At 51.6% G+C, this 56,079-nt stretch carries 59 protein-coding genes and 1 riboswitch (1 of these 60 only partly in view); of the genes, 34 read left to right on the top strand and 25 right to left on the bottom strand.

The features are described 5' to 3' along the window. The 3 genes in view from cbiQ to K0T92_RS21460 are tightly spaced (each overlapping or abutting the next) and all read right to left on the bottom strand, a layout consistent with a single transcriptional unit that may run on beyond the window. Positions 1–264 carry the beginning of a cobalt ECF transporter T component CbiQ gene (gene cbiQ, locus K0T92_RS21470; RefSeq protein WP_219874543.1) on the bottom strand. Its footprint begins 480 nt before the window's first position, so only the first 264 of its 744 coding nucleotides appear in the window; its start codon is at positions 262–264; the stop codon falls past the left edge of the window. Next, the gene (locus tag K0T92_RS21465; protein ID WP_219874542.1) at positions 261–548 is read right to left on the bottom strand and encodes an energy-coupling factor ABC transporter substrate-binding protein; all 288 of its coding nucleotides are present in this window, start codon (positions 546–548) and stop codon (positions 261–263) included. Before K0T92_RS21465 ends, cbiQ begins: the two co-directional genes overlap by 4 nt. Next, positions 545–1,312 (bottom strand): energy-coupling factor ABC transporter permease, encoded by a 768-nt coding sequence (locus K0T92_RS21460; protein WP_219874541.1) that lies wholly within the window; start codon positions 1,310–1,312, stop codon positions 545–547. The genes K0T92_RS21465 and K0T92_RS21460 overlap by 4 nt, the downstream gene beginning before the upstream one ends. 150 nt (positions 1,313–1,462) lie before the next feature. Further along, positions 1,463–1,653: riboswitch (cobalamin riboswitch) on the bottom strand. 262 nt (positions 1,654–1,915) lie between these two features. Here K0T92_RS21460 and K0T92_RS21455 point away from each other — a divergent pair. Beyond that, positions 1,916–2,710: a lipase family protein gene (locus tag K0T92_RS21455; protein WP_219874540.1), complete on the top strand. Its 795-nt coding sequence runs from the start codon at positions 1,916–1,918 to the stop codon at positions 2,708–2,710. Between the two features lie 352 nt (positions 2,711–3,062). Here K0T92_RS21455 and K0T92_RS21450 read toward each other — a convergent pair whose 3' ends face one another. After that, a complete protein-coding gene (locus K0T92_RS21450) occupies positions 3,063–4,652 on the bottom strand; it encodes a catalase (RefSeq protein WP_219874539.1) in 1,590 nt (529 codons plus the stop codon). Between the two features lie 268 nt (positions 4,653–4,920). On the opposite strand from K0T92_RS21450, the gene K0T92_RS21445 reads away from it, so the two are divergent. From K0T92_RS21445 to K0T92_RS21435, 3 genes are read left to right on the top strand one after another with little or no spacing between them, the layout of a single operon-like run. Continuing rightward, positions 4,921–5,547, top strand: coding sequence for a nitroreductase family protein (locus K0T92_RS21445; RefSeq protein ID WP_219874538.1), 627 nt, complete (start codon positions 4,921–4,923; stop codon positions 5,545–5,547). Positions 5,548–5,593: 46 nt separating this feature from the next. Continuing rightward, a complete protein-coding gene (locus K0T92_RS21440) occupies positions 5,594–6,544 on the top strand; it encodes a ring-cleaving dioxygenase (protein ID WP_219874537.1) in 951 nt (316 codons plus the stop codon). Then, the gene (locus tag K0T92_RS21435; protein WP_219874536.1) at positions 6,541–7,176 is read left to right on the top strand and encodes an alpha/beta hydrolase; all 636 of its coding nucleotides are present in this window, start codon (positions 6,541–6,543) and stop codon (positions 7,174–7,176) included. Before K0T92_RS21440 ends, K0T92_RS21435 begins: the two co-directional genes overlap by 4 nt. A 745-nt stretch (positions 7,177–7,921) precedes the next feature. On the opposite strand, the gene chrA is transcribed toward K0T92_RS21435, so the two are convergent. From chrA to chrS, 3 genes are read right to left on the bottom strand one after another with little or no spacing between them, the layout of a single operon-like run. Next, complete coding sequence (gene chrA, locus K0T92_RS21430; protein ID WP_219874535.1) at positions 7,922–8,464, bottom strand: chromate efflux transporter ChrA; 543 nt, start codon at positions 8,462–8,464, stop codon at positions 7,922–7,924. A 30-nt stretch (positions 8,465–8,494) separates the two neighbouring features. After that, a complete protein-coding gene (gene chrB, locus K0T92_RS21425; protein WP_219874534.1) occupies positions 8,495–9,082 on the bottom strand; it encodes a chromate efflux transporter ChrB in 588 nt (195 codons plus the stop codon). A 5-nt stretch (positions 9,083–9,087) separates the two neighbouring features. Continuing rightward, positions 9,088–9,561, bottom strand: a complete 474-nt coding sequence (gene chrS / locus K0T92_RS21420) for a chromate efflux transcriptional regulator ChrS (RefSeq protein ID WP_219874533.1) — start codon at positions 9,559–9,561, stop codon at positions 9,088–9,090. A 221-nt stretch (positions 9,562–9,782) separates the two neighbouring features. Here chrS and ggt point away from each other — a divergent pair, with 221 nt between their 5' ends. The 9 genes from ggt to K0T92_RS21375 all read left to right on the top strand — a co-directional run bounded on the left by ggt (position 9,783) and on the right by K0T92_RS21375 (position 18,698). Beyond that, positions 9,783–11,363, top strand: coding sequence for a gamma-glutamyltransferase (gene ggt, locus K0T92_RS21415; protein WP_219874532.1), 1,581 nt, complete (start codon positions 9,783–9,785; stop codon positions 11,361–11,363). A gap of 237 nt (positions 11,364–11,600) precedes the next feature. Then, positions 11,601–12,431, top strand: a complete 831-nt coding sequence (locus tag K0T92_RS21410; RefSeq protein ID WP_219874531.1) for an ABC transporter ATP-binding protein — start codon at positions 11,601–11,603, stop codon at positions 12,429–12,431. Between the two features lie 9 nt (positions 12,432–12,440). Continuing rightward, the gene (locus tag K0T92_RS21405) at positions 12,441–13,304 is read left to right on the top strand and encodes an ABC transporter permease (protein WP_219874530.1); all 864 of its coding nucleotides are present in this window, start codon (positions 12,441–12,443) and stop codon (positions 13,302–13,304) included. 92 nt (positions 13,305–13,396) lie between these two features. Beyond that, positions 13,397–14,449: an ABC transporter substrate-binding protein gene (locus K0T92_RS21400; protein WP_219874529.1), complete on the top strand. Its 1,053-nt coding sequence runs from the start codon at positions 13,397–13,399 to the stop codon at positions 14,447–14,449. 16 nt (positions 14,450–14,465) lie between these two features. Continuing rightward, positions 14,466–15,227: a cysteine hydrolase family protein gene (locus K0T92_RS21395; RefSeq protein WP_219874528.1), complete on the top strand. Its 762-nt coding sequence runs from the start codon at positions 14,466–14,468 to the stop codon at positions 15,225–15,227. Between the two features lie 29 nt (positions 15,228–15,256). Next, positions 15,257–15,682 (top strand): cupin domain-containing protein, encoded by a 426-nt coding sequence (locus K0T92_RS21390; protein WP_219874527.1) that lies wholly within the window; start codon positions 15,257–15,259, stop codon positions 15,680–15,682. Between the two features lie 4 nt (positions 15,683–15,686). After that, positions 15,687–16,868, top strand: coding sequence for an amidase (locus tag K0T92_RS21385; RefSeq protein ID WP_219874526.1), 1,182 nt, complete (start codon positions 15,687–15,689; stop codon positions 16,866–16,868). Positions 16,869–16,997: 129 nt separating this feature from the next. Next, positions 16,998–17,813, top strand: coding sequence for a creatininase family protein (locus tag K0T92_RS21380; RefSeq protein ID WP_343223767.1), 816 nt, complete (start codon positions 16,998–17,000; stop codon positions 17,811–17,813). A gap of 21 nt (positions 17,814–17,834) precedes the next feature. Further along, complete coding sequence (locus K0T92_RS21375) at positions 17,835–18,698, top strand: fumarylacetoacetate hydrolase family protein (protein WP_219874525.1); 864 nt, start codon at positions 17,835–17,837, stop codon at positions 18,696–18,698. Between the two features lie 244 nt (positions 18,699–18,942). Here the strand turns inward: K0T92_RS21375 and K0T92_RS21370 are convergent, their stop codons facing one another. Next, positions 18,943–20,190: a purple acid phosphatase family protein gene (locus K0T92_RS21370; protein ID WP_219874524.1), complete on the bottom strand. Its 1,248-nt coding sequence runs from the start codon at positions 20,188–20,190 to the stop codon at positions 18,943–18,945. Between the two features lie 208 nt (positions 20,191–20,398). On the opposite strand from K0T92_RS21370, the gene K0T92_RS21365 reads away from it, so the two are divergent. From K0T92_RS21365 to K0T92_RS25375, 3 genes are read left to right on the top strand one after another with little or no spacing between them, the layout of a single operon-like run. Next, positions 20,399–21,112 carry a polyphosphate polymerase domain-containing protein gene (locus K0T92_RS21365; RefSeq protein WP_219874523.1) on the top strand — a complete coding sequence of 238 codons (714 nt, stop codon included), beginning with the start codon at positions 20,399–20,401 and terminating at the stop codon, positions 21,110–21,112. A 3-nt stretch (positions 21,113–21,115) separates the two neighbouring features. Then, positions 21,116–21,814, top strand: a complete 699-nt coding sequence (locus K0T92_RS21360; RefSeq protein ID WP_219874522.1) for a DUF4956 domain-containing protein — start codon at positions 21,116–21,118, stop codon at positions 21,812–21,814. A 9-nt stretch (positions 21,815–21,823) separates the two neighbouring features. Further along, entirely contained in the window at positions 21,824–23,707 is a 1,884-nt protein-coding gene (locus K0T92_RS25375; RefSeq protein ID WP_219874521.1) for a CotH kinase family protein, read from the top strand. Between the two features lie 387 nt (positions 23,708–24,094). Here K0T92_RS25375 and K0T92_RS21350 read toward each other — a convergent pair whose 3' ends face one another. From K0T92_RS21350 to K0T92_RS21330, 5 genes are all read right to left on the bottom strand, one after another. Next, positions 24,095–24,769, bottom strand: coding sequence for a bifunctional 2-keto-4-hydroxyglutarate aldolase/2-keto-3-deoxy-6-phosphogluconate aldolase (locus K0T92_RS21350; protein WP_219874520.1), 675 nt, complete (start codon positions 24,767–24,769; stop codon positions 24,095–24,097). Between the two features lie 256 nt (positions 24,770–25,025). After that, entirely contained in the window at positions 25,026–25,967 is a 942-nt protein-coding gene (locus K0T92_RS21345; RefSeq protein WP_219874519.1) for a sugar kinase, read from the bottom strand. 1 nt (position 25,968) lies between these two features. Next, positions 25,969–26,982, bottom strand: a complete 1,014-nt coding sequence (locus tag K0T92_RS21340; protein ID WP_219874518.1) for a zinc-binding alcohol dehydrogenase family protein — start codon at positions 26,980–26,982, stop codon at positions 25,969–25,971. Between the two features lie 30 nt (positions 26,983–27,012). Then, positions 27,013–28,527 carry a UxaA family hydrolase gene (locus K0T92_RS21335; protein WP_219874517.1) on the bottom strand — a complete coding sequence of 505 codons (1,515 nt, stop codon included), beginning with the start codon at positions 28,525–28,527 and terminating at the stop codon, positions 27,013–27,015. A gap of 6 nt (positions 28,528–28,533) precedes the next feature. Next, positions 28,534–30,051 carry a tagaturonate reductase gene (locus K0T92_RS21330; RefSeq protein WP_219874516.1) on the bottom strand — a complete coding sequence of 506 codons (1,518 nt, stop codon included), beginning with the start codon at positions 30,049–30,051 and terminating at the stop codon, positions 28,534–28,536. 137 nt (positions 30,052–30,188) lie between these two features. Here K0T92_RS21330 and K0T92_RS21325 point away from each other — a divergent pair, with 137 nt between their 5' ends. The 4 genes from K0T92_RS21325 to K0T92_RS21310 all read left to right on the top strand — a co-directional run bounded on the left by K0T92_RS21325 (position 30,189) and on the right by K0T92_RS21310 (position 33,913). Then, a complete protein-coding gene (locus K0T92_RS21325; protein WP_219874515.1) occupies positions 30,189–31,076 on the top strand; it encodes an AraC family transcriptional regulator in 888 nt (295 codons plus the stop codon). Positions 31,077–31,321: 245 nt separating this feature from the next. Further along, on the top strand, positions 31,322–32,311 hold the full coding sequence (locus K0T92_RS21320) for an ABC transporter ATP-binding protein (protein WP_219874514.1): 990 nt from the start codon (positions 31,322–31,324) through the stop codon (positions 32,309–32,311). 5 nt (positions 32,312–32,316) lie between these two features. Beyond that, entirely contained in the window at positions 32,317–33,105 is a 789-nt protein-coding gene (locus tag K0T92_RS21315; RefSeq protein ID WP_219874513.1) for an ABC transporter permease, read from the top strand. Positions 33,106–33,121: 16 nt separating this feature from the next. Next, positions 33,122–33,913 carry an ABC transporter permease gene (locus K0T92_RS21310; protein ID WP_219874512.1) on the top strand — a complete coding sequence of 264 codons (792 nt, stop codon included), beginning with the start codon at positions 33,122–33,124 and terminating at the stop codon, positions 33,911–33,913. Between the two features lie 643 nt (positions 33,914–34,556). Here K0T92_RS21310 and pepT read toward each other — a convergent pair. From pepT to K0T92_RS21295, 3 genes are read right to left on the bottom strand one after another with little or no spacing between them, the layout of a single operon-like run. Further along, positions 34,557–35,798 (bottom strand): peptidase T, encoded by a 1,242-nt coding sequence (gene pepT, locus K0T92_RS21305; protein WP_219874511.1) that lies wholly within the window; start codon positions 35,796–35,798, stop codon positions 34,557–34,559. 19 nt (positions 35,799–35,817) lie between these two features. Continuing rightward, complete coding sequence (locus K0T92_RS21300) at positions 35,818–36,228, bottom strand: ImmA/IrrE family metallo-endopeptidase (RefSeq protein ID WP_219874510.1); 411 nt, start codon at positions 36,226–36,228, stop codon at positions 35,818–35,820. A 9-nt stretch (positions 36,229–36,237) separates the two neighbouring features. After that, positions 36,238–36,657 (bottom strand): helix-turn-helix domain-containing protein, encoded by a 420-nt coding sequence (locus tag K0T92_RS21295; RefSeq protein ID WP_343223765.1) that lies wholly within the window; start codon positions 36,655–36,657, stop codon positions 36,238–36,240. 211 nt (positions 36,658–36,868) lie between these two features. On the opposite strand from K0T92_RS21295, the gene K0T92_RS21290 reads away from it, so the two are divergent. Continuing rightward, on the top strand, positions 36,869–37,033 hold the full coding sequence (locus K0T92_RS21290) for a hypothetical protein (RefSeq protein ID WP_219874509.1): 165 nt from the start codon (positions 36,869–36,871) through the stop codon (positions 37,031–37,033). Next, on the top strand, positions 37,033–37,506 hold the full coding sequence (locus K0T92_RS21285; protein ID WP_219874508.1) for a sigma-70 family RNA polymerase sigma factor: 474 nt from the start codon (positions 37,033–37,035) through the stop codon (positions 37,504–37,506). The genes K0T92_RS21290 and K0T92_RS21285 overlap by 1 nt, the downstream gene beginning before the upstream one ends. A gap of 93 nt (positions 37,507–37,599) precedes the next feature. Here the strand turns inward: K0T92_RS21285 and K0T92_RS21280 are convergent, their stop codons facing one another. Together K0T92_RS21280 and K0T92_RS21275 are read right to left on the bottom strand one after the other, a co-directional pair. Then, positions 37,600–38,424: a hypothetical protein gene (locus tag K0T92_RS21280; protein ID WP_219874507.1), complete on the bottom strand. Its 825-nt coding sequence runs from the start codon at positions 38,422–38,424 to the stop codon at positions 37,600–37,602. Positions 38,425–38,486: 62 nt separating this feature from the next. After that, positions 38,487–39,344: an ATP-binding cassette domain-containing protein gene (locus tag K0T92_RS21275; RefSeq protein WP_219874506.1), complete on the bottom strand. Its 858-nt coding sequence runs from the start codon at positions 39,342–39,344 to the stop codon at positions 38,487–38,489. Positions 39,345–39,735: 391 nt separating this feature from the next. Here K0T92_RS21275 and K0T92_RS21270 point away from each other — a divergent pair, with 391 nt between their 5' ends. Both K0T92_RS21270 and K0T92_RS21265 read left to right on the top strand, forming a co-directional pair. Next, positions 39,736–40,317 carry an RNA polymerase sigma factor gene (locus tag K0T92_RS21270; RefSeq protein WP_219874505.1) on the top strand — a complete coding sequence of 194 codons (582 nt, stop codon included), beginning with the start codon at positions 39,736–39,738 and terminating at the stop codon, positions 40,315–40,317. After that, complete coding sequence (locus K0T92_RS21265; RefSeq protein WP_219874504.1) at positions 40,307–41,077, top strand: DUF4367 domain-containing protein; 771 nt, start codon at positions 40,307–40,309, stop codon at positions 41,075–41,077. The genes K0T92_RS21270 and K0T92_RS21265 overlap by 11 nt, the downstream gene beginning before the upstream one ends. Before the next feature lie 47 nt (positions 41,078–41,124). On the opposite strand, the gene K0T92_RS21260 is transcribed toward K0T92_RS21265, so the two are convergent. Continuing rightward, positions 41,125–41,625 carry a hypothetical protein gene (locus K0T92_RS21260; RefSeq protein ID WP_219874503.1) on the bottom strand — a complete coding sequence of 167 codons (501 nt, stop codon included), beginning with the start codon at positions 41,623–41,625 and terminating at the stop codon, positions 41,125–41,127. A gap of 253 nt (positions 41,626–41,878) precedes the next feature. Here K0T92_RS21260 and K0T92_RS21255 point away from each other — a divergent pair, with 253 nt between their 5' ends. After that, entirely contained in the window at positions 41,879–42,274 is a 396-nt protein-coding gene (locus tag K0T92_RS21255) for a phage tail terminator family protein (RefSeq protein WP_219874502.1), read from the top strand. A 62-nt stretch (positions 42,275–42,336) separates the two neighbouring features. Here K0T92_RS21255 and phnE (K0T92_RS21250) read toward each other — a convergent pair whose 3' ends face one another. The 4 genes from phnE (K0T92_RS21250) to K0T92_RS21235 form a co-directional block, all read right to left on the bottom strand. Beyond that, positions 42,337–43,146 (bottom strand): phosphonate ABC transporter, permease protein PhnE, encoded by an 810-nt coding sequence (gene phnE, locus K0T92_RS21250; protein WP_219874564.1) that lies wholly within the window; start codon positions 43,144–43,146, stop codon positions 42,337–42,339. Then, the gene (gene phnE, locus K0T92_RS21245) at positions 43,146–43,943 is read right to left on the bottom strand and encodes a phosphonate ABC transporter, permease protein PhnE (RefSeq protein ID WP_219874501.1); all 798 of its coding nucleotides are present in this window, start codon (positions 43,941–43,943) and stop codon (positions 43,146–43,148) included. The genes phnE (K0T92_RS21250) and phnE (K0T92_RS21245) overlap by 1 nt, the downstream gene beginning before the upstream one ends. Next, positions 43,940–44,713, bottom strand: a complete 774-nt coding sequence (phnC, locus tag K0T92_RS21240) for a phosphonate ABC transporter ATP-binding protein (RefSeq protein WP_219874500.1) — start codon at positions 44,711–44,713, stop codon at positions 43,940–43,942. Before phnC ends, phnE (K0T92_RS21245) begins: the two co-directional genes overlap by 4 nt. Positions 44,714–44,844: 131 nt before the next feature. Then, a complete protein-coding gene (locus K0T92_RS21235) occupies positions 44,845–45,843 on the bottom strand; it encodes a phosphate/phosphite/phosphonate ABC transporter substrate-binding protein (RefSeq protein ID WP_425517675.1) in 999 nt (332 codons plus the stop codon). Between the two features lie 174 nt (positions 45,844–46,017). Here K0T92_RS21235 and K0T92_RS21230 point away from each other — a divergent pair, with 174 nt between their 5' ends. The 6 genes from K0T92_RS21230 (at position 46,018) to K0T92_RS21205 (ending at position 52,392) form a co-directional block, all read left to right on the top strand. Continuing rightward, positions 46,018–47,622: a bifunctional metallophosphatase/5'-nucleotidase gene (locus K0T92_RS21230; RefSeq protein WP_219874498.1), complete on the top strand. Its 1,605-nt coding sequence runs from the start codon at positions 46,018–46,020 to the stop codon at positions 47,620–47,622. 236 nt (positions 47,623–47,858) lie between these two features. Then, the gene (locus K0T92_RS21225; protein WP_219874497.1) at positions 47,859–48,569 is read left to right on the top strand and encodes an HAD family hydrolase; all 711 of its coding nucleotides are present in this window, start codon (positions 47,859–47,861) and stop codon (positions 48,567–48,569) included. Positions 48,570–49,420: 851 nt separating this feature from the next. Next, positions 49,421–49,777, top strand: a complete 357-nt coding sequence (locus tag K0T92_RS21220; RefSeq protein ID WP_219874496.1) for a hypothetical protein — start codon at positions 49,421–49,423, stop codon at positions 49,775–49,777. Positions 49,778–50,085: 308 nt separating this feature from the next. Continuing rightward, positions 50,086–50,580: a cation:proton antiporter regulatory subunit gene (locus K0T92_RS21215; protein ID WP_219874495.1), complete on the top strand. Its 495-nt coding sequence runs from the start codon at positions 50,086–50,088 to the stop codon at positions 50,578–50,580. A gap of 4 nt (positions 50,581–50,584) precedes the next feature. Beyond that, positions 50,585–51,799: a cation:proton antiporter gene (locus tag K0T92_RS21210; RefSeq protein ID WP_219874494.1), complete on the top strand. Its 1,215-nt coding sequence runs from the start codon at positions 50,585–50,587 to the stop codon at positions 51,797–51,799. Between the two features lie 65 nt (positions 51,800–51,864). After that, positions 51,865–52,392, top strand: coding sequence for a hypothetical protein (locus K0T92_RS21205; RefSeq protein WP_219874493.1), 528 nt, complete (start codon positions 51,865–51,867; stop codon positions 52,390–52,392). Positions 52,393–52,436: 44 nt separating this feature from the next. Here K0T92_RS21205 and K0T92_RS21200 read toward each other — a convergent pair whose 3' ends face one another. Then, positions 52,437–52,802, bottom strand: coding sequence for a winged helix-turn-helix transcriptional regulator (locus K0T92_RS21200; protein ID WP_219874492.1), 366 nt, complete (start codon positions 52,800–52,802; stop codon positions 52,437–52,439). Between the two features lie 144 nt (positions 52,803–52,946). On the opposite strand from K0T92_RS21200, the gene K0T92_RS21195 reads away from it, so the two are divergent. Then, positions 52,947–53,546 carry a nitroreductase family protein gene (locus K0T92_RS21195; RefSeq protein WP_219874491.1) on the top strand — a complete coding sequence of 200 codons (600 nt, stop codon included), beginning with the start codon at positions 52,947–52,949 and terminating at the stop codon, positions 53,544–53,546. 66 nt (positions 53,547–53,612) lie between these two features. On the opposite strand, the gene K0T92_RS21190 is transcribed toward K0T92_RS21195, so the two are convergent. Further along, complete coding sequence (locus K0T92_RS21190) at positions 53,613–53,858, bottom strand: helix-turn-helix domain-containing protein (RefSeq protein WP_219874490.1); 246 nt, start codon at positions 53,856–53,858, stop codon at positions 53,613–53,615. Between the two features lie 199 nt (positions 53,859–54,057). Between K0T92_RS21190 and K0T92_RS21185 the strand changes: the two genes are divergently transcribed. Both K0T92_RS21185 and K0T92_RS21180 read left to right on the top strand, forming a co-directional pair. Further along, positions 54,058–54,984, top strand: a complete 927-nt coding sequence (locus K0T92_RS21185; protein ID WP_219874489.1) for a DUF2167 domain-containing protein — start codon at positions 54,058–54,060, stop codon at positions 54,982–54,984. Positions 54,985–55,184: 200 nt separating this feature from the next. Next, positions 55,185–55,814 carry a TVP38/TMEM64 family protein gene (locus K0T92_RS21180; RefSeq protein WP_219874488.1) on the top strand — a complete coding sequence of 210 codons (630 nt, stop codon included), beginning with the start codon at positions 55,185–55,187 and terminating at the stop codon, positions 55,812–55,814. Positions 55,815–56,079 lie beyond the last annotated feature (265 nt).

Below are 56,079 nucleotides of genomic sequence, written 5' to 3'. Positions count from 1 at the left end.
CCATGCCTTGAATTCTACGATTAGTGCAGGCAAGCTGGCGAGGTAGAACAAGCAGGAGCTCCCCAGCAGCAGCAAGCAGTACTTGGCGGGAATTCCCGCATAACCGATTATCCATATTAGCATCCACAGCAGAATGCACAGCTGAATCTGTGGATGGGTCACATAGGATAATAGAAGCAGTGCCGCTGCGAATCCGCATTTCCATAGAGGAGATACAGGTCGCAGCGCATTGCTGTAAGAAAGCGTATCGATCAGCTTGATCATTTTGCTTTTGTTTTGGTAACGGATTTGCCTTTGAAGTAACCGATAGCGTAACAGATTATACCTGCTCCGATAGCGGCCTGAAGGGCGAACAGCATGCTCTCTGTCTCCGACGGCAGCTCGAAGAAGGAAGAGAACCATGGCTCATAGGAGGGATGGATCTCTTGAATCAATGCTTCGGCTGCATCGTCCGCGCCGCCGAACTCGCCATTAACCAGCAGCAGAGGGAGAACTGCGAGCAGAATGACAGCGGTTAGAAGCAGAATGTTCCGGGTTGCTAATCTCATGCTTGGTGGGCTCCTTTCATTCTGCGTTCAAGAATCGATAATTCTTCAGAGCTGTTGGATTTCAGCCAATTCCAGATCAGGACGGTCAGCAGGCCCTCGCTGACGGCTAGCGGAATTTGCGTTGTGGCGAAGATGCCGCCGAACTTCACGAAGGAAGCCAGAATGCCGCCGCTCTCTGCGGGAAAAGCAAGGGAAAGCTGCAGCGATGTAACAACATAAGTCGTCAGGTCGGCGAGCGCTGCTGCGAAGAAGATCGCCATCAGTTGCTTGCCGGTCGATTTCATCAGCCATTTGTATACCGCATAGCCGACGATCGGGCCGCAGACCGCCATGGAGAACGCATTGGCGCCCAGTGTCGTAATGCCGCCATGTGCAAGCAGCACGGCCTGGAATAACAGGACGATAGAGCCAAGCACGCTCATGGGAAGGGGGCCGAACATAACCGTGCCGAGTCCGGTTCCGGTAGGATGGGAGCTGCTCCCTGTGACGGATGGAATTTTGAGCGCGGACAGCACAAAGGTGAATGCTCCGGCTAAACCAAGCATAAGCTTGAGCTCAGGGGTCTCTCGTGTAATACGGGCGATGGCCCGCAGCCCCAGGACGAAGAATGGAATGAACAGAGCCCACCAGAACAGGGCCCAGCCAACGGGAAGGAACCCTTCCATAATGTGCATGGCATACGCTGACTGGGGCTCATTCACAAGCAGAAATGCGGTGAATCCCATAACCAGAAGCAGCAGGCTGACAGACTTTCTTGCTTTCATACGTTAATTCCTCCTCAATAATAGTCAGCACAACAACACAAAAAGACCAATCCGTAAAGGATCGGTCCCGGAGTACGTAACAATAGACAACGGGAGCGATCCCATTGCCAATCCAGCTCTACGCACACCTCTCCTCTCCGCGAAGGAAACTTGGTGTAATCGTCTGAGGTAGGTCTCCTGGCTCTCGGATCTGCACGGCTTCCGCCTTCCCCGGCCCAAAGGCCGAGTGACATCTTGGAAGCAGCTCCCCGATTACAGTGGCGGGACCGCTCGGGATTTGCACCCGATTCCCTGTTACCCCTTGCTTGCGTTGCAAGGGCACCTCATCGATAACGATTTTTGTTTGCTATCTAACATTCTAGCAGACAACCTGTAATCTTGGTATGACTAAATTTATTTATGAACGGCAAGCAGGAGCGGCATCAGCAATTATGACCGAAGCTTGCCAGAAAGGCATGCAGTGAATATCGCCTCGTATGAAAAGATTAAGTTATAAAAATTAACATAGAAATTAAAGGGATATTACCATTTATTATAGAATGAAATGAAGGGTGCAATAAAAATAATGATTTTAAAGTATAACTATATGGGAGGAATAGTGTAATGAACAATGGAACGAACGGAACATTCATTTTTTGGGGGGAGTTCGTAGAGATTGCTTACGACATGTATAACAGCAATGCGAGGCAGCCAGTCTCGCCAGCTAATTTCCCGGCAGGATGGCAGCGGATTGCCAATATAACGATGGATCCAGGCATTCTGGGAATGAAGGATTTGGAATTCGCTGGTTTTATTGCGGAGTCGATTGACAATCCGCTTCAACAAGCAGTCGTCTTCCGTGGAACGGAGAGTGTGCTTGATTGGTTGTCGGACTTCGAGTTTATTATGGAGACGTTCAAGGAGGTTCCGAATGCCGGGGAGACGGAACAGGGATTCACGAATCTGTACCGGTCTATGAAGGTGCAAGATGTCGATGCGAGCAAGCCGGAGGTGTCGCTGATCAATTACCTGGACGGACTCCCTGCCGGAAAACAGCTTACGGTGACGGGCCACAGCTTGGGCAGCGCTTTTGCTACCCTGCATGCCTTTGTCGCTAGCACGAAAGGGTTTGCGGTTGATCTGATTACTTTTGCTTCGCCAAGAGTGGGGGATCGTAAATTTGTCGAGGCCTTCCAGAAAACGACGATCCGGAATACACGGATTTATAATAAGCCGGATATCGTGCCTAAGGTTCCGGTCGAGCTTGCCGGCTACCATCATGTCGAGCCAAGCATGGAGATCGACTCCACACAGTTCCCGATCAAGCATTCCATTTCCTGCTATCATGCTTTGACCACGTATTTGTATGTTCTCGGCGATACCGGAGCAGACATTTCGGATTGTATGGCAAGCAAGTAATAAAAGGTTCTGCATAGGCATTAACCGTTCCTTGGGGGTTCCCCAGCGTAGCCTTTCGCCTTCTCTAAGTGTGGTTGAAGGCAAAGTGACGGAGTAAGAAGCCTGCGAATGTGCAGTAATTTCGGTTTCAAGACGCTTTAATGGTTTAATTCCTGCGACCATGCAGGAATTTTAGGAGAAATCGGCCGATAAGGGGAAATGAAGGTGAAATACCTGCACGCTGGCAGGCATTTCACCTTCATGGGGCCAGAAACGTGAAAAAAACTGCCGCTTCGCATGTTTTGCCTAAGTGGGAGCTGAAATTTCCATCAAGTCGGACAGCCCCCCTCTAATGCATTCACGGAGGCGCGGCCTAGTACGGGTCTGCTCCATGCCCCAATTGCTCCGCTTTCTTAACGGCAGGGTGTCGGTCTGCGCCATCCGCTTGCAGCTTGCTTGCCGCGGCGGCGATTCCTTCTGATACGCGCTTCCCGTATTCAGAATCGGCCTCTGTGAGATAGCCGATCAATCTGCTCCGGATGCCAGACGTGCAGGTTGCTAGCGCATTCGACAGATTAGCCACGAGCTCATCGCGTTCCCATTCCTCGAAAGCACGGTAGGTGTCGCCCGCTTGCTTGAAGTCGTTGGGTCTGTCCAGCTTCTCCCTGACGAGCCTGGCGTCATAACGCGGTTCATGCTCCTTCCCGCATCTAGGCGCTTCTTGCAATCCGCCGAGGGAGGAGGGCTCGTAATTGATATGCGGATTCTGGCCCGGCGCACGATCCACACGGTACTGCATCTGCCCGCCGCTCTGGTTCGTCGCTACCCGGCTCTTCGGCGCATTGATGGGCAGCTGCAAATAATTCGCCCCCACGCGATGCCGCTGTGTATCGGAATAGGAGAAGGTTCTGCCCTGCAGCAGCTTGTCATCGGAGAAGTCCAGCCCATCGACAAGTACGCCTGTACCGAAGGATGCCTGCTCGACCTCAGCGAAATAATCCTCAGGATTGCGGTTCAGCGTCATTTTGCCTACAGGGAGAAAAGGAAACTGGTCCGCCGGCCACAGCTTGGTAGGATCCAGAGGGTCAAAATCAAGCTCGGGATGCTCCCCGTCGCTCATGATCTGGACGCACAGCTCCCACTCCGGATAGTCGCCCCGCTCAATAGCCAGGTACAAATCCAATGTCGCATGGTTGAAGGCGGTTGATTGGATCTCGTTCGCATCCCGCTGCAGCAGATTTTTGATCCCTTGCTTGAGGGGCTCCCAGTGGTATTTGACCAGCACGCCCTCGCCATCCTTATTGACCCACTTGTACGTGTTGACACCCGAGCCTTGCATCTGACGGTAATTAGCCGGAATGCCCCAGGGCGAGAACAGGAAGGTAATCATATGCGTCGCTTCCGGGCTCATCGAGATGAAGTCGAAGAAGCGCTCCATGCTCTGGGCATTGGTGATGGGATCAGGCTTGAAGGCATGCACCATATCCGGGAATTTCAGCGGATCGCGAATGAAGAAGATCTTCAGATTGTTGCCCACCAGATCCCAGTTGCCGTCCTCGGTATAGAATTTGACGGCGAAGCCGCGGGGGTCGCGCAGCGTCTCAGGCGAATGCCCGCCGTGAATAACGGTAGAGAAACGGACGAAGACAGGGGTTTGCTTGCCCTTCTCCTGGAACAGCTTGGCTCGTGTATAAGCGGAGGGCGGCTGATCCCCGACTGTACCGTAGGCTTCGAAGACGCCATGTGCTCCCGCTCCGCGCGCATGGACGACCCGCTCCGGAATGCGCTCCCGGTCGAAGTGGGTGATTTTCTCAATAAAATGATAGTTCTCCAGCGTCGTTGGTCCCCGGCTGCCCACAGTGCGGACATTCTGATTATCCGATATGGGATGCCCCTGACGATCTGTCAGAATGCTGTCCGCTGTTTCATTCGTATGTGCGGAAGGGATGGCTTCTTCGTTCATAGCAGAACCGCCTTTCGATAGGTATGTCAGTTAGCATGTCCGAAATTTTCCATTCCAACTCTGGATCAATCATTTTGTTGATCTCAAGGGGTTGACAATATTCTTTAAATAAAGTATCTTAAATTTAAGATAAATAAAGAAATGGTATTTATACACCAGCAGAGATGCTGGCGGCGGCAAGAGAAGAAGAGGGATAGATCACTTATTGTCATATATCTTAATTTAAAGATAATCAATTTTTAATCATTTAATTCGGGAGGCGTTTGAGATGAGCGATTTTACTTCATTAGTGAAGGCACGCAGATCAGCCAACAAATTTATACCTGGGGTAGAGATTACAGAGAGGGAGCTGGATGAAATATTCAATCTGGTGAAGTTCGCGCCATCCGCCTTTAATTTGCAGCATGCGCATTACATCGTTGTTCAAGATCCGGGAATCAAGGAGCGGGTATATGAGGCGGCCAGCAAGCAGTACAAGGTACAGACGGCATCGGCTGTTATTATCGTTCTTGGCAATAAGGAAGCGCACAAGGATGCGGGCAAAATCAATGAAGGCCTGCTGCATCTGGGCGTTATGAATCAGCAGGAATACGATGGCACCGTGAGCTATGTGAACAGCTTCTATGAAGAACGGGGCGACACCTTCAAGACCGAGGATGCTATCCGCAATGCGAGCCTGTCGGCCATGCAGTTCATGCTGATCGCCAAGGATAAGGGCTGGGACACTTGTCCCATGATCGGCTTCGATCCGGACGCGGTGCGGAAGCTGCTGAACATTCCAGATACGCATGTCCCTGCCATGATGATTACGATCGGCAAGGAAGATACATCGAGCCTGCGAAAGCGCGGGTACCGCAAGCCGGTGGGCGAATTTGTCAGCTACAACGCATTTTGAGGGCATACTGGCTGTAACGAAATTTAACTTTGAGGAGAGAATAATTATGCGACAACCAACCGCAGGAATTCATCATATTACAGCTTTTGTAGGCAATGCACAGGACACTGTTGATTTCTATGCAGGGGTGCTTGGGCTCAGACTGGTTAAGAAAACGATTAATTTTGACGCTCCAGAGGTATATCATTTGTACTTCGGCAATGAGATCGGCGGTCCCGGCACCATTATTACATTCTTCCCATGGGCGGGCTCGCGCAAAGGCCGTATCGGAGGGGGCCAGGTCGGAATTACGAGCTATGTTGTCCCGGCGGGTGCGCTGTCCTTCTGGGAGGAGCGTCTGGAGCGGTTCGGCATTCCGGTAACGAAAGTGGAGCGGTTCTCGGAATCGTATCTGCAATTCAGTGATGCTGCCGGACTGCAGCTTGAAATTGTAGCGCGGGAGGAAGGTCCCCGGAGCGGCTGGTCATTCGGCGGAGTTCCCGTGGATAAAGCGATCAAAGGGTTCGGAGGAGCTGTTCTCTACAGCGGCGCTCCACGCAAGACGGCAGAGCTGCTCGTGAATGTGATGGGCCTGGAGAAAGTCGGTGAAGAGGGCGCGTTCGCCCGCTACAGAGCAACAGGAGAGCTGGGCAACATTATCGATCTCAATGCAGAGCCAGTAGAGATGGGAGTTGGCGGATCCGGGACGGTGCATCATATTGCATGGCGCGCCAAAGACGACGAGGAGCATGCCCAGTGGAGAAGCCATGTTGAGAGCAAAGGGCTCCGGCCTACGCCGATTGTGGACCGCCAATATTTCAATGCGATCTACTTCCGCGAGAGCGGCGGCATATTATTCGAGATCGCAACAGATCCGCCGGGCTTTGCACGTGATGAGGAGCCTGCCGAATTGGGCGGAAAGCTGATGCTGCCGGCATGGTTTGAGCCAGCCCGTTCAGAGATAGAGGCCAACTTGCCGCCTATCGAGGTAAGGGAATTGGAGGTGAAGGAGCAATGAAGCATATTTTCCAACAAGGGAATAACCCGGATGCGCCGGTATTGCTGCTGCTCCATGGCACGGGCGGTACGGAGCGCGACCTTCTGCCGCTCGCGAAGCGGGTCGCGCCGGACTCCTCGTTGCTGAGTGTCAGAGGCAATGTGCTGGAGAACGGGATGCCCCGGTATTTCCGCCGCTTGGCCGAAGGGGTGTTCGACGAAGAGGATCTGATCTTCCGGACCGCGGAGCTGAACGATTATCTTCAGGAGGCTGCGGCTGAATATGGATTCGACCGCAGCAATCTTGTCGCCATCGGCTACTCCAACGGCGCCAATATCGCCGGAAGTCTGTTGTTTCATTATCAGAATGCGCTGAGAGGCGCGATTCTGCATCATCCTATGGTGCCAATTAGGGGCGTCGTTCTTCCGGATCTGTCGGATACGCCAATATTTATTGGAGCGGGCAATAATGATCCGATCTGCTCGCCGCATGAGACGATCGAGCTGGAATCGACCTTGCGCAGCGCAGGGGCGGAGGTGTCCGTTCATTGGGAGAGTGCAGGCCATCAGCTTACCCGCTCAGAGGTAGAGGCGGCAGCCGAATGGTATGACAGGCATATAGCAGGGTCTGTAGAAAACTCCGCGAAAAGCTGAAATGGCAGCGTGGAGAAAAGATCTTTTGTGTATTTTAATGGGTTGGACTCACTCGTGTTACTCCTCGCCAGAGGACGATCCGTCATTGGAACGCCGAGACATGCGAGACGTGCGAGAGATGCGAGAGATGCGAGACATGCGAGACGTGAGATGCGAGCCGCGAGCTGCGGGAAGCGAGCTAGGCGAAACATGCGAAACGGCATTAATTTGCTCGTTTCTGGCCCCATGAAGGTGAAATGCCTGCCAGAGTGCAGGCATTTCACCTTCATTTTCCTTTATCGGCCGATTTTTCCTCAAATTCATGCGTGATCGCAGGAATTTAACTATTATGGCGTCTTCCAGCCGAAATTCATGCACATTCGCAGGCTTCTTGGGGCTTCTTGCTCCTTCACTTTATCTTCAAACCACACTTGGAGAAGGAGAAGGAGAAGGAGAAGGAGAAGGAGAAGGGCAACGCTGGGGAACCTTCCGGGAACGGTTATTGCCGAAGCAGTTATGGCGCCGAAGAGAATGGCTGCGATCTGGGAGAGGAGCAGATCCACTGTTGCTCAAGGCGACTGTATGAAGGTACAGGGAGATTCGGATGAGCCGGGCCTGCCTTCGTCAACGGTCTTGGAGGAGGGGCGAAGGAGTTGACCTCCGCCTTTAAACATCGTGTTCTCCCCTAGTGGGGTGCCAATTCACAAGAACACGATGTTTAACAGCGGCCGCAGCCTATCCCCATTCCGTTATCAGCGACCGTCCCTTAGACGCTGAATTGCGACAAAATCAGGCCGCCATAAGCGAATGCGCAGACGATGACGATTGCGGGGTGGATCTTCTTGATCGCCATCGCCCAGAATGCGACGGCGGCAATGCCTAGCGATTGCCAGATGCCTATCGACTCATAGGAGGCGACGCCCATCGTCCAGGTGAGCAGCAGCATCATGATGGCGATTACGGGCTGGACGAGCAGCGTCATGCCTTTGACCACCGGAGATTGGCGGTGCCGCTGCATAATTCGAAGCAGTATGATGAGTGCGGCTGCAGAGGGTACGATCGTGGCGGCAAGCGCGGCAACAGCACCTGCGACGCCGGCTACATCATAGCCGACATAGGCGGCGATCTTCGTTGCGATAGGCCCCGGCAAGGCGTTGCCCAGCGCCAGAATGTTAGAGAAATCATGATCGCTTGTCCATCTGTGATGAACGACGATCTCTTGATACATAAGCGGAATGGAGGAGGGGCCTCCGCCATACCCAAGCACATTGGCAATGAAAAAACCGATAATCAGCTCTAACCAGTCCATGCTGCATCTTCCTTCTCTTGTTGTATCCCTTTATTTGAACCAGGCTGAGTTCTTAAATCGTGTCATGGCCTTCATATGAATGGCGCCATACGCCAGGAAAATAACGACGACAATCGCCGGATGCACTTGGAAGGTCTGCAGGAGCAGGAAGGAGACGGCGAAGAATACAATACCAAGCGCTTTGCCAAGTCCTTTCACAGCGCGCTCGCCAAATTCATAGGCCATCATGCCGAGCATGACAGCGACAACAGGGACAACAGCCGCGATCATTCCTTGCATGACACTGGAGCTGCTTAATAGAGTCACAACAGATAACAGGCTGATCATAGCAATTGCCGAAGGCAGTATATGAGCCAATACAGCTGCACATGCGCCTGCGACTCCCTTCTGTCTATATCCCAGGTAAGCGGCGATCTTCGTTGCGATAGGCCCTGGCAGCGCGTTGGCGATGGCGAGCGTCTCGCCGAACTCCTCATCTCCCAGCCAGCGATAGCGGGTAACGGCCTCATAGCGGATGAGCGGAATGACAGATGGCCCGCCGCCATACCCAAGAATTCCTGTTTTGGCCATAGCCCACACGATTTGTCCATAGGAGCCTTGCTCATTAGAGTCTGCCATCGCGTCTACAACCTCATTCCCATACGGCTTTTATACCTCGTAATCAATACTTGGCAGTCCACGCTCATTATTCCCGGAAGCGGGTACAATTTCTCCTTCATAAAGTTTTCCATCTCCTGATTATTCATAAACAATCCGTGCATATGAAGCTTGCTCGGGCCTGTCATATGATAGAGGCTTGTTACTACTGGCTCCTCAGACAATCGGTCTGCCACTGCCTGAAGGCATTTGGGCTCCACCTCTACATTGAAAAAAGCAGACACATGAATGCCGATTTTCTCCGGATTAATGACGGCTGTGAATCGTTCAATGACCCCTGTCTCCATCAGTGCATTGATGCGTGCTTGTACGGCTACACGGGATAGCCCGATCTCTTTGGCAAGGTCAGTGTAAGATATTCTTCCATTTTTATTGAGCGCGGCTATAATTTTGCGGTCAACTTCATCGATTAGTACAGGCGGGATGTCATTTATAGGCATATGAATCAGCTCCTAGGGATAGTGTGGCATTCTCGAATGTAACGAGATAGGTTAGTTTTACTTACTCTTTGATCTAATATATATCGAAAAACATACGATTTCAATGAAAAATTACGCATTCAATTGCGAAAAATCAATTTATAGTTGCATCGACAACGAAAATCATGGTATTTTTGTGTTCATTAAATGTCATCTAATCTATCATAAGGCGAGGGGATGGGATGGGGAAGCCGGTTATGGGTACGCGAACAATGGTTGTAAGTCCGCATTATCTCGCTTCAGCGGCGGGAGCGCGCATGCTGGAGAGGGGCGGCAACGCTTATGATGCGGCGATTGCTGTCAGCGCTTGTCTCGCGGTTGTTTATCCGCATATGACGGGACTAGGCGGCGATTCCTTCTGGTTGTCCTGCCATAGTGGCGAGGGCAAGGTAAGAGCCTATAACGGAAGTGGGCGTTCTGGCTACAGGGCGAATATCGATGCCTTTGAAGGCGAAGCCGCTATTCCGGTGCGCGGGGCGAGAAGCGCGATTACAGTTCCGGGCATGGTAGATGCCTGGGAGGCTGTTCATAGAGAATATGGGAGATTGAGCTTCGCGGATGTGCTTCAGCCTGCGATCCAATATGCAGCAGAAGGATTCCCGATGTCCAAGGATCAATATGAGAACACGGTGCTGAATGAGGCAGTGCTTTCGCAAAGCGTTCCGGCGAGCGGCATTTACCTGCCGGGCGGAGGGATAAAGGCGGTTGGTCAGCGGTTCATCCAGGCAGGCCTGGCGGAATCGCTCAAGGGGGTCGCTGCAGGAGGCAGGGATGCTTTCTATAAAGGGCCTATTGCAGAAGAAATAGTGCGATTCCTTGGCGCGGAGGGCGGTCTGCTGACAAGGGATGACTTTGCCGATCATGCGGGGAATTGGGTGGAGCCCATTGTCGGCTCGTATCGCGGACATTCTGTCTATCAACTGCCTCCGAATTCACAGGGCTTCGTGGGCATTATGGCGCTGCAGATTCTGGAGCATTTTGATTTCCAAAGTGTCGAGCACGGCTCCTATGACTATTATCATCTCCTCATTGAGGCGTTGAAGCTGAGCTTCCGCGACCGCAACAAGTATTTGACTGACCCCGAGTTCTCGGCGGTTCCGCTCGAAAGATTGCTCAGTAATTCTTATGCGGCGGAGCTTGCGCGAAGCATTCATATGGACAAGGCATGCGAGATCCAGACGGAACCGGTCGGCAGTGACACGGCTTATGCGGCAGTTGTTGACGGTGAGGGGAACGCGGTTTCTTTTATCCAGAGCTTATATTTTGAATTTGGTTCAGGCGTTGTGGCGGGGGAGACGGGCATTCTGCTGCAGAATCGCGGCTCCTTCTTCTCGCTCGATCCTGCCCATGTCAACTGCTTGCAGCCGCATAAGCGCACCTTCCATACTTTGATGCCTGCCATGGCTTGCCTCAATGGAAAACCGCGCTATCTGTACGGCACACAGGGCGGGGAGGGCCAGCCTCAGACGCAGACCGCTCTGTTAACCCGCATGATTGATTACGGGATGAATCCTCAGCAAGCGATTGATGAGCCGCGATGGGTGTGGGGGAGGACATGGGGCAAGCCTACACAGGAATTGAAGCTGGAGGGGCGGATTGACCGTCAGATAGCTGCAGGGCTGTCCCGTTCAGGGCATAGTGTCCGTGTTATGGGGGATTTCGATGGGATTATGGGGCATGCGCATGCCATATCGGTTGATACGGACGGCTTCTTGACTGGAGGAACAGATCCGCGCTGTGATGGTGCGGCGATAGGCTGGTAGTTGTCTAAGTCTGTGTTCTATGTTAGATAATATAACTTAAAAGATGGATGATACCATGACAAGATGTGATTTTCGTTGTTTTCGACGATAAAATAAACTTAATTAAACCATAAATGGTATTTTATAGGTATTCAAAGGAGTTATTTATGTTAGTTAATCTAACATAAAAGGTTGACGTTGTGAAAACACATCGTTATAATAAAGAAAAAAAGCTGACGTTTCGAACGAGGTGATGTGATGATACAGTCAAAAAGTAAAGAAACGGAAGATCATGCTTACAAAGAGAAAGTTTTGGAAGGTAATGTTACACAATCCTCTGTCAGGAGTATCGTAAAGCTGAAGGGAATTCGCAAGCAGTATAATACCGGCGTATTGGCTATCGATCATGTCTCACTCGATATACAGGAAGGCGAATTTGTATCCATCGTTGGCCCATCCGGCTGCGGTAAATCCACCTTGCTGCGAATTATAGCGGGCTTGGGCGATTATTCGGCGGGCAGCGTAGAGATCGCAAGCGGTGATGCGAAGAGCAAGGGCAGCAGGGACAGCGGGTTGTCCTACGTGTTCCAGGACGCAACGTTAATGCCGTGGCGAACCGTGCTGGACAATGTGACTTTGCCGCTGGCACTGAGGAAGGTTCCCAAGGCGGAACGCGAGGCGGCCGCGCTGGAGAAGCTCAAGATGGTCGGTCTGGAGAAATATGCGGACGCTTATCCGCGCCAGCTGTCCGGCGGGATGAAGATGCGAGTATCCATCGCCAGGGCGCTGGCGTCAGGGCCCAAGCTATTGCTGATGGACGAGCCCTTTGGCGCATTGGACGAAATGACGCGCTACCGCTTGAACAGCGAGCTGCTCCACATCTGGAAGGACACGGGGATTACCGTTGTTTTCGTTACCCATAATGTGCAGGAAGCGGTCTTTCTATCAACCAAGGTGGTCGCAATGCGGGCGCACCCGGGCAGAATCAGGGAGATTGTCGCTATTGACCATCCTTATCCTAGAGGGGATGAATTCCGCTCCTCTATCGCATTCACTGAGTTGTCTGCATCGATTTCAAGTCTACTGTGAGGTGCTTCTATGATTACAGCTGTGGAAGAAAGACAAGCCGGAACGGAAGCTTACGCGCCTGCTGTGAGGATAGCGAATAAGGGAAAGAGGCTGAAGAAGCTGAAGGGCTATGCGCCGCCGGTGCTGCTGTTTCTCTTCATTCTTGCTCTATGGCAAAGCAGCAACAAGTTGTTCGGCATCGAGCCGTATTTGCTGCCTGTCCCCACGCGGATCGCCCAAGCGATGGTTGATAATTTCTCAAGCCTGATGCAGGCAAGCTACATGACCTTCATCGCATCGATGGGCGGCTTCGCGCTCAGTATCGTCGTTGGCGTGCTGGTTGCCATATTGATGGCGCAGTCGAAGGTTGTAGAGAGAAGCATCTATCCTTACGCGGTCGTGCTGCAAACCGTGCCTGTCGTATCCATTGCTCCAATTATCATCGTGTGGATGGGGCCTGGACTTAATTCTATTCTGCTTATCTCATTCATCGTATCCGTATTCCCGATCATTACGAATACATTAACCGGCTTATTGTCAACAGAGCATAATCTGGTTAATCTGATGACGCTCTATCGCGCCTCCTGGTGGCAGAAGCTGTGGAGGCTGCGCATTCCGTTCGCCACTCCGTATATTCTTACGGGGATGAAAATATCAAGCGGTGCAGCCGTCATCGGCACAATCGTCGGCGAATATCAGGCAGGGATCGGAGGGAGTGACGGCGGACTGGGCTATGTCATTACGGTTGCGGCTACACAGCTCAGAATGGATTATCTGTTCGCGGCTGCAATAGTATCATGTGTCATGGGATTCATCGTGTTTATTCTCGTCAATATGATCTCAAGCTTAATTCTCCGCAACTGGCATGAATCAAGCGTTGAGATGGAGAACTAGCGATTAGCGGTCAGGAAGCGGCAATTAGCGAGCGATCAAGAATCGGCAGCAGGAGCAGGGAAACCAACTATATGGCAGAGGGGTTATACATCATGAGAAAATCAAAATCAACGCTTGGACTCGTCTTAAGTTTGCTGATGGTTACGGTGCTTGTCTTGTCTGCATGCGGCAACACGGAGAATAACAAAGGAAACGGCACAGAAAACGGCGGAGCGCCGTCGGGAGCGGAGAATACAGGATCGGCAGACAAGCCCAAGGAGCTGACAGAGGTCAAGCAAGTGCTGCAATGGTATGCAGGGCCGGAGTTCGGCGGCCAGTATGAAGCCGATATTAAAGGCTATTATGAAGAGGCAGGCTTGAAGGTTGAGACACAGCAAGGCGGGGCAAGCGTATCGTATATTCAGCTGGTTGCCTCCGGCAAAGCGGAATTCGGCATTGCACAGGGCTACGAAATATTGCAGGCGCGCGAGAATGGCATTCCGCTCGTAGGCGTGGCCGCTATTTTCCAAAAAAGTCCGCAATCGCTGCTGTTCCACTCGGATATGGAATTCAACGATTACTCGGATCTGAATGGCAAGACCGTTATTATTCAGCCCGGTGTCGCTTATTGGGAATATATTAAGAAGAAATACAATGTGCAGGCGAAGGAAGTCGCTTATAACGGCACATTGAATGCGTTCCTTGCCGATAAGAACGCCGTTCAACAGGGCTATGCGACGAATGAGCCGTTCTATGCGAAGAAGGAAGGCTTCGACGTCAGCTACAAGCTGAACTCGGATTCCGGCTTCAATCCGTATCCTGATGTTATTTTTACAACGGAGAAGTATATCAAAGAGAATCCTGACATCGTCAAAGCGTTCGTGCAGGCGTCGATCAAGGGCTGGGAGAGCTACAATGCGGACCCTGCGGCGGCTCATGACAGGATGAAGGAGGAGAACCGCGATCTGGATATGGACGGCGCGAAGTATGGCTGGGAAATTCAAACGCCGTTAACGACAGATGGCGACGCTGCTAAGGGCGGTATTGGCTTCATGACGGAAGCGCGCTGGGCGGAGCTGTACGATGCGATGAAATTCGTTGATCTGCTGAAGAAGGATCAGGATGTGACCCAGGCGTTCACAACTGAATTCCTTCCGGCCCAATAAGGGATGGGGTGAAGGCATGAACAAGCTCGGAACGGGCAGGAGACATTGGATGGTGAATGAGCGCCTGGCGGACCTTACAAGTCCTGCTCTCCCTGTCCGTCCCGTTACCTTCGCCGCGGAGCCGCAGGAGGTAACGGTAGATCTCAACAAGTCGGCTATTATCGTCATTGATATGCAGAATGATTTCTGTACAGAGGGTGGCTGGCTGCATCATATCGGCGTTGATATTGCTCCGGCGGTTCGTCCCGTAGAGCGGCTCAATCGGCTGCTGCCTGTGCTGCGTCGCGAGAACGTCCCCGTGCTGTGGGTCAATTGGGGCAACCGCGCGGATCATCTGAACATCAGCCCATCCCTGCAGCATGTGTACAAATCATCCGGTGTTGGGCACGGTCTTGGCGATCCCCTTCCGGGCAATGGCTCGCCTGTCCTCCAGAAGGACGGCTGGGGAGCGGCTCTTGTGGATGTGCTCCATGCCGAGCCAACCGATATTCGGGTGGACAAGTACCGGATGAGCGGATTCTGGGATACGCCGCTGGATTCTATTCTGCGCAACCTGGGCATTCAGACATTATTCTTCACGGGTGTCAATATCGATCAATGTGTAATGGCAACGCTGGAGGATGCGGTCTGTCTCGGCTATGACGCCATATTGCTGGAGGATTGCGCGGCAACGACCTCCCCGGCGTTCTGTCTGGAGGCCACCTTGTACAACACGAAGCAATGCTATGGATTCGTCGCAACGTCAACCTCTGTCATGCAGGGCATGGACAGGAGCTAATAATATTACACCGAGAGGGAGCTGCTTCTATGGATATCTACCAACCCTATGCTGCTATGCTGAAGGATTGTCCCGTACACAAAATATCGGAAAAGGATACGAACAAGTTCGTTATTCTCAGCAACGGGGAGTTCTATCCCTTCATGAATTGCATCGAAATCTTCGATGTGAATGGCAAAACGCCGCCCAACACGCATCTGGAAGCGTTCGAGCATTTCTATGTCATTGCGGGAAGCGGGATTGCAACGGTAGGCGACCAGGTCATCCCGATCGAAACGGGCGCGCATCTGGTAGTACCGCCGAACCATTCGCATAAGATCGAGAACACTGGCGCAGGACGCTTATATGTTTTCACAACGATGATCCCGGATGAGAAGTTCTCTAAGCTGATTCTGTCCGGGCCGCTAACGAGTCTGGATGAAGAGGACTTGAAGGTTCTCTTGCATAAGGGGTGAGGGGATGGAGGACTGTTACCGCGCTTTCATCGATCAATCGTTGACTAGAGAGCCGCTGGGGAGCGGTCCTCTGAACGGTCTTGTGTTTGCCGTCAAGGATGTATTCGCTGTGAAGGGCCATCGCAATGCCGCGGGCAATCCGGACTGGCTGCGAACTCATGAGGCTGCCGCTGTTACAGCGAGTGCTGTGGAGAAGCTTCTGCGGGGAGGAGCAAGACTGCGAGGGGCCGCGCATACCGACGAGCTGATGTACAGCTTGAACGGGGAGAATTTTCATTATGGCACACCTGTCAATCCCAATGCTGCGGGCCGCATTCCAGGGGGATCGTCGAGCGGCTCTGCTGTTGCGGTGGCAGCAGGTGAAGCGGATTTCGCCATTGGTACGGATACAGGGGGTTCTGTTCGTATTCCGTCCTCCTATTGCGGCATTTACGGCTTCCGTCCCTCGCATGGCGCAGTTGCTGCGGATGGACTGATCCCGCTGGCGCCCAGCTTTGACACAGTGGGCTGGATGGCAAGGGATGCGGAGGAGCTGCTGGCCGTTGGCAAGGTGCTGACCGGCGGCGGTGATTCCGCTGTACGGCGCTTTAACCGGGTTTTGGTGGCGGAGGATATATGGAGCTTGGCCGAGGATGCCTGCAGGGCTGAGCTGGAAGGCAAAGTCGCGGATATTGCCCGTTATGTCGGCCCTGCCCGGAGGTTCATCCTTCACGAGGGCGGGTATTCCGAATGGATGAACACGTTCCGCATTCTGCAAGGGTTGGAGATTTGGCGCTCGCATGGGGCGTGGATTGAAGCTCATCATCCTGTGTTTGGTCCTGGCATTGCAGAGCGCTTCGCATGGACGGAGAGCTTGGCGGCCAGCTGGCATGAGGATATGTTCACAGCGCGTGAGCTTATACGTGAAACGATGGATGAACTGCTGAGGGACGGAGCGATCCTGGTGATGCCGACCGCCCCGGGCCCCGCTCCTCTGCTGAATATGCCGGCTGAGCAGTTGGAGACGACCAGAGTGCGGACGCTGCAAATATGCTGCATTGCCGGACTGGCTGGTTTGCCCCAAGTGACGCTGCCAGTCGGCCGAGTGGACGGACTGCCGGTTGGTTTGTCGATTGTAGCAGGACGAGGCTGCGATCTAGCGCTGCTGGAGCTGGTGTTCGAGCTGTCGGAGAGAGGCGCGCTATAGGAACTTGTTAGGCTGGAGTGCGGAATTCGCCGGACTGGATTGCCATCTTGTTTAAGCGGCTCGCTACACTGTCACACCGCAGTGAGACGGGAGCGGCGCAAGTCTCGAATAGGGAAAGGAGGGTGCTTAATGCTTATGTTTAGCAGATATGAAGGAAAGGCGTGGGAGGATAAATTTTTGCCGCGGCTGACGAGCAAGGGGATCGCCGAGCTGCCTAAGGAGAATGCGCTGTGCATCCTGTCGCTGGGCGCTGTGGAGCAGCATGGCTATCATTTGCCCGTTATGACCGATGCGCTTATCGGGGAGGCGACGTTAACACAGACGTTCGACAAGATCGATCCGGACGAGCAGATTTGGAATCTGCCTCCCCTCGCCTACGGCAAGAGCAACGAGCATCTCGGCTTCGCCGGTACCATCGCATTATCAGCCGCAACGCTGCAAAGCATTGTCACGGATATTGCTCACAGCCTGCAGAGAAGCGGCTTCCGAAGGCTGCTGCTGTTCAATACGCATGGAGGCAATATGGACATGCTTAATGTCATTGCACGCGAGGTGCGAATTGCCACAGGACTAATGGTATTCTATCTGGCGCCGCATAGTCTGGATGCGGCCAATGATCTCATGACGCCGGAGGAGCTCGAATATGGCATCCACGGCGGTGATTATGAGACATCCATCGTGAAGGCGATTAAGCCGAATTGGGTGCATGATGAGCTTGCCGTAGCCGAAATGGTGGATCTCTCGCAATATGAACAGCTCACATTGGAAGGAAGAGTGCGGTTCGCTTGGATCATGAGCGATATCTCGGAAAGCGGAGTAGCTGGAGACGCAACGCGGGCAACCGCTGACAAAGGAGTCATTATCCAGGGGAGAATTACAGACTTTCTGGCCAAAGCCTTCGTCGAGCTGAGCAGATTTGAAATCTCGGATTTGAGACAACGGTAGTCCGTAAGGAGCGCAACTATTATGAAGCTGGCAACATTAAGGCTGGGCGGCGCCGAGCTGGCGGCGGTTATCGAGCCTTCCTTCTGTGTTCTGATCGATACGATCAATGCGGCGGAGCGCAAGCAGTGGAGCGGCAGTGTCTTTGATCTTATCTCGCTAGGGCAGCTGGATGAGATCAAGGAATGGTATGGCGGCGGCGGGCGGGAGCGGCTGGCTGCTATGGCGTCCATTCCGCTGGCGGATGCGCACTATGCCCCGCTGTACCGTCACCCCCGCAAAATATGGGGAATCGGCATGAATTATGTGAAGAACGCCTCGGATCTGGCTTTCGTGCCGGCGGATGCTGAGCCTGTGAGCTTCATGAAGCCGGACACGACCATCATCGGGAACGGCGAAGCCATCCGGCTTCCCGTGCAGTCGGAAGAGCCGACTGCGGAGGCGGAGCTGGCCATCATTATTGGCCGGGAATGCAAGTGTATATCTGAGGCGCAAGCGCGTGAGGTCGTTGCAGGGTTCACAACATCACTGGATATGACCGCTGCGGATATCCATGCGAAGAATCAGCGGTTCCTGACAAGGGCGAAGAGCTTCGACACGTTCTTCAGCTTCGGTCCGCAGCTTATTACGGCAGATGAGATCGAGGATGTGCTGGCTCTAACTGTAGAGACAGTGCTCAACGGCGATGTCAGCCACCGCAATGTGCTGGCTAATATGCGTTACCAGCCGTGGTATATCGTCGCTTTTCACTCGCAGGTCATGACCCTGCTTCCCGGAGATGTCATTCTGACAGGCACTCCGGGCGCTGTCGTCATTCGGGACGGGGATGTTGTGGAATGCCGAATTAGCGGGGGCTTTGAGCCGCTCGTGAATCCGGTGGCGGGATGATACTTTTGTCATCGTATATGGATAGTAATTGTCATGCCTAACAATTCGGAATATGGGAGCTCCGCCTCGTTTCGTCTCAGTGAAGAAACGGGGCGGGCTTTTAAGGCGGATGAATACGGATGAAGGCGGATGTAGCCCCGAAGGAGGACGAAACCCGCTTACAGCACGACCCACCGGATGAAAGAGGTGTATGTGGTCGTAGCTGCGGGAAGAGAGCTCTTCGCAAGAATTATAGTCATTCACGCTAATGCTTGAGCTCGAACTTGTCCAGCAGCTCCCCGTCCACATTATAGGCTTTATATGACAGGGTATCCCCATCGATTGTAATCCCCGCGAACATCTGCTGGCTATTCTGGAAATGCACCTTATGGTAGAACTTATCGCCCTTCTTCTCATTGAACTTGGGCCCTGACGTATTGGCTACGACATATACGGTCCCTTGCTTGCCTGTCACAGCACTCTCCCCGTCACCAACGACCTCGCCGCCTCGCAGCGGATAGGATCGCGAATATTCGTGGTTATGACCTTGCAGCACCAAATCCACCTTGAACTCGTCGAACACTTCGACCCACTTCTTCACTTTCTTGTAGGAGCTGCCGCCGTAAGCGCCGCGATGCATCGCGGCGATGATCCATGGCTTGTCCGTGCGGGCCAGATCCTCCCTGAGCCACTCTGTCTGACCCTCAATATTGGATTCCGTATTCAAGACGACGAAATGCGCATTGCCGTAATCGAACGAATATGTCGTACCGGGAATGGAGCCGTCCGCCCCATTATCAGGCACTCGAAAATGCGATACGAACCGCTCCGCATCGTTATCGATTTCCTCATGGTTGCCTGTGACCGGCATAAGCGGAATACGGGTCAGCCATTGCTCTCCTTTTTCGAAGAAGTGATCCCATCCCGATTCAATCCCTGGAAACTCCGTCAAATCCCCGTTATGCACAATGAATCTGGCATCCGGCAGCAGTTGAAAAGCCTGGTCCAATGTGTGGCCCCACAGCTTGAAATCCGCTTCCGTAATGCCTTGTGAGTCCGTCACATTAAGAAATGTGAACGCCTCGGCAGCCTCCGGCTCTGTAACGAATTGCGCAGGCTCGCTCCACCCGTGCCCGTCACCGCTGCCCACCCGATAGGAGTAGGCGGTTCCCGCCTTCAGCCCCGTAACGTCAACTTTATGGACACCTTGCTGCACATTCTTCTCGGTGGTGATAGTGGTTGTATTGCCCTTCACAGTGAGAATATGGTTCTCGTCGAGATCTTTCTTCCACGCGCCTTCTACAACTTGGATAACGGCATCTGCCGCAGCAGGCTCCGTATGCCAGGTGAATGAGCGGCTGGTGCGCGCATCGCCGGATATTGTAGTCACGATTGATTTGGCACTTGAATGGACACCCGTATCCAAAGCTTCGCTGCAGCCAGTCATCACAGTTATGCCCATCATAATAATGGCTGTCAATTTCAGTGCTTTTCTGTAGATACTCGTTCTCATTATATGGTTCCTCCTTACAGCCTCATACTGTGAAGCTGCGCTTGACCCGTTCACTTCTATTGTACCGTCAATGATATCTCTAATGTTAAGGAATTGTAAAACATTCAGCGGTCATTCAGTTACGTCTCAGGATGGACTCAGTTAGGCCTTCTACAATAGTAGTGGAAAAGAGGGGTGCACGTACAGTCTGACTAGAGAGAGGTGTGACATGAACAACAATCTGAAGTACCGTCATGAATTGAAATTTATGATCAACTATCATCAATTCTATCTGATCAGCAGCAGGCTGCGGAACCTGATGAGCCGGGACAAGCACGCGGGGCCGACAGGGGAGTATCACATTCGGAGCTTATACTTTGATGATATGAACAACAAGGCGCTTCACGAGAAATTGGGCGGCATCCGGGACCGGGTGAAGTATCGGATACGCATCTACAATGTGCAGGATCATATCATTCATTTTGAGAAAAAGATCAAGCGTGACGATTACATCGCCAAGGTGAAGGAATCGCTGACAAGGGACATGTACGAGGCCATCATTGCAGGAGATTATGAGGTGCTTCATCAGCCTGACAAGCCCTTTATGATGGAGCTGTACAACGAGATGAACCATAATCTGCTGCGGCCGAAGGTTATCGTCGATTATGTCCGCGAGCCCTATGTATGCCATAACGGCAATGTGCGGATTACGTTCGACAAGGAGCTGCGGACGGGGCTGAACTCGACGGATATTTTCAACAAGGATTTGAGCTCGGTGCGGGCGCTTGACGACAATCTGATTATTCTTGAGGTGAAGTACGACGAGTATATTCCGGGCTATATCCAGACTGCGCTGCAGCTGCAAGGATTGACGAGGCAGTCGGCGTCCAAATATGTGATATGCCGCAAATTTCTGAAAACGAATACATGGGAGGATTATTAATCAATGGAAACAACGACAACAGAGACGACGAATTTCGCCGATATATTGAAGAAATCGGTGCTTAACAATTTTGTATCCGACATCGATTTGACCAAAATGCTGCTGACGCTGGGAGTCGCTTTTCTGATCGGCTATTTCATCTATCTGCTCTACAAAAGGGTGTTCAGCGGTGTGCTGTATTCCCGGAGCTTCAATATTTCGCTGATCGGGATGACGATGGTTACGGCGATGGTCATTATTGCGGTCAATTCCAATCTGGTGCTGTCGCTCGGTATGGTCGGCGCGCTCTCTATCGTCCGGTTCAGAACGCCGATCAAAGATCCGACGGACCTGATCTTCCTGTTCTGGGCAGCTGCGGCAGGCATCGTCGCAGGGGCGGGCTTCTACACGCTTGCGATGGTCGGTTCCGTTGTGATCGGCCTGATCATGTTCTTTTTTATTAAACGGTCGACCTTCGAGACGCCCTATCTCCTTGTTATTAATTGTGACAGTGATAAGAGCGAGCAGGCAGTGCATGGGCATGTAGGTAAGATGGTGAAGCGCTACAATGTGAAGCAGAAGACTGTAACGCAGGGCAATATCGAGACGACACTGGAGATCCGGCTGCGTGACAGCGAAGGCCAATTCGTGAATGGGATCTCGGAGCTGGAAGGTGTTCGGAATGCTGTGCTGATCAGCTACAGCGGAAATTATGTATCCTGATGATGGAGGGTGTTGGAGATAAGAGCGAGAGCGATACTTCTTCTATGCATCTGTCTGATCATAGGGTTGTCAGGCTGCAGTACGCTGGCAGAGAAGCAGACGGACGAGGCTGGATCTGGCAAGGCGGCTACGGAGAGTGAACAGCGCATAGACGAGATGGTATTCCCCAAGGATAGAGTTGTGGATGTGAGAATTAAGCTTGATCCGGCAGATTATCAGGACATGCTGGACAATGCTGGCAATGAAGAGTACAAGACCGCTTCGGTCAATTACAACGGGCAGCAGATCGATAATATTGCAGTCAGGACGAAGGGCAATCTTAGTCTGCGGAGTGTAATTAATTCAGATTCGGACCGGTACAGCTTCAAGCTGTCTTTCGATGAATATATAGCGGGACAGAGCTTGAACGGTGTGACCAAGATCAATCTGAATAATAATTTCAGCGATGCTTCTTATATGCGGGAATTTCTGGCGTATGAGCTGGCGGAGGCAATGGGCTTGCCGACGCCTAAGTATTCTTTTGTCAACGTGTATGTAAATGATGAGCTTCGCGGATTTTATCTGGCTGTCGAGCAGGTGGGCGAGTCGTATCTGAAGCGGAATTTCGGCAATTCCGCCGGGGCGCTGTACAAAGCCAATGGGGGCAGCGGCAGCGAGCTTACTTGGCTGGAGAAGATGTCCGCTTACACGGGGCTTGATCTGAAATCGGCATCCTCCAATGATGATATTATTCTGGACATGCTGGATGAACTGAACAACGGTACGGGGTATGAGAAGGTTCTGGATGTGGAGGAAGCGTTGAAATTCATCGCGCTCAATACACTATCCGCCAATATGGACAGTTATCACGGCATGAACAAGCATAATTATTATTTGTACGAGGATGATGGTCTATTCTCGATTCTGCCATGGGATTATAATATGGCGTTCGGCGGATTTGGCGGAACGGGCATCCTGATCGACGAGCCGACACAAGGCGCATTGGCGGAACGCCCGCTGATCGCGAAGCTGCTCGGAGTGGCGGCGTATAAGGAGAAGTACCATCAGTATTTGTCAGAGATGCTGAAGGGGTATCTCTCGGACGAGGCGTTCAGCGCGCGTGTAAAAGAGGTGGCGGATCTGATCTCGTCCCATGTCGAGAAGGATCCGACGGCATTTTATACCTATGAGCAGTATGAGCAGGGCGTATCTGCTCTGGTCTCGTTCGTAGCCCAGCAGACCGCGCTGTTCACGAAGCAGCTGGACGGCACGTCCCCATCGTCAGGGGACGGGTCCGGCAGCGGCGGAGGCATGGGCGGCGTCGGCGGCGTGCGAGAAGGCATACAAGGCGGCGTGCGAGAAGGCATACAAGGCGGCATGCGAGAAGGCATGCAAGGCGGCGTGCGAGAAGGCATGCAAGGCGTAAGGCCGGGCAATGCCGCAGGCGCCGGGCCAGCTCAAGGCGCAGCCGCAGCGGGAGCGCAGGCTGGCCAAGGTGGCCAGCCTGGCCAGTGGCAACAAGGCGGCCAGGGCCAACCGGGCCAAGCCGAGCCGCTCCAGGCCGAGCCGGGCCAGGGCCAGGCAGGTCAGGGCCAGCCGGGCCAGGCCCAGCAGGGCCAACCACAGGCCGAGCCGGGCCAGGGCCAGCAAGGCCAGTGGCAGCAGCAAATGCCGCCTGATGGTCAAGCGGGCCAGCCGGGTTTTCCCGGTGAGATGGGCGGCGGCTTCGGCGGTATGCGAGGTGGTCCCGGAGGTATGGGTGGAGGGCCCGGCGGGTTTGGCTTCGGTCCTGGCGGACAAGCTGCACAACAGCCGGAAGGCAGCGCAAGCGATGCAGTTCAAGCGGGAATCGCTGCCGTGCTGCTTCTGATCTCTTGTCTCATCGTCGTTTTCTATAAACGCAAAAGATTATAATCGGCACATAAAAGCATCGCAGCGACCCATTGTTAGAGCTGACGATGCTTTTCGTCGTACTATGCCAAAGAGATGTCTGGTTGGTGTTTATTGTCCCGGAGAATAAACCGATAGCTCTCCACCACACCAGCCAATTGACTCATAAACCTGCGAAAGCGCAGGAAATTCCGCCAAAAACCGATATTTAGAAGAAAAGCCTGCGCCACCGCAGGCTTTTTCGTTGATTTGGTCCAATATATGAGGTGAGAACGATAAAAGGATGCACATTCGCAGGAATAGACTAACTTCGGTTAAGCGAGTGGGTTAAAGGATGCGTATTTGCAGGAATGTTGGTCACACGAAGCGCTAATCAGCGAACAAATTTCGATTCTTGCTACTCATTCTCAACTAAAGATCACGTTTCGCTATAGCTCTATGATAAGCGTCCATATATTGCTGCGCCTTCTCCGCAACAAGGCCATAGTTCCTAGTCTTGGCAGCTTCTGCGGTTAGATCAGATCCGATTCCTACCGCAACAGCGCCTGCAGTAATCCAATCCTCCAGATTATTTAGCGAGACACCGCCCGTAGGCATGATATTCAGCTGTGGCAGCGGCCCCTTCAGCGAGTTGATAATAGAGGGGGAGTACAAATTGCCGGGAAACAGCTTCACGATATCGACACCCAGCTCCAGTGCCTCCTGCGCTTCCTTAACTGTCATAATCCCCGGCATAACCGGTATCCGGTATCGATTGCAAAGGGTTGCCGTTGCTGGATTAAGACAAGGGCCGACTACGAACTCAGCTCCGCTTAGTATGGCTGCGCGTGCCGTCTCGGGATCCAGGACGGTTCCCGCTCCGATCACGGCGAATTTGTCTGCTTCAGCGGTGGTACTGCTGTATTTTTTGGCTAGCTGCTCTATCGCTTGAAGTGCATAGGGTACGGTCATCGTCAGTTCAATGATTTTGATCCCGCCTGCAATGGCTTGTTCAGCGGCCTCTACAGCTTCTTCCACAGTATTGCCGCGCAATACAGCTACTACACCGTACTTATGGATTTGGCGAATGACCTCGATTTTCTTCATAAATGCCACCTCTTTGTTGTCAATGTAAAATGTGATGGGTGCATACCAGTCAGTTCGCCGGTTGTAAGACCGGAGGCGATGGGGGTGGAGGCTGCTGTCTGCTGCCGGCCATCAACCGTACGCTGCTAGGGATGGGGGTGGAGGCTACCGCCAACAGCTGGCCATCAGCCATACTCTAGAGAGTCTCTCCTCCAGCCGCCAGCCATCAGCCGAACGCCAGAGGGCTACCGCCAGCCGCCAGCGACCTATGGAGAGGCTACCGCTCAATATGCGAGGTTCCCTGCAGGACCGCGTCCACCTCAGCGCGGGTGGGAATGCTCTCCCAATCGCCTTCGGCTTGAACGACCAGGCTGCCCACAAGATTGCCGAGAGCGACAGCATCTGAGCTGTCCAGCTCCTGAAGCAATCCGGACAGAAATCCAGCGCAGAACCCATCGCCAGCACCTACCGTATCGACGACCGAGGCGGCTTTGAAGAATGGAATCTCGCGTACAGTCCCGTTCTCGATCAGATAGGTGACACCCTCTCCCCCTTTGACCACAGACAGGGCAGACAGCTTGTTCAGTTCACTGACGATTGTATCGAAGTCATCTGTACGATAGAGCAGCTTCAATTCATCCAATCCCGGGAGAAAATAATCCGCTTCCTCTGCAAGAGACAGCAGCACGTCTGCGGCTTGTTCGATGCTCCACAGCTTTAGCCGAAGGTTGGGATCGAAGCAGATCTTCACGCCGCTCCGTTTCGCTGCCCGGATGGCTTCTATCACCGTCTCGCGGCAGCTGTCACTCAGAGCCGGCGTGATTCCGGTAAGATGAAGGATGCGGGCGCCAGCGATATATTCCGGGTCCAAATTGACGGGAGCCATCCGGCTCATGGCGGAATATTGACGGTAGTAATAGAGGGAGGTCTTGCCCCTCACGGTCTCTCTCACCATCAGTCCTGTTGGTCCATCGTCGGATAGAACGGCACGGGAAACATCCACACCTTCGCCCCGGATTGATTTCAGGATGGAGCGCCCAAGCGGATCATTGCCAAGCCGTCCGAACCAGCCCGCCCGATGCCCCAATCTGGACACGCCGATCGCAACATTGCTCTCCGCTCCCCCGAAAGAAATATCCATCCGGGCAGCGTATTCGATTCCATTGGCGGAATCTCCCTTGAGGAGTGCCATTGATTCACCGAATGTTACGACGTCCATACTACACCTCCACCATTGCTTTGATCACTCCGGCAGCGGGATTCATCCAGCGCTCGAATTCATCGATCATCCCGTTGAAGGAGACGCGATGCGTGATATAGTCATCAAGAGGTACAAGCTTTTTCCTTACCACATCGAGCACGGCGTGGAAATCTTCCTTAGTCGCATTGCGGCTGCCCATTAAAGTAAGCTCCTTCTTATGGAAGTCCGGATCGTTGAACGTGATGTCGGATTTCACCAAGCCTACATAGATCAGCTTGCCCCCATGGGCGACATAGTCGAAAGCCCCTGTCATCGACTTCACATTGCCGGTCGCATCGAAGACGACAGTGGGGAGATCGCCGCCTGTCAATTCCCGCAGCCTGTCCACAGGTGATTGCAGAGCATTGACCGTGTCATGAATGCCTGCCCATTCCCTGCAGAATTGGAGGCGCTCCTCGCTGACATCCATCACGATTACCCTTGCGCCGCTGTTCTTGGCAAGCGCCATGACGCCGAGCCCGATTGGGCCCGCTCCAATGACAAGAACCGTCTCGCCTTGGCTGAGACCAGCACGCCTCACTGCATGGGCGCCAATGCTCAGCGGCTCAATAACTGCAGCATGATCCAGCGAGATATCGTTGACCTTCACCAAATGGTCGGTCGGCACCGTTATATATTCTCTCATCCCGCCGTCCGTATGAACCCCGAGCACCCTCATATCCGTGCAGCAATTGCTTTTGCCCCGGCGGCAGGCTACACAGATTCCGCATTCCAGATAGGGAATGATGGCGACTTGATCTCCAACTGCCAAGCCAAGGCGGTCACCGTTGATCTGCTCCACGATTCCGCTCAGCTCATGGCCTAACACACGGGGATAGGTAAAATAGGGCTGATTTCCTTTGAAAGCATGCAAATCGGTCCCGCAAATGCCGATCCTCTTAATCCGGACCAGCGCTTCACCCGTCTGAGGAACAGGCCGTTCTGTCTCGATCATTTCGAATTCGTCTATTTGGCGGCACAGAATCGTTCTCATGGTATTGTCCCCTTCCTTCACATAAGTTTTCTAGAGGATGACGCCGTCCTTGAAGATGGCGATCTCGCGAAAGCCGTTCTCCTCATTGCGGGTTTGCGCCTCTCCCGAGGCGATGGAAATGATCAAGGCCAGCAGCTCATCACGCATACTGTCCATAGAATGTCCCTCAATCAATTGCCCGGCGTTATAATCGATCCAATTCCGCTTGCGCTCGGCAAGCACAGAATTCGTCGCGATCTTCAAGGTCGGAACAGGGCCGCCGAACGGTGTCCCTCTGCCCGTCGTGAACAGGACGATGTGGGCGCCGGCAGCGGATAGCGCTGTCACAGACACAAGGTCATTGCCTGGCGCCTGAACCAGATTCAGGCCGGGCTTCTGCGATCTCTCCGCATAGCGCAGCACATCCGTTACGACAGCATGTCCGCCCTTCTGTGTACAACCGAGCGACTTCTCTTCCAGTGTGGAGATGCCGCCGTCTTTATTGCCAGGTGAAGGATTCTCGTAAATTTCCTGACCATGCCTGATAAAATAATCCTTGAAGCCGTTAATTAGCGTTACGATGCTTGTGAATACGTTCTCGTCCTTGGCCCGCTCCATTAGAATGGTCTCGGCCCCGAACATCTCCGGCACCTCGCTAAGCAGCGCGGTGCCGCCCTCTGCTGTCACCGCATCGGCGATTGTCCCGACCAGCGGATTGGCGGTAATGCCCGAGAATCCGTCAGACCCGCCGCATTTCAAGCCAATCTTAAGCTTGGACAGTGGAACGGCTGTCCGGGTGAAGGTCTCGGCATAATCGACCAATTGATCGATCAATGCCATCCCCGTTTCAAGCTCATCCTCGACCTCCTGGGATTTCATAAACTTTATTCTGCCCTCCGGGATATCGCCTAAGAGCGCTTTGAAGGAGTCGATTGTATTATTCTCACAGCCCAGCCCGACCACAAGCACGGCCGCCGCGTTGGGATGACAGGCCAGTGCGGCAAGAAGCTTTTGCGTAGCGAGCAAGTCATCGCCCAGCTGCGAGCATCCGAAAGGATGAGCGAAATGCAGGATGCCGTCAATTGCCCGATCCCCATATTTCTTCGTTGCCATTGATGCTAGCCGCTCGCATGTTTTGTTGATGCAGCCAACTGTATTAATAATCCATATCTCGTTACGGATGCCGACCTCGCCGTTCGCGCGGATGTAGCCCTGGAAAGTCGCCTGCGCCTGCTGGCTCTGGTTGTGCTCCTCTCGTTCCGGGGCTGCCGGTGTGTAAGTATAATCCAGCAGTTTTCCAAGTCCAGTACGCAGATTATGCGTATGAACCCAGCTTCCTGGGACGATATCCTCCTTGGCAATGCCAATGGAATAGCCGAACTTATGAATGTGGCTGCCCTCTGGCAGAGGGCGGAGACTTATTTTATGACCTCTGGGCACATCGTTAATGACCGCAACCGTTTCTGTCCTGCCGTGAACGTCATAGCGGAGCATCTCTCCCGCAGAGAATGCGCGAAGGGCAATGGCTACATCATCACTCGGGTGGATGACTAAGGTATCGTTCATCTTCTGTTATCTCCTCTCCATCGTTAGCAGATGTGCCATAATGGCATCGCCAAGGCCGTCCATTTCGTTCAAATCACTGTCCCACAGCTCCCGATCCCCCAGAACCTGATCGACCAGCTCCGACAGCTTCCGTTCTCCTTGCTCTACCTGTTCCCAGAGCTGCTGCAAACGCCGCAGATGCGCAGCATCATCTCTCACCACAAGATCCATGCCGTCCAAACGGCGGCCAATGTAACGCCCATCTTCCTCATGGACGTTGTAAAGTCTGATCAGAGAGGCCAGCGCCTCGGTAAGAATTGGCGGCAGGACGCCGAATCGTTCCCTGTAGCTAATAAGCGTAGGGATGAGCCTGACTTTGAATTTGGACAAGCTATTCATTGCAATATCCGTTAGCTGGTGCTGGATGAACGGATTAAGGAACCGTTCGATTACCTCTTCCGCATAGCGCTTCAATTCGTCAGTATCCAGAGGCAGAACCGGAACGATCTCCTCCATCACGGCTTGTCTCACCCTTGCGCCAAGCTCGGCATGCTGGACAACCTCGCGAACCTCGCGAAAGCCATGCAGCAGTCCAATAGCTGCCAGCAGCGTATGGGCGCCGTTCAGAATACGCACCTTGCGCAATTGGAATGGACGCAGATCCGCCACCCAGTGGACGTTCAGTCCTGCTTGCTTCAACGGCAGGCGCCCATCCAGGGCAGGGTCTCCTTCAATCGCCCACAAATAATAGGGTTCAGCAGCAGTCAGAAGCTTATCCTGAACGCCCAGCTGCTTATTCAGCGACTCTGCCTCAGCTTGGGGGAATCCGGTTACGATGCGGTCTACGAGCGAATTCAGGAACAGATTATGCTCCATTACCCAGCGCTTGAATGGCTCCGGCAGATTCCAGTCCTCCGCATGCTGCAGGACGATCTCTTGCAGACGGTCGCCGTTTCGCTCCACCAGCTCGCAGGGCATAATCATGAGTCCGCTGTCCGGGTGAGCAGAGAATGCGACGTAGCGGTGATATAGGAACAGTGTCAGCTTGCCGGGATACGAGCGGATCGGCTTGTCCGGATTCCAACTGCTGAATTGATACGCAAGACCGGCTTCTGTCGTATTCGATACGATGATGTCCAGTTCCGGACTGGCCGATAAACCGAGGAAGGTATCCCATTCCTGGTAAGGATCGATGAACATCGAGAATCCGGCGATTAATTCGGCTTCTTCTATTCTTTCTCCCTGCTGGATGCCCCGAATAATGGCATGATAGAGACCGTCCTGGCGCTGCAGCTCCTGAAGCTTCGCCGCTCCTGTAGGTCTCGGCTGTGTAACCGCGATACTGCCTTCATACAAGCCGCGCATATGCAGCTGTCCCATCATCCAGTCGAAGAATCCCCGCAGAAAATTGCCTTCGCCGATCTGCAGCACTTTGACGGGATATTCGGTCATTCGCACATACTGTGATAAATGGTTCGCCTTTAAGCTATTTTTATTCAAGAGGGGATACTGCAAAGGCTCCTGGTCTGAAGTTATCGTCAACATGCTGGTTCACCCACGCTCCCCGTCATTCATAATCGTGTTATACCTTCATTATAGAGATCTCTATCCATTATTTAATTCCGGATTTTGATGCGAATATAACCGATATTGATGTAAAATAAATGGGGAGGGATGATGCGATGAAAGCGATGCGGAAGCATTTTATGGAGAATGATGAATTTCCCCTGCAGTTCGTCTACCGGGATACGAAGAGTCCGCAGAGCGAGCTGCCGGAGCATGTGCATGACTGGAATGAAATTGTATATGTTTACAGCGGGAGGGGAACCTTCTTCATAGACAGCCTTTTCTTCGAGATGCGAGCGGGCGATATCTTTCTTCTGCCTGGTGACACCATTCATCATGCTGTTCCTGACAAGAGCAACCCTGTCACTTCTTCTGTCGTGTATTTCGGCCGCAAGCTAATTCCTGAGCTCTCGCTTGGCGAATCCTTTTCTCTGCCTGCCTTGTTCGATAACATCAGGCAGAGCGGACAATATAGAGTAACCTTGAATGAGGCGGACAGAGCCTCCTTTATGAACGGGATTGAGCGCATTCATGAGGAGGTGCAATCCCGCCAGCAGGGAAACCATTTCGCGATCAGGCTTATTCTCCATCAGCTGCTGCTGGAGCTGTCGCGATCTCAGCAGCTGGACTTCGAAGAGATGAGGAGCCCTGCGCAGGGCTCGCCCTATCCATGGCTGCAGGAAACGCTTCTCTATATCGATACGAACCCGGAGCTTCCCCTTACCTTGTCGCTATTGGCGAAGAGGGCGCTTGTCAGCCGTGAGCATCTGAGCCGGGTATTCAAGGACATGACCGGGATGAAGCTGACGGATTACATCCATGCCAAGAAGATTCTTCATGCCAAGCAGCTGTTGATCCACACGACAGCCAGCATCGAAGAGATCGCAGAGCGATGCGGGTTCGAGACATTGACACACTTTCACCGCGTCTTCAAGAAACGGATGGAGATGACGCCAGCCGTCTTCCGCAAGCAGTCCTCTACAGCTCAAGCCGCCATCGAATAAAGGTTTAGGAGCTGCTGTTATTTCCAAATGACAGCCCAAAGGCAGCGTGAATGACTCCTGTAAAATAGGCACAGAACCTTTCCAGCTACTCACAGAGTAGAGGAGAGGTTCTTTTTTATGGAGAATATTGCGGGCAGGCAGTCTGTCGGATACTGTAAAAAAATTTGTTGAAAAATATCAGTTATAGGTACATAATGGTTAATTATTATCCAGAAAATAGAGAATATTTTGAGATGGGGTGCAGCATGATCGAAGTGCGCGGACTAACCAAGGAGTACACGATTGTGAAGAAAAGTCCCGGTTTGAGAGGGGCGGTCAAAGGGCTTTTTGTAAGGGATTACACGGTCAAGCGTGCGGTTGATAATATCAACTTCTCTATCAACCAGGGCGAGCTGGTAGGCTACATAGGCGCTAATGGTGCTGGCAAATCGACCACGATCAAGATGCTCTCGGGAATTCTGACACCAAGCTCAGGCGAGGTGAAGGTTAATGGCATTATTCCCTATCAAGAGAGGAAGAAGAATGCACAGACCATCGGCGCTGTATTCGGACAACGAACACAGCTGTTCTGGGATATTGCTGTCCGGGAATCCTATCATCTGCTGAAGCATATCTACCAGATTCCAGACAAGCAGCATAAGGAAACACTGGAGATGTTCATAGAAGTCTTGAATCTCGGGCCTCTGCTGGCAACGCCGGTGAGACAGCTGTCCCTGGGACAGAAGATGCGCTGCGAGCTTGCGGCGGCTTTCTTGCATAACCCGTCTATCGTCTATCTGGATGAGCCGACGATTGGTCTGGATGTCGCAGTGAAGACGAGAATCCGCGCGTTTATTCGGGAGATGAACAAGCTGCACAACACGACTGTGCTGCTGACGACACATGATATGCAGGATATTGAGGAGATCTGCAACCGTATTATTATCATCGATGAGGGCAAGGTGCTCTATGATGGCAGTCTCGCCTCTATTAAAGAGCGATTCGGCCAGAAGCGGGTCATTCACTTCGAGCTGGACCTTGAAGGGGAGTTCACACTTCCGGCTGCCTTGGAGGGTAAAGCCAATGTAATACCGGGTGAGGAGGAGGGCAAGATCAGCTTATCCTTCTCTAGCAAGGAAATGAATGCGGCAGACGTCATTTCGGCGGTTCTTGGCGAATACCGCGCACGGGATTTGACGATTGCCGATCCGAAAATCGAAACAATCGTTCATGAGATCTATGAACGTGGGGTGTAGCGCCGATGAGAAAATATTGGGAGTTAATGAAGTCGCAAATTAAGCTCGATTCCGCCTATACCATATGGTACTGGTCGGGAACGGCCTCAACGATTCTAAGAGTATTCGTAATTTATGCCTTCTGGAGCGCGGTCTACGATAATCGGGTGGAGATTACCGGCATTCCGCTCAGTACGATGCTGACCTATGTGGTACTTGCTACACTGCTCAGCAACTATTCTGCGGGAGTAGGCTATGAGCTTGCGAACCGTGTCCGGAACGGGGAAGTCGCCATTGAGCTCATGCGCCCGTATGATCTTATGCATAAGCTTGTAGCGCTGGATTTGGGGACGAAGATCACAAGCTCTGTTCGCAATACGCTGCCGATCATCATTCTGTCGTTCATCTTTATCGGCATTAATTTGCCGCATACATGGTTTGCGGGGCCGCTCAGCATACTGAGCGCGATCATCGGGGTGTTCATTGGTGCCCAACTGGATATGATCATCGGTATTCTGGCTTTCTGGGTGTTCTATATTTGGGGGCTGCGTATATTGCGCAATGCGATTCTGCTGTTCTTCTCCGGCGCGCTGCTGCCAATCAGCTTGTTCCCGGATTGGCTGCAGACCGTCAGTACATTCCTGCCGTTCCAGTCCATTGTCTATGTTCCTGTGGCAATCTACACGGGTCAGATTACAGGGAGTGATATCTATTTTTCGATCCTGATGCAGCTGGTGTGGCTCGTCGTGATCTTCGGAATAATACGTTTATTGTGGTCGTTCGCCTTAAGAAGAGTGACCATCTTCGGAGGGTAAAGGGGGTTGCAGGGCAATGGTTCGTTATGCCAGATTATATTGGGAATTTTTCAAAATGCATATTAAGGTCATGATGGAGTACCGTATCGATTTTCTGATCGGCATTCTATCCGTATTTCTTATTCAAGGGACATCGATCTTTTTTGTAGCGATTGTATTTGACCATATTGAAGCACTTCATGGGTGGACATTCTATCAGATTCTGTTCATCTACGGAATTGCCCAGACGGGAAGAGCGCTGGAATTTATATTCTTCGATAATCTATGGGTGCTGGGCCAGAATTATATTCGGCCGGGGCAATTCGACCGGATACTCATCCGTCCTGTTAATCCATTATTCCATGTGCTTGCAGACCGCGTTCAGGCTGATGGGGTGGGGCAGGTGCTGATGGGCTTGATCGTCCTTATAACTGCGATGGTCAATCTGCCGATTGAATGGGGAATAAGCGAGCTGCTTCTCCTGGTCTTGATGATCGTATCCAGCGGGGCGATCTTCATGGCGGTTAATTTGTTCTTCGCAAGCCTTTCCTTCTGGATTGTAGACAGCATTCCGATTATGGGTGCGGTTTTCACGCTAAGCGATTTCACCCGTTACCCGATGTCGATCTACAACAGAAGCGTCAAATTTGTACTCACCTGGCTGATTCCTTACGGGTTCACAGCCTTCTACCCGGCTACCTTGTTCATCGAGAATTCAGAGTACACGATGATCGGGCTGCTGTCGCCGGTGGTCGCGATCATTTCGGTGACGATTGCGTACCAGGTGTGGAAGAAGGGGCTGAAAGCCTTCTCCAGCACGGGGAGCTAGCGAATTATAGCAAAAGAAGAGAGCATCCGAACTGCAGCTGCAGCGGGTGCTCTCTTTTTTAGGGAATGCGGAGCTTGCTCCGCTCGGCTATGAACGTTGCGTAAGCAAGCGAGGCGCACCCCGGTGCTTCGGCCGGCCGAGCCCATATCACTGCGCTTGGACGCTGAAAAGCGAATACATCCTCTTACAGCGCAGTGAGCGCTCGTGCAGAAGTGCCATAGGCCGATAAAACCCGCTTATCTCATCGCTAGGTCTAAACTATAACTATGCGTGGACGCTGAAAAGCGAATACATCCTCTTACAGCGCAGTGAGCGCTCGTGCAGAAGTGCCATAAGTCGATAAAACCCGCTTATCTCATCGCTAGGTCTAAACTATAACTATGCTTGGACGCTGAAAAGCGAATACATCCTCTTACAGCGCAGTGAGCGCTCGTGCAGAAGTGCCATAAGTCGATAAAACCTGCTTATGTCATCGCTAGGTCCAGGCTATCATTGTGCTTGATCGCTGAAACACGAATACATCCTCTTACAGCGCAGTGAACGCTCGTGCAGAAGTGCCATAAGTCGATAAAACCTGCTTATAGCACTTCTAGAGTCAGGACGGCGGCGTGGCCCCATTCACATGTGCGCGGCTGTGAATGCTTTATTCCGCTGAGCCTCTCTGTTCGAAGAGCTTGACGATCTCGATAATGACGTTGGTGGCGCGGAGCATGTTGTCTACCGACACGTATTCATACTTGCCGTGGTAATTCTCCCCGCCAGTGAAAATATTCGGTGTCGGCAACCCCATGTAAGAAAGCTGCGACCCGTCCGTGCCTCCGCGAATGGGCTGCACGATAGGCTCAATGCCCAGGTTCATCATTGCCTCGTGAGCGATATCGACGACCTCTCTGACCGGCTCGATCTTCTCTCTCATGTTGAAGTATTGATCCTTGATCTCCATGCTAATGCTTTCTTGCCCGTAGACAGCCTGAAGCTCCTCGACGATTCCAGTCAGTGTGGTCTTGCGGTCGTTGAATGCATGCCGGTCGAAATCCCGAATCAAGTAATGGAGCTTCGTCTCTTCCACATCTCCGTGAATGGAAATAAGGTGGAAGAAGCCTTCATAGCCCTCCGTTTGCTCGGGAACTTCCGCCACAGGCAGCCGCCGATGCAATTCCATGGCGATCTTGGCGGAGTGAACCATCTTGCCCTTGGCGGTGCCGGGGTGAACGTTAGTGCCTCGGCACGTAATTCTGGCTGCTGCCGCGTTGAAGCTCTCATATTGCAGCTCGCCAAGCGGCCCTCCGTCAATGGTATAAGCGTATGCAGCGCCGAAAGCATCCACATCGAAACGATGCGGCCCTCTTCCGATCTCTTCATCCGGCGTGAATGCGACTCTCACTTTGCCATGTTTAATTTCAGGATGCTGGAGCAAATACGCCATCGCAGTCATAATCTCGGCAATGCCGGCTTTGTTATCTGCTCCGAGAAGCGTAGTGCCGTCGGTCGTGATAAGTGTATGGCCCTTGTAACCGGCAAGCTCAGGGAACTCTCGCGGCGACAGCACAATGGGCCCAGCTGCATTCAACACAATATCCCCGCCATCGTAATCATTCACGAGCTGCGGCTTAACGCCTGCTCCTGTAAAGTCAGTTGCGGTATCAATATGGGCCAGGAAGCCGATGGTTGTTACGTTCTTGTCACTATTGGAAGGCAGAGTGGCCATCACATAGCCATTCTCGTCCATCGTTACATCCTCCATGCCGATCTCCTTCAGCTCGTCGGCCAGCATGCGGCCAAGCGTGAGCTGTCCGGGAGTTGATGGACATGTGCTGCTGCTGTCATCCGACTGGGTATCTACCTGCACGTAGGTGGTGAATCGGTTGATGATCTCGTTCTTCATTATCGTTCAGCTCCTGTTATTAGAAGTAGAAGGCTTGCATCTCTTCCGGAACGCCATTCCGGCGCAGCATATCGGCAATCGCTTCGCCGTTCCTGGGCGAGTCGCCCGCGGTCAAGAGACGGGCGGCGAATTTGTTGGCCTGGCGCTCGAATTTCCCCACATTGAAGAAGGATTGCTCGTCCAGCCAGAAACGGCTGAAGCCAGGGTGCAGCCTGTCATGCCCAAGCTCATGCGCACATACGAAGCGGCTCCAGTCATCGGACAGGCAATCATGTATAACGATGAATCTTCTTCGAAGCTTCTTATAATAAAGCCCTCTTGTTCGGTCTCCCAGGTCGGCATACCGGATATGGATACCAATTCCTTGGGCAATGACAAAAGGATCGTTGGTCTGGAATTTGCGTACGAGCTTTACGATCAGTTTATCCATGGCGCCACCCTATCGATTATGATTACTTTTGAAGTCATCCATGCTGTCGCTTTTTTTCTTGCGCTTGTTCATTTGCTTGGCATCCCAGAACAGTCCGGTCAGCACATCCAGCACCCGCTCGCGATCCCGTTCGGACATGGGCACGCCATCGAACATGATCTCGCCATCCTCTTCCAGCATCCGTTTGAAATCACGCTTGTCCTTGCCCGTCGCCCATTCAGGTATTTCGTAGTCTCTGCGGCCCAGCAAATAATCTGTTGATGTGTTCAGCATATCAGCAATTTTGGTCAATGTCTCCCCGGGGGGAGTCGCTACATCCCTCTCATAGTTGGAGAAATTGGCGCGGTTCATTCCAAGCTGCTCTGCCATCTGATCCTGCGTATACCCTCTCTTCATTCTTAGCTCTTTGATTCTTGCTCCAATCGCCACGGTAATCGCTCCTTTTAAGTAAATACAATTTACTTATTGACGAAAATATTATTTACATGTAACATTTCAATTGTAGGGTGCAGGGTTGATATCAAGTGAATTTTTCACAGGCATAACGTTAATATTATTTACTATTCCCATTATACGTTGTAAATATTATTAGCGCAATCTGGCGATAATATTTGCTTTAACGATCAGGAGGAATGAAGCGATGAAATATATTGATGAGTCGAAGCTGACCGATCATTTGGACGCTTGTATCGCATTAGCGGAGGGCAAGGAGGATTGGAGAATAGCGGAGGTGCTGCGGAATTTGCATAAGGAAATCAAGGGCGGAGAGTTCGCTGCAGAACATGATGAAAGGGGGCGGTCATAATGGAAGACATGATTGATGGCTACAAGGATACGAGGCGCATATTGAGGGCGCTTCGCACGCTGGTTACGAATGGGGCGGAGAGGCAAATTGTCGGCGATATGATAGGGGATTGTGATTATTCCCTGCAGTGGATGCAGACAGGGAGGCGTCCAGGCAACCGGCGCGGGATTGAAAGAAGGGCGGCTTACCAGCGTGAGAAGCTGATGGATCCTATACGGATGCAGTCCTTTGTGCAGGCAAGCAGCGGAGGAAGTCCGGCGAATCTCTCGGAGGATCAGCGATCGCGCATCAGGGAGGTGCTGTCCGGACTAACTGAACGCGAGCGGGATTGCTATGTGATGGCGCATGGCGAATGTTTCTCGCTGGCGGAGATCGGCCGCATGATCGGGATCAGCAAGGGAACTGTGCATACTTATGTACAGCGGGCGCAGAAGAAAATATCGGACAAGCTGGGAGATCAAGCTGTGTTGTAAGCCAGCCGGGGTGAAGCGATCGGCGGTCTGCGAAACGATTGTTCCGGTACGGAGCAACGGTCGCAGGCCGGGGCTTGGTCGGCGCGGCCGTGTTTATCCGTTTTTGCCTGTAAAGCTGATCCTTCGGATGGCAGCCAGTCCCAATAAATAGCAAGCGAATGAGAGAAATATATTGAAGCAGAGGAAGTATGCAAAGGCACTCAAGCCGTGAGCCCCTGTCTGAATGACCGATATGAAGGAGGGGTAATGAAAGGGCGAAAGCTCCCGGAACAGGAGGCCTTTCAAAGAATAACACAGGTACACTGCAAGCAATAGAATCGTCAGAATAACGCTTGCTGCTCTTGAATGGCGAAAAAAAATAGCGAAGCTCTGTCCAAGCGTGCAAAAGGCCAGCAAGCCGGAAACGAACAGAAGCATGGCCAGCCCTATGATGCTTGCAGGTGACAGCTGCAGCTGGAAGATGCGAATGAATTCCTCTTTCACGAGCGGGCCCCAATCATTCTGGAGTGAAAAAAAGAAGCTGCCTGTTATGAAATGAATAATCCCATACCAGACCCCATATATGGATATGATAATCATGATTGCCATATACTTTGCGGTCCACCATCTGAATCTTGAGCCGGATCGTGTGAGAAGGACAATATCATAGGCTCCATTGACACTGGGCAGGCAGTAAAGATATATCAATACCGGCAATAGTACGCCGATCCATACGAGAAGCCGGATCACCGTATCATTGACAAGTACCCCGCCAACAGATAACAGAAGATAGTCCCAAATGCTAATATAGCGGGATGCTGAATATTGCAAAATCATAATTAAGTGGAGAATAGAGAGCGATATGAAATAGATAGAGGTCGTCAACACGGTTCTTAATCGAAGGATTGTCAGCGTATTGAGATAGATAAGCAGTTTCATAGAAAGATCATCCCACATCGATTTTGATAAGCGCGGCGTCATATATAAGCAGTCGGTATGTGCTAGTGTTCTCCTCTGATCTCTACGCAAAAAATCCCTTTGAGCGCAAGAAATGCAAAAAGCTCCTCTTCGTTCTCCCACTCTCCCGTACATATGCCTGCCGGATTACTATTAATCCAACCGTTCCTTCGGAAGGAAGGGATATTCATTCTCAGCAACCCGATATCCTCTTGGGAATTGGTTATGATGGTCCATACACGTTCCCTGTGCTGTTGAAGCGGTCTCAATATTCCTTCTGCAAGGGAATAAACACGATCACAATAACGATAGATATCCTCCTGCACATGTGAAGAGATCATAACGGCTGTACCTCGGCCCGCGAGCTCTGCAATCAAATCAGCGAACAGATGCTTCTCGTCCCTGTCAAGTCCATGAGTGGGCTCATCGAGCAGCAGCACGCCCGGATTCTCCATAATCGCCTGAGCAATGCCTAGCCGCTGGCGCATGCTAGGAGAATAAGTTCTGAACGCACTATTATTATCGGGATTCAATCCAACGCGATGCATGGAATCCCGTATGTACGCGGCATCAACTTTTCCTTGAATGTGGGCAAGCATTGTTAAGTTCTGCAGACCGGACAGTGTTGGAAGAAAGACAGGAGATTCTATAAACGAGCCGACGCCTTCAGGCAGATTGCCGGCAACCCCGGGTCTTACCTTCCTGCCTGACACCCATACCTCCCCATGGTCCGCGTACATGAGGCCTGAAGCCAGCCTCAGCAGCGTGCTCTTGCCTGATCCGCTTGCGCCGGTAATACCGATCACAGCACCTGTAGCGAGCGATAGGTGGACATTTTTCAACACATGCTTGCTGCCTAAAGTTTTGGATACATTGCGAAATTCGATAAGAATAGAAGTCATGATTCGTAAACCACCTAACCCCAGTGCGCTAGAACTCATTTCCAAAATTAGTGAAACAATAGGGAATCCGATGGGGAGAGTTCTATCGTGTAATCATTTGGATGTTTGCTTCCATATTTATTTGGGCTAACTTGGACAGTCATTATTTTTTTGTGTTAATCTTATATAAAAAGGGAAGCGATATCAGGGATACATGTACATCAAAAAAGGTGTATACTCTATAAACGTTCCATTAATCGAAAATATGACGCCATAAATATAAAAAATCTATGATTTGATCAAAGCCAACGTTGGGCGGGCCGCAAACACCAGTTGATTTCAGCACTATACATTCTATAGGGCCCTACTGCGCTGCCCCTTTACCATTGAAGAAGATAGGGGTATTACTCATATGGAACAGTGGTTCTACTTGCTACGCAACAACATCGAAACTTTGGACCCTGAGTCACAGGAAATGATCTACCATTCATTCCGGCAATTTGTGTATAAGGATATTTATTTTATTGTCAGGGACCATTCTACTACCGAGGATATCATTCATGAAGCCTTTATCAAGGTTGTCGTGCAATGTCCCAAAGCCAAGCATTCATCCAACCTTCAGGGCTGGATTAAGCAGGTCACACGCAACACAGCATTGGACTGGTTAAGAAAAAATAAAAAAAATCGTCAGAATCTTGAACTGGATATCGTTAATATAGTAGAGCAGAAGGAGTACTTTGGCCAAAATGCAATAGGCGTAGCGTCGGAAGTGGAGAACAAACTCAGGGATGAACTGCTGCATCAAACGATAAATGAGCTGAAGCCGGACTATCGTATCCTGCTTTTGCTATACTACGTGGAAGAGAAGACATATAGCGAAATCTGCAGAGAGCTGCAGTTATCCGAGCAGGTTGTTACCCAGCGGTTGGCCAGAGCGCGCAAGAAGCTGCTTCAATACTTTTCAAGAAAATGGGTTGATCGTCATGAAAGATAATTCAGAACAACAAGAGGAAACATTCAAAAAAATTGTTCTAAACATTTATAATGATGTGGACATCCCAGACAATGCACAATCATGGAAGAAAGCCCAGGAGCAATTGAGAAAGAGACGCAGACGTATAAAGTGGGCCAATCGCGCCAAAGTTACGTCCGGAATCGTTGCCGTCTCGCTATTCATCAATCTCGCTTTGAATCTCAATATGCCAGTCACCTATGCTGATTTCTCATCACTGTTCCGTGAAGCCAAGAACCAGATGATTCAGATCTTCTTCCAGGATCCGAACAAGAATGAGGACAACAGCCACGCCAAGACCCCGCCTCCGGTAGAGGGGAACGAGACAAATTCAGCAGTACCTGAGCAAACCACATTGGATGATGCGAAGTCGAAGCTGATGTTCTCCCTGCGGACACCTGAATATGTGCCCGACGGCTATCGCCTGGATATCGTGCGGATCTTCAGGGAAGCGGAGAATGAGTACAGGAATGCTTTTCTGGAATACATCAATGAGTCAGGAGATCTTCTCAAGATGAATCAGCAGCTGATCGCCGAGCATTCCGGGTCTGTTAAGACGGATATTGCAGAGGGAGCTGGCGAAATTAAAGAGCTCGCTATTGATGGCGCTCCTGCTGTATTGGTTGTAATTCCAGATGGCTCGCACTACTTGGAGTGGTTGACGAAAGATATGATTGTCATAACGGTGTCCGGCAAAGTGTCAGAAGAGGACATTATCAAATTCGCAGAGTCGTTACATTAAAAAGGCAAGCGGCACTGAGTGCCGCTCGCCTTTTTTCTATCGTTTCGCTATGGAATGAGAATGGAAGAGGAATATCGGTATCCGTTCTCGCTCGTAGAGCCTTCCAGTATCCAGTGATAGGATTTGGTCCGGTAATAATAGCCGGATGTAACCGAGAGATTGCTATGAGACTGGTAGACATAAGAGGCTTCGGTCAGCTCCGTGTTGGCGCCGGTGTAGACATCAACCCAGGCAGATCCTGACCAGCGCTGCAGATACACTTTAACGCCAATCTTGTCCACTCGGATGACACCTGATGTATCGCCCCATATGGTGGCTTTATAATTCCCGGAGGTTCCAGAGTAAGAGATGCCGCATGTTCCATTCTCAAGATAATTAAAGGCAGGATCAAACACTGTAAACGGTGTGATCAGGATCGGCGGCGGCGGTGTCTTCGCTTGCTGCGAGAGTGCCGGTGAAGCGCTTGCAAAGATGTGTCCAGGGATAACCAGCAGTGCGATGACCAGCAGTAGACCAAGACGTGCGGCAGTAAATGTAGCTTTTTTCATTTATGACTCCTCCTTATTTATCTGATACAAATATATTAACGTTGCAATGTGTCGAAAACTAACGCTTTTTTCCTAATTTTTATAGGTAATTTTTACTAGTCTATTGGAGTGCCTTCCAGGGCCTATTCTTTGTCTTACGGTTGCCACCTATTAGTATAGAAACAGAACATACATTCCCGTTCGTGTGGAATGTTCTACACGCTCTGATTGACATTTGCAGACCCATTTAAAAACGGAAGGGTGATGATTCGTTATGATAGGTATGACGGTAGACGATGTGCTGGATGGGATAATGGATTCGCTCGGAGAAAAATATCCCGGGACAACGATGGCAGTCGGGGAAGCTAAGGAAGACTATCCCAAGCCGCTATTCGCGGTCAAACTGATGTCTGTGGCAAACAATCGCGAGATGGGTCGCAGGTACCAGCTTATACATCAGTTCAAAATCGAGTATATGACTTTAGTCCCTACATATAAAGGGCTTCATGATACTGCTAATCATTTATACACGATACTCGAGAATATTGCGGTGGCAGGCAATTTGATACAAGGAAGAGGAATGAGGCATGAAATTATTAATGGAGTGCTCCATTTCTATGTTCATTTTAATTTCCATGCATTGAGCGTTGTTACAAGAGGAGCTGGTTGAGTGGATGACCAAAAAGCCAAGCTGCATATAGAGCAGCTTGGCTACTGGTGTCTGGTGTACGCCTAAGTAATCTTCCTCCGGATCGCGCCGGAGATCAGATCAATGAGCGTGACCATCACAATGATCCCCAGCAAAATAATACCTACCCGATCCCAGTCCCGCGAGCTTTGCGCGAAGATGAGCGGAGTCCCGATGCCTCCTGCTCCAATAATGCCGAGAATCGTGGCGGAGCGGACATTAATCTCGAACCGGTAGAGTGTATAGGACAGAAAACCGGGCAGCACCTGAGGGATCACGGCGAACCACAGCATCTGCCAGTAGTTGGCGCCGGAAGCAACCAGTGCCTCTTGGGGTCCCCGGTCCATGCTCTCCACCTCTTCGGCGAACAGCTTGCCCAGCATGCCGACGGAATGCAGGCCAAGCGCAAGCACGCCCGCGAAAGAACCCGGGCCGACAGCTTTGATGAATAGAATCGCCATCACGATTTCGGGGAAGGAGCGGATGAAGCTCAGCACCATTCGGCCGGAAGCGGAGACTGTCCTTGCCCGGCTCATGTTGGCCGCAGACCAGAAGGCAAACGGAATACTCACCAGCGTCGAGATAAAGGTGCCAAGCGCGGCAATGGCGAGCGTATCCAACAGCCCCCGCAGCAGATCCTCGCCTTCGGGCAAATAGACATAGCCCCAGTCAGGGGAGAAAATGCCGGCGAAGATGGCCTGGGTCACCTGCCCTGCCGTCTCCTTCAGTCCCGTGAAGGGTATTCCGGCGAAAGCCCACACATAAAGTGCTGCCAGCGCCGCATAGATAAGCCAGCGATAGCGGCTCTTCCTTGGTTTCTGAACGATGGTATGCCATTGCTTCTTCGTAGTCATCATAGCAGCTTCTCCCGCAGCTTAGTGCTTGCATAATCAATCATGAGAACGATAGCCAAGGTGAAAATAATAATGGTGCAGGTCTTGTCATATTCCAGAAATCCCAGTGTGACCTCATAATAATGGCCGATTCCCCCGGCCCCGACCAAGCCGAGGATCGCCGCCGCCCGGACGTTGATCTCGAACGTATAGAGCACATAGGACATGAAATGCGCCTGAATTTGCGGAATAACGCCATATACGATCCACTGTGCGCGATTCGCTCCGACAGAGGTCAATGCCTCCAATGGACCGGGGTCAATCGTCTCGAGCGATTCATAAGTCAGCTTGGCGATCAGTCCCATCGAGAATATAACAAGTGCGAAAATGCCGGGAAGCGGGCCAAGCCCGAAGATGGATACGAAGATCGCTGCCAGAAGAAGGTCCGGCAATGTGCGGATCAGATTGAGCAGCAGTCGGGCGGGATGGTAGAGCCACCGGCTTGCCGCTATGTTGCCCGCGCACAGCAAGGCTACCGGAACAGCCAGCAAGGCGCCAATTGTCGTTCCCACCAGCGCCATGCGGATCGTCTCCAGCATGGCGCCGGCAATATTGTCAAGGTAGCTCCACTTGGGAGGGAACATGTCCCGGAGCAGATCCATCATATTCGGCAGCCCGTCAATAAGCTCGCCTAAGGTGGAGTCGGTATTCACCGCACTTCCCCAGAGAATAAGGACAATGAAGCCTGCGGTCAAATAATGCTTCAGCTTGCTCGGCGGTTTCGGACGCTTCAACTGTGCAATAGCTGTCTTGCTCATATCGCAGGTACTCCCAACCACTCATCCTGACTGATCGGACGTCCATAAATTTCCGCGAACCGCTCGTCCGTCGCCTCCGACACAGGTCCATCGAACACGACCTCGCCCGCCCGAAGCCCGATGATGCGTGTAGCATACTGTCTCGCCAGATCAATAAAGTGCAGGTTCACGATGGTCGTAATGCCAAGCTCCTGGTTGATGCCCTTCAGATCATCCATGACTTGCTTGGTTGTCAGTGGGTCAAGCGAGGCGACAGGCTCATCCGCCAGGATAATCTTCGCTTCCTGGGCCAGAACACGGGCGATTGCAACGCGCTGCTGCTGGCCGCCTGACAGCTCATCGGCCCGCGCATACGCCTTCTCAACGATATTGACCCGGTCCAGAGCGCGGAAGGCAATGTCAAGATCTCTCTCGGGGAATCTCCCTAATATCGTCCGCAAGGTGGAGTGATAGCCGACGCGGCCAGCCAGCACATTGCGAAGAACAGTCGCGCGCTTCACTAGGTTAAAGCTCTGGAAGATCATGCCGATATCACGGCGGATGGAACGCAGCTCCCTGCCGCTTGCTCTGGTAATCGAGCTGCCGTCGATCAGAATCTCCCCCTCCGTAATATCATGCAGCCGGTTAATCGAGCGAAGAAGAGTGGACTTGCCCGCGCCGGACAATCCAACGACGGCGATAAATTCCCCGCGGGCAATGGACAGCGTAATGCCGTTCAGGCCCTTGGTTCCATTGGGATAGGTCTTGGTTATGTTGCGGATCTGGATCACGGGTGCATCATCCTTTATAACAGTTATGGTAGAACAATAGCAGCCAGTACGAGTGAAGGACACTCGACTGGCTGCGCAATGGGGCATCTTTCGGGGAAGGGGCGGCAGAGGCGGCGAAGCGGGTTATTCCGCTACTCGGTTTTGACTTTCTGACCGTATTCACGAACAACGTTGAAAATGCTGTCCTCGGACTTCACGTAGCCTTCGTGCGAGTAGATTTCTTTGATAATGGCGCGGCCTGCAGGGTCTAAGCCGATATCGATAAAGGCTTGCTGGATCTTGGCAGACCATTCCGCATTCATATCGGAACGGACGGAGATCGTATCATTCGGAATATTGGCCGTATAAGTCAGTACACGTGTATCCTCGAATACAGTCGGATAGTCCTTCTTCACAATGTTGCGTGCGTCCTGGAAGATTGCCGCCGCATCCACATCGCCGTTCAGCACGGCAAGAACAGCCTGGTCATGACCTTTGACAGTGATCGCTTCAACATCACTCAGCGGATCAACCCCGTTGTCCATCATGATAGCGGCAGGCCATACATAGCCCGCTGAGGAGGTTACGTTCTGATAAGCGATCTTCTTGCCTTTCAGATCGGCTACAGATTGAATGGGGGAATCCTTCTTCACAATAATCATCGATTTGTAGAAATCGACGAGCTGGTCAGTCGGGGCACCGGTCTCATCCTGGACACCGAAGCGCTGTGCCTGGAGGATAACCTCGGCGGCTCCTTTTTCTTTGGCTAACACATAGGCTGTTGGGGGAAGAAAACCGACATCCACTTTATGGGAGGCCATTGCTTCAATGATTACGTTGTAATCGGTTGATACACTTACTTCTACAGGAATGCCCAGCTTGGCATTCAACAGCTCTTCCAACGGCTTGGCTTTTGCTTCAAGCGTATCGGCATTCTGGGACGGTACGAACTGCACGGTCAATTTCTCCGGCACATATCCAGTGGTCTCTGTCTCGCTGCCGGTTGTGTTATTCTCTGTCGTGTCTGCTGCTGGAGTGTTAGCGGCTTTGGTGTTGTTCGCGGTGTTGTTAGCCTCGTTGCCGCCGCATCCGCTGAGGACAACAAGGACAAGGAGAAGGGGGAGAACGATGGTCAGGATTCTTTTCAAAATGATACAACCTCCAGAAAGTTCCATAGTTTTGATTACTTGTCTAACTATAAGGAGGGTTTATTAACGGACCGTAAGAGCGTCGATAATGTTTTGTAAATGAATCTATTCGTAAGCGGTGCATGCGTATTCCTGTTAGAATAAAGAAGCATATATGATAGAGAAGGAGCATTCTGGATGGAAGATAGAGAAGCTGCTGCATTCATAGTAGACATACTGGCAACTAGCGATATACACGGGCATTTGTATCCTACAGACTATCGGACGCATGAAGATCGTAATATGGGCTTGGCCAAAGCAGCAACCTTGATCCGGCGGGAACGGCTGCGGTCGCCCGAACTGCTGCTGATCGACAATGGCGATCTCATTCAAGGGTCTCCGCTGTCTTATTATTACGCCCTTCAGCTTGGGGAGCAGGCGCATCCTGCAGTAGCCGTGCTGAACGAGCTTCAATATGATGCTGCCGTACTTGGCAATCATGAATTTAATTACGGCCTTGATGTGCTGCGCAAGGTTACGGGCGATTCAAGCTTCCCTTGGCTGTCAGCCGGCATAACGGATCGGGCGAGCCAGGAGCCTGCGTTCGGCAAGCCCTACATTGTGCGGACGTTCAGGAATGGAATCAAAGTCGCCATTCTAGGCGTGACGACGCACTATATCCCAAGCTGGGAGAACCCGCTTCACATTACGGGACTGGACTTCTCCGATGCGTTGGAGACAGTGAAGGCCTGGGCGCGCCGCATACGGGAGGATGAGAAGCCGGATCTGCTCGTGGTGTCCTATCACGGGGGGTTCGAGCGCAATCTCGCTACAGGAGCGCCGGAAGGCAAGGGAACGAGCGAGAATCAGGCATACGCGATGTGTATGGAAGTGGAAGGCCTGGATGTGCTAATTACCGGTCATCAGCATCGCGCGTTGGCGGCTGAAGTGAATGGCGTCACCATCATTCAGCCGAGCTGCAATGGGCAAGCTGTGGGGAAGATCAGTGTCTCCTTCACTGAAGTTGAGGGGCGCTGGACAATATCAGCGAAGAAGGCGGAGCTGCTGGGCGTGGATAATACCGTTGTCCCTGATGAGGCTGTTCTAAAATTGACGCAGGGCATCGAGTCGGAGACACAGGCATGGCTGGATCAGCAGATTGGTGAAGTAATCGGGGATATGTCGATATCGAGTCCGTTGGAATGCCGGAGAGCCGATCATCCGTTCATTGCTTTTATTAATAAGGTTCAGATGGATACAGCGGGTGTCCAGCTATCGGCTACGGCGTTGCTCAATCATGAGTCTGGGGGGTTCGGGTCCATCATTACGATGAGAGATATTCTGACCAACTTCATGTATCCCAACACGCTCACTGTATTGCGTCTGTCGGGCCAGGATATTGTGGAGGCGCTTGAACAGACGGCCTCCTACTTCCAAGTTGAAGCAGATGGAGGGCTTGGTGTGAATCCTGCTTATGTGGAGCCTAAGCTGCAGCACTACAATTATGATATGTGGGCAGGTATCGAATACGACCTGAATGTTGCAAGACCTATCGGCGAGCGTGTTGTGAAGCTGAGCCATAAAGGTCAGCCTGTCCTGCCCGATCAGCATTATGATGTTGTTCTGAACAGCTACCGAGCAGCCGGAGGCGGGGATTATGATATGTACAAGGGCAAGCCGATCATCCAAGAGATCGATATCGATATGTCGGAGCTGGTCGCCGATTACATTATTCAGCGGGGGACGATCCATGCAGCTGCCAGCAATCACTGGAGAGTTATTATAGACATGGGGAATCGGTAACAGGGATGGGGATGGCACTAGTTTGCGGGAATCATACCGACTGACAGGAACCCTGCTGACTAACAGGAACCATACCGACTAACAGGAACCCTACCAATTGACGGGATCTATACCAGTTAATAAGATCGATACCAGTTATAGCACGGGAACGGCATGGGTATTGCTTTTGCGGCCCTCTTTTGCAAGAATAGTAGAATAGGGTTGCTGCAATAGACTTGCCATCAGGAGGAATCAGGGTGTATCAGACTTATATATTTGACTTGTACGGCACATTGATTGATATTGAGACCGATGAGGACTGTCCACAGCTGTGGGAGGCCATGATGCATCATTTCCGCTATGAAGGTATGGAGACGACTGGGACGGAGCTCAAAGAGCTTGTTGCTCGGGAGGTGGAACGCCAGTTGTCTATAGCGAGGGAGAACTGCGAGTTTCCGGATTTCATCATGGAGGAAGTATTGGCAGAGATAGCCGCCAAGCTGGGCGGGAAGCCGTCATCGGCATGGCTGAACGAAACCGTTCGCTGGTTCCGCACCGTGTCCATGCGCCATATTGCCTTGTATGACGGAGTAATTGAGATATTGGAGAGTTTGCGGGATAAGGGCAAGAAAATATACCTTCTGTCCAATGGGCAGAAGACTTTCATAGAAGCGGAGCTGAAGCGGCTTGGCATCTATCATTTGTTCGATGGCATTGCGATCTCGTCAGAAGCCAGGCTGAGCAAGCCCGATCCGTTGTTCTATCACTATCTGGCGGATACTTACGGAGCTGATCTGTCTTCCGCGATCATGATCGGGAATGATCCCAGAACAGATCTGGAAGGCGCGAGAAGGATCGGGATAGACGCCTGCTATTTGCACACGGCCTCTTCTCCCGAGAATATGAAGGTGGAGTGCAAGTACCAGGTTTGGGATGGCGATCAAAGGCAGATTCCAGGCTGGCGGTAATAGTAGACTTTTGGAAGGGCGGGTCTCTGCGGAGGCCTGCTTTTTTTTGTAGTAGCCGTTTATTTTGCTAAGAAGCGCTGTGTGGAGGGCACGAACCAGTTCTATCCGTGATCGTGGGGTCGCTTGGCAGGGTCCGTTAGTTGTATGCAGCGGGAGTGGCAAGTGTGGCGGTGTGAGCGAGTGTAGGAGTGTGGAAATGTCGAGGTGTCAGAGTGTGGAAGTACAAAGTGCGCAGTGTGGAAATAAGAACCTGCTAAAGTGCAGGTATTTCCACTCGGAATGCAATATTTAGAGAAAAGCCTGCATAGGTACAGGAATTCCAGCCATTCTCCTCTGATATTAGGCTCATGTCATTAAAAAGATGCGTATATGCAGGAATGTTAGTGAATTAGATAGATAATGACGAAAATAGATGCGCAATCGCAGGAATTCCATAACGCCGAGCTCGAACAGACTATGAAGACGCTGGAACCCCGTAACGATGAGCTTGCACAGACTATGAAGACGCAGGAATTCCGCAACGCGAGCTCATGCAGACGAAGCTGCAACGGAGATGCTTGAATATACCATGTAGAAGGAGGGATACTACAACGACGAAGCTCGTACAGACATCTCCTACAGGTCATATAAACGCAGGAATGCCACAACGATGCTCGAAGCGCATACAGACCAGCTAACGCAGATACGCAGATGCTCCCGGCTCAGTGATCAACATCAGCAGCATGCAGAGGATCTGCTCTATGCATCAGACAAACTCCTTTTCACCAATATTTGCAAGCCCGGAAGTTTGAGTTAAACGGCGATTTATGTTATAATTTCGTTATAATTCAGGGAAAAGGAGGTGAAGTTGCATGTTATCTCGTGATACCTCGTCTAATCGTTCATTCTCTATCGTTTTGATCGTTTTATTTATGGTTTTTGCGATGCCTACTCCGCTTGTGGAGACGAACATCAGTGAAACGGCTCGCACAGTGTTGACCAAGGGAATCGAGAATATAGCAAGCAAGGTTGTCATACGCAAGCATATTGTACCGGAAGGAATGCGATTAGCTGCGCTTTTCTCTGCCTTGTCCTTTCTGCTGGTTGCCATGATAAGAGCGACTTGGGGCTCCTTATCCGAAACACATCTTTCGTTCTACCCTCAAATTGCCCGCCGGCTGACCCGGCTGCTGCTCTCCCCTATTAAGATGACATCTGTATTCGTGTAGTCACCATCCCCCCCAAAGCAATCATTCATTTCATCCATTATGATGATCTATTTGTTATGACCCGATGAAGCTGGAAAATTTCGGCTGCTGCCCACCGGTTTATTTGTGTTTCCGGTAAGCGCTTATTCAGCTGATTTTATATAGTGTGAATCACGTTCTCTGTTCATTTGAAAAAAACGACAGCCGAAGGTCTATTTGATATTGCCTAAAATCGGCACTCATACGCACAATCGGTCTTCGCAAGCTCTTAGTAAGCTCTTCGCAAGCTCAATAACCAATCAAGAATATAAAAGCAGGAGGTTTAATAGATGACGATTCGTGAAACAGATCTCCCCGGAATCGGCAAGAAGTTTCAGGTGACTACAAGAAGCGGCGATAAGCTGGTTATTGTTGTTCATGATGACGGCCGGCGGGAATGCTATCACTTTGATCCTGAAAGTCCTGACGACACCCTTTCTCTTATTACGCTGGATGATGATGAGGCGCGGCTGGTCGCTGGCATTATTGGCGGGATGACCTACAAGCCGCGGGCGCTGGAGACCATTGAGGTCGCTCTTGATGACCTTATTATTGAATGGTACCGGGTAGATCCCGAGTATAAATGCGTGGGTAAAACAATCGGTGAGCTGAATGTCCGCCATATCTCGGGTGCGACCATAATTGCAGTTGTTGAGAAGCATCAGTCCAAGCAGATCAATCCTGGGCCGGAGGTGCGCATAAAAGCGGAAGCTACACTTGTTGTGGCGGGCGAGAGGGGGCAGCAGAAGCTTTTCAAAAACATTTTGATGAACGGATGTGATTGAACAGATGAACTATATCGTATTTGAAATTGGAATAGCGATCGGGCTAATTGCGCTCGCGGGCCTGTTGTCTGCCAAGCTGCGGTTCTCCGTTATTCCATTCTATATATTGGTCGGCATGGCGGTGGGGCCTCATTCCTTCGAAATTTGGCATATTGATCTGCGGTTCATCGAGAGCCAGCCGTTGATTGAATTTCTTGGGCGGATTGGAGTATTGTTTTTGCTGTTCTATCTAGGGCTTGAGTTCTCGGTAGGGCGGTTAATCAAGTCCGGCAAATCCATTGCTGTCGGGGGTACGATCTACATTCTCATCAACTTCACACTCGGTCTGATATTCGGGTGGGTCGCGGGATTTCCGCTGTTGGAGCTGCTTATTATAGCGGGTATTACAACCATTTCCTCCAGCGCCATTGTGGCCAAAGTTCTTGTGGATCTGAAGCGGACGGCCAACCCGGAGACAGAGATGATTCTTGGCATTATTATGTTCGAGGATGTATTCCTGGCGATCTATATTTCTATCGTCTCCGGTCTGGTGTTAAGCGGCTCCTCTTCATTCTGGGGTGTTGCGACATCTGCACTGATCGCGCTGGGCTTCATGCTGCTCGTGCTTGTAGTAGGGCGCAAGGCAGTTCCGCTGCTCAACCGGCTGCTCAATATTCGATCCAATGAGCTGTTCCTGCTCGTTATCTTCGCCATTCTGTTTATTGTTGCCGGGTTCTCCGAGACGATTCATGTTGCGGAAGCGATCGGGGCGCTGCTTGTCGGTCTGGTACTGGCGGAAACGGAGCATATGAAGCGGATCGAGTCTAAAATATTGCCCTTCCGTGATTTCTTCGGAGCGATCTTCTTCTTCAGCTTTGGGCTGACGATTGATCCGACGACACTTGGCGGCGCTGTATGGTTGTCGATTGCCGCGGTTGTACTGACCTTGATCGGGAATTTCGCGGCAGGCATGTGGGCCGGGCACAGCGCCGGATTGTCTGCCAAGGCATCGGTCAATATCGGTTTCACCATAGTGGCAAGAGGTGAATTCTCAATTATAATGGCCAATCTGGCCAAAGCAGGGGGCTTGCTGCCGATCGTACAACCGTTCGCAGCATTGTACGTGCTGATACTGGCGGTTCTGGGGCCGCTGCTCACGAAGGAGACCAAAGGGATATACAGTCTTATGAGCCGGGTATTCCGCTTTAAGGAGAAGCGAGTTCAGCCGAGTAAACGTTGAACCTTTACTGCCATCACAAGTTTGAACTTCATTCTAAACCGGGATCAGGTGAGGAGGAATTCACTATGAGACATGCAAAGGAAACGATGCTTTGGAATAGAGGAGCCGGGTTGCAGGCGGAGAGTGGGGCAGCCCGTGCCGCCATCGCACTGGCGCTGATGCTGAGCGCGCTGGTCTGGCTTGAAGGAGCGGGGGTCATGCTGAGCGCTGCCACCTATGTCATCGTGGCTGCCTTGGCCTTTGTTGCTGCTTGTTATTTATCGAATCGCTCATCCTCCACAAGGATGATGCAAATCAGCAGCATCTATGGCGATGAAATCGACGAAGCGGTGCGGCGGGCAATTAACCGTGAGGTGATAAGAGTTACGAGCAGGAGGGTGGGAGACGGCCAGATTCAGCACACGCTGCAGCTGGCGATCTATCGGCTTGAGGAGCTGGCGGTCAAAGATCTCATACAATCTATCGATCCTGATGCCGTAGTGTGTGTCATCCCGATTAACCGATGGAGGGAGCTCGGCGAGGGCGGATCGAAGCCGCGGCGCTCGGGCAGACTGCCCGGTGTATCCAAATATGGCAACAAATTATCGGATTGACAGGGATGTACTCCTGGCGAAGAGGCCTTCGAGAGCAGGCCTCTTTATTGTTGTTCAGCTTCAGGGGGAGATACGATCTCAGGGTGCGGGTCATCGAGCCACTTTTTCCCCCACGTATTCATCTCCGTCATTACATTGCGGAAGTCGATCCCTTTCTGTGTCAAGGAATACTCTACCGTTACCGGAGTAGTAGGGTATACCTGGCGGCTGATGATCCCATTGTTCAACAGATGTTTCAGTGTATCGGACAGCGCCTTGGAGCTGACATTATTTAATTGCCGCTGCAGCTCGTTGTATCGTTTCGTACCGGAGAATAGCTGTGTGAGGATGTGAAAGGACCATTTGCCGCCGAAAATATCCAATACCTTAGATACATGCGCGAGGCAGAGGCCTTCCTTGAAATCTTCCAATGCAGTTCACCTACCTTACATATAGTTAGTAAGTAAATATCAATTTACAACATATAAATATTTTTCGTACTTTACAGTATAAAGTAAAGGAATTAAAATAACAACGTGAGAACTAATCCTATATAATTGGAGGAGATTGAACCAATGGCGCAGGACTTTTTGACTGCTGTTAGTGAAAGACGCAGCATTTATACTCTTAGCAAAGAATCGACAATTTCGGACGAGCGTATCTTGGAGATTGTGCAGGAGACGGTTAAACATACCCCATCATCCTTTAACTCGCAGAGCTCAAGATTAGTTGTGCTTCTAGGGGAGCAGCATGACAAGCTATGGGATCTGACGACGGATATTCTGAAGGCTATCGTTCCTGCCGACCAGTTCGAATCGACGCAGCAGCGAATGGACGGATTCCGCAACGGATACGGCACAGTGCTGTTCTTCGAGGAGCAGGCAGTCGTAGAACAATTGCAAGCGGGCTTCCCGACCTATCAGGATCGCTTTCCGGTATGGGCGCAGCATGCGAGTGCCATGCACCAATTCGTTCTGTGGACGGCTCTTGAGCAGGAAGGACTCGGGGCGAACCTGCAGCATTACAATCCGCTTATTGATGAGCAAGTCAAGGCGGAGTGGAGCTTGCCGGCGAGCTGGCAGCTTGTAGCGCAGATGCCTTTCGGCAAGCCTACAGCACCAGCTGGAGAGAAAACATTCCAGCCGCTTGAAGATCGTATTAAGCTGTTCAAATAATAGCCGAACCTGCAAGCGGGGCTGTCTCTGCGGTCATTGACCAAGAGACAGCCCCGTTATGGTGCCCTAGAGAAAAGGTTGTACATGCACGACGATTCTGGCCTCGATCTCGGAGAAGAGACACGGAATGGTGGTATTGAGCGCCACGGCGAGCCGTTGTATATTCCTGAGGCTGACATTGCGCTCTCCCCGCTCGATCCCTCCAATATAAGAACGGTCCAGTCCTGCTCTGGCCGCCAATATTTCCTGACTGAATCCATTCTTTGTTCGAAGCTCCTTAACCCTCTTCCCAAAATCAATCTGGATATCCAACTGTAACCCTCCGGTGGAAAAAAGTGAATGAAGCCCTTATTCTTTAATCGGAATTTCACCGCGAAATTTGTAGATATATAACAGCTGACAGTTCTATTCTAGTAGAACGGTACGTAAAGTCCGTAGACTTACTTGAAAATCCCCTTCTATAATACCTTTATATGGATTTATAAGCTTTTATAAGGAGGATATTATCAAGATGGGCAAGGGGAAGGGCATATTCCGCAAGAGAGTGGCAGCATTTGCATTGGTACTGTATGCTTCAGTTGCATTAGTATCGGCCGGCATCGCTTCCGCTGAAGGGGAAGGTACGGATATTAATTGGGTAGAGGGAACCGGGCAGCAGGTGCAGCTTGGTAAAGTAGCGAGCTTCAATCTTACAACGGATTTCGTGTTTCTGGATGGACCGAATACAGTGAAATTCGAAGAACAGTACGGAGACATTCCGACTGGAAGAGAGATTGGATCGATCTTCCCTATGGATCAAGAGCAGAACTGGGTCGTCTACTTCGAATATGAAGAATCCGGCCATATCGCAGATGAAGAGAAGAATGAGATTGATGCGGACGCACTGCTGGAAAGCTATAAGAACGGCAATGAGGAAGCGAACAAATCGAAGGAGGCAGCCAACCAACTGTTCGTTGACGGCTGGGACATACCGCCTGTGTACTCCGATAAGCTGCACAGCTTGAAATGGTCCTTGCTTCTTCATACAGGGGCGAATGAGCCGCTCATTAACTACAATGTCCGGCTGCTGACTCGCGAGGGCTATATCTCCGCGATTCTTGTATCCGATCCGGAGCATCTGGCTGCGGACATCGTAACCTTCGAAGAGCAGGTGCTTCCTAAGCTTACTATAGTTGAAGGACAGCGATATGCGGATTTCAATGAATCGACCGATAAGGTGGCAGAGTACGGGCTGACTGGACTTATTCTGGGCGGCGCAGGACTCGCTGTAGCGAAGAAATTCGGGCTGCTGCTTATTATCAAGAAATTCTGGTACCTGATTGTGGTTGGTATTGTCGGACTTGGTTCCTTCATCTGGAAGAGGGTTCGTTCTCTCTTCGGAAGGCGTCAAGCGCCAGGACATCATACGGAATCCAATTCACCTGATAATCAGGCTTAATCAGTCTGGAATAGTTGGAGCAAAGAACCTCTGTACCCGCTGCTACTGCTATGTGGGGCCGGAGGTTTTCTGCTTGGTTGTGCATGCCCGGATATGAGGCGGCGAATGAGATTTCAATTCATGGGAATGAAGTGGTGGGTACTGCGGAAATGGTATATGATAGAGGGTAAAGTAAGCAGAAAACAGGTGTGTATGACGTGATGAGTATATCTGATCTAATAGCTTATATGACAGAAGACAATTTGAAGCAGATGCTGGAGCAGTACCGATCCTTCGGACCGCTGCCAGGCATTCTTCTGACCTTTATGAAATCGTTTATTCCGCCCCTGCCTACAATTGTTATTGTTGGTGTGAATGCGGCTGTATACGGGTTGTGGCTTGGCTTTCTCTATTCATGGATCGGTATGGTATGCGGCTGTATGGTTACTTTCCTCATTGTACGCCGGATTTCCGGCCATCCGTATCTGGAGCGCTGGGCTCAGAAGCCCAAGGTGAAGAAGAGCATGGTATGGGTGCAGCGCAATGCATTCAGTTATGTGTTCCTGCTCAGTATATTTCCGGTCGGACCGTTCGTTGTCATTAATATGGCCGCGGCAATTGCACGCATGCGGGTTCGTTCCTTTATGATTGCGATTCTGTTCGGCAAAGCGATTATGGTATTATCCGTATCCTTCATTGGACATGATCTTACAAGGTTTATCCATAACCCGCTGGAACTGATCTATGTCGTCATATTCATCGGCTTGTCGCTATGGATCAGCAAGAGAATCGAACTGAAGTTTACGAAAAAACCAGTTGAAGCGGAAGAGGGAAACGGGCTGAATCCGTGATGTGCGGGAGCAGTGTTTGCTTATAAAGCATGCCTGGCACTGCAGCCGTATTGCACAATAAGAAGAACCTTCGATTTCACGATTCGTGAAGTCGAAGGTTCTTCTTTACTTATTCAGAGATTGAATTGTTGAATTGCTTCTTACTTGCCGATGCGAGCGAAAGGAACGGTCAGAAGGTCAGTGTCGCCCCACTCTTTCGGAGAGTTGGATTCGCTTACTCCTGGCGTGTCGGAAGTCGCCGGATCGTTAGGGATGGAATCTACAG

This window comes from Paenibacillus oenotherae (assembly GCF_019443105.1).
In the GTDB taxonomy this organism is placed as follows: Bacteria; Bacillota; Bacilli; order Paenibacillales; family Paenibacillaceae; genus Paenibacillus_Z; species Paenibacillus_Z oenotherae.
Note: the sequence above shows the minus strand (reverse complement) of the source record. Positions and strands in the feature narration are given on the sequence as shown.

Coding starts and splice junctions, on each gene's coding strand:
- K0T92_RS21465 (WP_219874542.1), bottom strand. CDS start 548: ATGAGATTAGCAACCCGGAACATTCTGCTTCTAACCGCTGTCATTCTG.
- K0T92_RS21460 (WP_219874541.1), bottom strand. CDS start 1,312: ATGAAAGCAAGAAAGTCTGTCAGCCTGCTGCTTCTGGTTATGGGATTC.
- K0T92_RS21455 (WP_219874540.1), top strand. CDS start 1,916: ATGAACAATGGAACGAACGGAACATTCATTTTTTGGGGGGAGTTCGTA.
- K0T92_RS21450 (WP_219874539.1), bottom strand. CDS start 4,652: ATGAACGAAGAAGCCATCCCTTCCGCACATACGAATGAAACAGCGGAC.
- K0T92_RS21445 (WP_219874538.1), top strand. CDS start 4,921: ATGAGCGATTTTACTTCATTAGTGAAGGCACGCAGATCAGCCAACAAA.
- K0T92_RS21440 (WP_219874537.1), top strand. CDS start 5,594: ATGCGACAACCAACCGCAGGAATTCATCATATTACAGCTTTTGTAGGC.
- K0T92_RS21435 (WP_219874536.1), top strand. CDS start 6,541: ATGAAGCATATTTTCCAACAAGGGAATAACCCGGATGCGCCGGTATTG.
- chrA (WP_219874535.1), bottom strand. CDS start 8,464: ATGGACTGGTTAGAGCTGATTATCGGTTTTTTCATTGCCAATGTGCTT.
- chrB (WP_219874534.1), bottom strand. CDS start 9,082: ATGGCAGACTCTAATGAGCAAGGCTCCTATGGACAAATCGTGTGGGCT.
- chrS (WP_219874533.1), bottom strand. CDS start 9,561: ATGCCTATAAATGACATCCCGCCTGTACTAATCGATGAAGTTGACCGC.
- ggt (WP_219874532.1), top strand. CDS start 9,783: ATGGGGAAGCCGGTTATGGGTACGCGAACAATGGTTGTAAGTCCGCAT.
- K0T92_RS21410 (WP_219874531.1), top strand. CDS start 11,601: ATGATACAGTCAAAAAGTAAAGAAACGGAAGATCATGCTTACAAAGAG.
- K0T92_RS21405 (WP_219874530.1), top strand. CDS start 12,441: ATGATTACAGCTGTGGAAGAAAGACAAGCCGGAACGGAAGCTTACGCG.
- K0T92_RS21400 (WP_219874529.1), top strand. CDS start 13,397: ATGAGAAAATCAAAATCAACGCTTGGACTCGTCTTAAGTTTGCTGATG.
- K0T92_RS21395 (WP_219874528.1), top strand. CDS start 14,466: ATGAACAAGCTCGGAACGGGCAGGAGACATTGGATGGTGAATGAGCGC.
- K0T92_RS21390 (WP_219874527.1), top strand. CDS start 15,257: ATGGATATCTACCAACCCTATGCTGCTATGCTGAAGGATTGTCCCGTA.
- K0T92_RS21385 (WP_219874526.1), top strand. CDS start 15,687: ATGGAGGACTGTTACCGCGCTTTCATCGATCAATCGTTGACTAGAGAG.
- K0T92_RS21380 (WP_343223767.1), top strand. CDS start 16,998: ATGCTTATGTTTAGCAGATATGAAGGAAAGGCGTGGGAGGATAAATTT.
- K0T92_RS21375 (WP_219874525.1), top strand. CDS start 17,835: ATGAAGCTGGCAACATTAAGGCTGGGCGGCGCCGAGCTGGCGGCGGTT.
- K0T92_RS21370 (WP_219874524.1), bottom strand. CDS start 20,190: ATGAGAACGAGTATCTACAGAAAAGCACTGAAATTGACAGCCATTATT.
- K0T92_RS21365 (WP_219874523.1), top strand. CDS start 20,399: ATGAACAACAATCTGAAGTACCGTCATGAATTGAAATTTATGATCAAC.
- K0T92_RS21360 (WP_219874522.1), top strand. CDS start 21,116: ATGGAAACAACGACAACAGAGACGACGAATTTCGCCGATATATTGAAG.
- K0T92_RS21350 (WP_219874520.1), bottom strand. CDS start 24,769: ATGAAGAAAATCGAGGTCATTCGCCAAATCCATAAGTACGGTGTAGTA.
- K0T92_RS21345 (WP_219874519.1), bottom strand. CDS start 25,967: ATGGACGTCGTAACATTCGGTGAATCAATGGCACTCCTCAAGGGAGAT.
- K0T92_RS21340 (WP_219874518.1), bottom strand. CDS start 26,982: ATGAGAACGATTCTGTGCCGCCAAATAGACGAATTCGAAATGATCGAG.
- K0T92_RS21335 (WP_219874517.1), bottom strand. CDS start 28,527: ATGAACGATACCTTAGTCATCCACCCGAGTGATGATGTAGCCATTGCC.
- K0T92_RS21330 (WP_219874516.1), bottom strand. CDS start 30,051: ATGTTGACGATAACTTCAGACCAGGAGCCTTTGCAGTATCCCCTCTTG.
- K0T92_RS21325 (WP_219874515.1), top strand. CDS start 30,189: ATGAAAGCGATGCGGAAGCATTTTATGGAGAATGATGAATTTCCCCTG.
- K0T92_RS21320 (WP_219874514.1), top strand. CDS start 31,322: ATGATCGAAGTGCGCGGACTAACCAAGGAGTACACGATTGTGAAGAAA.
- K0T92_RS21315 (WP_219874513.1), top strand. CDS start 32,317: ATGAGAAAATATTGGGAGTTAATGAAGTCGCAAATTAAGCTCGATTCC.
- K0T92_RS21310 (WP_219874512.1), top strand. CDS start 33,122: ATGGTTCGTTATGCCAGATTATATTGGGAATTTTTCAAAATGCATATT.
- pepT (WP_219874511.1), bottom strand. CDS start 35,798: ATGAAGAACGAGATCATCAACCGATTCACCACCTACGTGCAGGTAGAT.
- K0T92_RS21300 (WP_219874510.1), bottom strand. CDS start 36,228: ATGGATAAACTGATCGTAAAGCTCGTACGCAAATTCCAGACCAACGAT.
- K0T92_RS21290 (WP_219874509.1), top strand. CDS start 36,869: ATGAAATATATTGATGAGTCGAAGCTGACCGATCATTTGGACGCTTGT.
- K0T92_RS21285 (WP_219874508.1), top strand. CDS start 37,033: ATGGAAGACATGATTGATGGCTACAAGGATACGAGGCGCATATTGAGG.
- K0T92_RS21280 (WP_219874507.1), bottom strand. CDS start 38,424: ATGAAACTGCTTATCTATCTCAATACGCTGACAATCCTTCGATTAAGA.
- K0T92_RS21275 (WP_219874506.1), bottom strand. CDS start 39,344: ATGACTTCTATTCTTATCGAATTTCGCAATGTATCCAAAACTTTAGGC.
- K0T92_RS21270 (WP_219874505.1), top strand. CDS start 39,736: ATGGAACAGTGGTTCTACTTGCTACGCAACAACATCGAAACTTTGGAC.
- K0T92_RS21265 (WP_219874504.1), top strand. CDS start 40,307: ATGAAAGATAATTCAGAACAACAAGAGGAAACATTCAAAAAAATTGTT.
- K0T92_RS21260 (WP_219874503.1), bottom strand. CDS start 41,625: ATGAAAAAAGCTACATTTACTGCCGCACGTCTTGGTCTACTGCTGGTC.
- K0T92_RS21255 (WP_219874502.1), top strand. CDS start 41,879: ATGATAGGTATGACGGTAGACGATGTGCTGGATGGGATAATGGATTCG.
- phnE (WP_219874564.1), bottom strand. CDS start 43,146: ATGACTACGAAGAAGCAATGGCATACCATCGTTCAGAAACCAAGGAAG.
- phnE (WP_219874501.1), bottom strand. CDS start 43,943: ATGAGCAAGACAGCTATTGCACAGTTGAAGCGTCCGAAACCGCCGAGC.
- K0T92_RS21230 (WP_219874498.1), top strand. CDS start 46,018: ATGGAAGATAGAGAAGCTGCTGCATTCATAGTAGACATACTGGCAACT.
- K0T92_RS21220 (WP_219874496.1), top strand. CDS start 49,421: ATGTTATCTCGTGATACCTCGTCTAATCGTTCATTCTCTATCGTTTTG.
- K0T92_RS21215 (WP_219874495.1), top strand. CDS start 50,086: ATGACGATTCGTGAAACAGATCTCCCCGGAATCGGCAAGAAGTTTCAG.
- K0T92_RS21210 (WP_219874494.1), top strand. CDS start 50,585: ATGAACTATATCGTATTTGAAATTGGAATAGCGATCGGGCTAATTGCG.
- K0T92_RS21205 (WP_219874493.1), top strand. CDS start 51,865: ATGAGACATGCAAAGGAAACGATGCTTTGGAATAGAGGAGCCGGGTTG.
- K0T92_RS21195 (WP_219874491.1), top strand. CDS start 52,947: ATGGCGCAGGACTTTTTGACTGCTGTTAGTGAAAGACGCAGCATTTAT.
- K0T92_RS21185 (WP_219874489.1), top strand. CDS start 54,058: ATGGGCAAGGGGAAGGGCATATTCCGCAAGAGAGTGGCAGCATTTGCA.
- K0T92_RS21180 (WP_219874488.1), top strand. CDS start 55,185: ATGAGTATATCTGATCTAATAGCTTATATGACAGAAGACAATTTGAAG.